This window comes from Kurthia gibsonii, from assembly GCF_006539985.1.
In the GTDB taxonomy this organism is placed as follows: domain Bacteria; phylum Bacillota; class Bacilli; order Bacillales_A; family Planococcaceae; genus Kurthia; species Kurthia gibsonii.
This window is the reverse complement of record NZ_BJOB01000023.1, coordinates 1-41,035: the sequence shown is the minus strand read 5'-3', so window position 1 is coordinate 41,035 and position 41,035 is coordinate 1. Positions and strand designations below refer to the sequence as shown.

The following is a 41,035-nucleotide window of genomic DNA, read 5'->3' as shown; positions in this document are numbered from 1 at the left end:
ATTTTTTTAATTGTAGCTATACCATATCACTAATTTATTCAGAAAACTAGATTTTTTACAAAAAAACTCAAAAGACCACGAATGATTACGTGGCTTTTGAGTGATTCGAGAGGGACTTAAATTGATTATGTTTGTGTGCATTCGAACATTCGACAGGCGAAACGGGTCACTCGCAGATCGATTTGGGTCACTCACTCGCCCAAACGGGACATTCGAGGGCGAAAATGGGTCACTCACTCGTCTACTTATTTCGATTCTAAAGTTGTAACGACGATTTCCGGGCGGTTGAAGACACGTAGTGGGAAGAGACTATTTCCTAGACCACGGCTAATTACGTGTTGCAACTGCTCCACTTGTTCAATTCCTTCTGTGTGTTTTGGGAATAGCGAGGCGTCGTGATTGACTAATCCACCTAACAATGGTAAGCGAATTTGTCCGCCATGTGCATGTCCTGTGTATGCAAGGTCGATTCCAGCTTGCGCGTATTTTTCGCCAAATTCTGAACGGTGTGCTAATAAGATTTTGAATTGATCTTGTGGAACATTCACCAGCGCTTTTGCCAGCATATCTTCTGTTGTTTCACCTGACAACGGGTCGCTAATACCGATAAGTTGTATACTCGCACCATTGTAGCGGAATGTTTCTGCTTCATTATTTAAAACATGTACCCCCTTTTTTTGGAGTGCTATATGAATCTCTTTAACTCGATTAATTGAAATTTCATGATTACCATCGACAAAATAAGTCGGAGCAATTTTTGTAAAGCCATCAACTGCTTCTAGACTTCTTCCTAATTTATAATTATTACGATCAATTAAATCACCTGTTAAAAAAATTAAATCGGGTTTTTGCTTTTTCACTTGTTCAATTAATCGTTGTTGATGACGACCAAATTTCGCATCGTGCAAATCTGAAATTTGAACAATTGTTAAACCATTCATTTCTTTTGGTAATGTTTTTACTTGCAAGGCATGTTTTGATAATTGTAGCCATTGATTATTAGCTATATAAAAAATAAAAAGTACAACAAGTGCACCAATTATTTTAATTAGTTTCTTCATATTGAATTCATCCTTTATTTCAACAATAAATTAAGGATAACGAACGATGTAACATTATGCAATGCATATCAATTTATAGAATAAACTATTGAAATAATTAGAATTATCAGAATTATAAAATCGTTTATTTGCACTTTTTTCTACTTTAAGTATTATTTTAGCTATTTTTTTAAATTTATTTGTTTACAAAACAGACTTATATCTTGTGGTTCAATCATTAGAGTGCTATACTTTTTAAAAAAGTCAGAAAAAGGGAGAGAATCGCACATGCAATATTCTAATCGCGTATTAAATACGCCCTCATCATTCATTCGAAATATTTTAAAAGTTACGGACGCGCCAGACGTCATTTCTTTCGCAGGTGGTTTACCAAATCCGATTTCTTTTCCACTTAAAAATTTACAAGAAGCAATCAATCGTGCAATCGATGAGAATGGAAGTAAAATCTTCCAGTATGCTTCAACGAATGGGTACTTACCACTACGTCAATATATTGCTGATAAATATAACCGTAAACATAATTTAGGGATTACAGCAGATGATATCCTATTAACAACAGGTTCACAACAAGCACTATCACTATTATCTCAAGTGTTAATTAATCCTAATGATGGCATTATTATTGAAGAACCTGGTTATCTAGGTGCGATTCAGGCCTTCACAATGAGTGAACCGTCATTCTACCCTGTTACATTAGAAGAAGATGGGTTAAATCTTGAAGAATTAAAAGTTGCGCTCGATCAGCCGAATGTAAAATTCATCTATACAGTGCCGAACTTCCAAAACCCAACAGGTCTTACGTACACAGCAAAACGTCGTAAAGAAGTATATGAATTAATTAAAGACCGCGATATTATTTTAGTAGAAGATGATCCATACGGTGAGCTACGTTTCAAAGGTGATTCATTACCATATATTGCGGCTGGTAAATCAGAAAATAGTGTGTTACTTGGTAGTTTCTCAAAAACCGTTACACCAGGTATGCGTTTAGGCTTTATTATTTCAAAAAATAAAGAATTGATGCGTCATATTGAAACAGCAAAACAAGCATCTGACTTACACACCAACATCTTCTCACAATATGCGATTTATGAATATTTAACGCATAATGAATACGACACGCATGTTCAAAAAATCATCGAACTATATGATGCACAATCGAAAGTGATGTTGGAAGCTTTAGAAGAACACTTCCCTGAGAATGTATCATTCACACGTCCTGAAGGTGGCATGTTTGTTTGGGCTACATTAAATAATGGTATGACAGCGATGGAATTCTTCGAAAGAGCGATGGATGTCGGCGTAGCGTTCGTACCAGGCGATCCATTCTATACATCGAAAAAAGATGTGAATACACTGCGTCTAAACTACACAAACTCAGCACCCGAAGTAATTCGTGACGGTATTAAACGTCTCGCTACGATTTTAAAAGATGCTGAAATCGTTCAAAAATCATAAATTCATAATGAAAAAAAGGAATCGCTTTACACGCGATTCCTCTTTTTATATCCAGTTATTACTTCGCCTGACGAAGTGTTTGCTCGTCTAATTTAATCGTTTCTGTGTTACGCGTACCATCACTTTGTAAATTATCACGAATTTGAATATATGGTGTATTCAAATTCAGATATGTATTTGATAATAAATCTATTTTATTTTGTTCTGTTAAATCTGCATAGACAGGGTTTGTTGAACCGCCGCCCGAGTTAGCGAATGTGAAAAACATCATCGCAATTGCCATATGGTCAAATGTGTTATTTTTAATACATATATTTTTTACACCACTCGCTGAAATACCTTTTACAACTTCATTGCGTGGATCCGTTGGTTTGAGTGTGAATGTGTTGTTTTCAATGATGGCGTTTTCCCAATTAAGCGCGCGTATAAAATCGTTTCGTAGGTTTTTCATTGTATTGTTTCGAATCGTAATGTTTTTATGAATTTTCTTTTCTGAGTATTTATGCGTACCAACAGCACGTGGAATATTTTCGAATGTATTATGTTCAATTAATACATTGGTATTTGGTTGTGCATCAAACTTGCTCCAGCGTTGACTCCACCCTTTTGTTTCGCGGTCGGGTGTATCGATATTAATTGCTTCTTTCACCGACATTAGAGGGTCATTAGCTGATTTAAACGTTGAATTGCGAATCGTTACGTTTTTCGATGCGTCCAGTTCGATGAAGTGCGCATAATTGAAGTTTCGGAATTGAATATTGTCAACAAGAACGTTTTGATTATGTCCCATGATAATTGTAATGCCTTTTGGAACATATTTCATATCAAACGTGACCGTTCCTTTACCGATAAACTTAATATTTTTCTCACCGTTGTATTTTCCATATGCACCGTCAATTAATGCTTTTGAAGGTGATACGAGTTGGAACATCGAAGCAGATGGCGTGATGATATTTGTTCCTGTTTTTGTCGTTTTGACCATTTTGACACCGTCTTGAAATTCTAATGTTACGTTAGATGGAACATAAATCGCATTTGTAATGTTATACGTTCCTTTTTTAATAATGAGTTTGCCACCTTTTTTCTTTTCAAACTCGTTCATATAAGAACGGAATAAATAGTAGTGTTTCGTATATTGATTATACGTACCGTATCGTTGAAACATAGGGTCGAGTGGTTTACTATTCGGTGTGATCGTGTAGGTCTTTGCATTTGCTTCTTCTGGTTGGATGGTTATTACACTTATAATTCCCACTATCAATAAAAGAAACGAAATAATCCTAATTTTATTCATTGTTATTAACTCCTTTAGATATTTATCACAGCGAGAATTATAGCACATAAAAATTAAAAAATGGTTATTTTTTCAATTTAAAAATTCTTTTTTACATGAAAAAGAGATTAGGACATATTGTGTTTTAAACACATACGCCCTAATCTCTTTTTTGTTATTCATTTATAAAATAAGCGACAAAATAAAGGTCCAAATACAGACGAATACGAGGAAGCCTAAACTATATTTTAAGGTCATCTTCGTTAATGTCGATTCTTTTCCTTGTTGTCCTACGGCTGCTGTTGCAATGGCTATTGATTGTGGTGATACGAGTTTGGCAATTACACCACCTACCGTATTCGCTGCAACGAGTAACGTCGAATTAGTTGATAAGGCTGCTCCTGCTGCGGCTTGAATCGGCGCAAATAGCGTATTATTATTTACTACTGAACCCGTCATGAATACGCCAATCCATCCTAATATTGGTGAGATGAATGGAAAAGCACTTCCCGTTTTTGCTGCAGCTTCACCGAGTGCCATTGTCATACCACCATATGTCATGAGTTTGGCAATACCGATAATCGCGCAAATCATAATAATGGGTACCCAGAATTCTTTAACCGTCTCTTTTAATAAACGACCACTTGTTTGGAATGTCATGTTTTTGGTTGTGAGAATCGTGACAATGACTGCAACTAAGAGCGCACTGCCCGTTGCCCCAATAATGTCGAGTGACATATTAATTTCAGAACCCGGAATGGTAAAATTAGCAACAAGTGAAGATAAGGCGCCACCTTCAGCAAATAGACCTTTAAAGGCTGGTAAGCTCCAAATTAAAATGAAAAGTGTAAGGAGATAGAATGGTGACCATGCTTTGATCATGTCTTTTGCTGTATGTTTTTCATATTCTAAGTCATGTCCACTGAGGAAGAATGTGTTTTTCGGTGACCATTTTTTACAAAGTAACGCAAGTGCGCCCATTGCTAAAATTGGCGGTACGATATCCGCAATTTCTGGTCCTAAAAAGATGGGAAATAGTGCTTGTGATACAGTATATGTGATACCTGTTGTTAAAATGGCTGGCATGGTTTCTTTAATACCTTTAAATCCATCAACAAGCCAGACCATTAAAAATAGGATGGATAGATTGATCAAAGGTAGTGTTAAAGCGGTCATACGTGATACATCTAAAGATGAGATTCCTTCTTGTAAATCAAATCTATCGATAATCCCGACTGGAATACCAATTGCACCAAAAGCGCCTGAAGCACCGTTTGCAATCAAACAAAGCATAGCTGCTTGTAGTGGTTTAAAACCGAGTGACATGAGAAGTACTGCACATATTGCAACTGGAACACCAAAGCCTGCTGTACCTTCTAAAAAGGCATTAAAACAAAAGCCAATGAGTAGTAATTGAATACGTTGGTCATGTGAAATTCCAGCAATCGAACTCCGGAGAACATCAAATTCCCCTGAATTCACAGAAATTTTATACAGCCAAACAGTGATAACGATAATATAGCCGATTGATACAAGCCCTTGAATGATACCTTGAATAATACTTCCGATACCAATTCCAAAAGATAAATGAAAGAAACCATATACTAACACAAAGGTCACAACTAGATTAATTAAAGCTGTTGTAATGCCTTTCATTTTTAAAATGGTTAGACAGATTAAAAATAAAAGGATAGGAATAACCGATACGAGAACGGTTATGCCAATTTGACCAAAAGGGTTATATTGTTCGACTAACATACGATGCGTTCACCTACCCTATTTTTATGAAGACCAAATAGATGCTTGAATATCTTTTAGTGCTTTAACGGATGCATCAAATTTTTCACGTTCATCTGCATCTAAGTCTAATGTAAATACTTTCTCAACACCTTGACGATTAATGAGGCATGGTACACCTGTAAATACATCTTCATGTCCATTTTCCCCACTTTGTAACGCGCCTACAGGTAGAACGACTTGTTCATTGCGTAAAATGGCTTTTGTAATACGCGCAAGCCCCATCGCAATACCGTAGAAGGTTGCGCCTTTTGAGTCAATAATTTTATAAGCCGCATCACGTACTTCAATACCTATCGCTTCTTTTCGTTCATCTGATAACTTTAATGCGATTTTTTGACCGTATAACGTAGCTGCACTCCAATAAGGTAATTGTGTATCACCATGTTCACCGATAATATATGCATGAATACTAGTCGGTGCTGTTTGAAATTCTCTACCTAATATATTGCGAAGTCGAGCGGAATCTAAGATAGTACCTGAACTTAAAATACGTTCTTTTGGTAATTTAGAAAATTTCCATGTCGCATATGCCAAGATATCTACTGGGTTAGTTGCGACAATAATAATGCCATTAAATCCTGTATCCATAATTTTTGAGACAATTTCTTCAAATACTGCTATATTTCTGTGTACCAAATCAATACGTGTCTCACCTGACTTTTGGGCTACTCCTGCACAAATAACAACAATCGCCGCTTCTGCACATTCATCAAAATCTCCAAAACGAATTTTCATAGAGGATGGTGCATAAACGATACCATCTTGTAAATCTAATACATCACCTATCGCTTTTTTTTCATTTGCATCCACAATAACTAGTTCATCACTAATTCCTTGATTGACTACTGCATAAGCATAACTTGAGCCAACTGCTCCAGCCCCAATTAAAACAATTTTATTGCCTGGTGTTAAGTTCATAGATGTTTCCTCCCTTTTCATCAACTACTTACACATTCCACTGAAAAAATAAATCGAAACTCCCAACACATTCCATAAAAATCTATTTAAAACACAAAAAGTAGAAAATACATTTTATTGTAATTTCTACTTTTTGTATATTTATTTATTTACTTACTTAAAAATCTATTTCTTTTTGCTACGTTTGAACACGAGATATAAAATGACACCAATCACTGCAAGTAAACCAATAAACATTAAAACAGAAGACCATTTTAATGCACTTTGAGATTGCTTAGGTGCTGCTTCTTTTTGTTTTTCTACGCTATATTGCGCGCGATTCGTAAATGTTTGCTGTTCTTTATTTTGTACAGCAACTGACGCATCTGCTGATAAATCTTGAATTTGTCGTAAAAATTTTGGTGTAATTTGATTTTGACTATTTGCTTCTCGGTTGAACTGTAATGCTAGATATCCGTCGTCCCAAGGATTCTTTTGAATCGTTGCATAGCGTGTGATTGTCTCTTTTACAAAACCGTCTTTAGCAAAATCAGGTTGATTATCTTTCATCGATAATGGATTTTTCTTATTTAAATCATCTTGTAAGTTCCCTGCCTCACCTACGAAGATCAGATGATGTCCTTTCAAATCTTCTTTTTGAATCGCATCAGCCGTTTTTAATTCGTAGTTCGGTGCTGAAGCACTTAGAGACGAAGATGTGTACAGTGCATTTAAGTCCTCTAATGCTACTTTTTCTGTACCTTCAATGATGATATATGTTCCTTGACGTGTATTCGTAAAGATTCCTGGATAACTTGTTAAACTAGCAACGGCTTGTCGATCATTATCTGTTGTTGAAAAATTTAATGTACTTTCTTTAGAAATAAATAACCATTTCTCTTGATCGCTTGTTGTACATGGATTATTCGTATTTGAACCATTTAACTTAAATTGAATATCTAGTAGATGGTTATTTTTAAGCGCATTCTTTTCAATCGGAACATTGATTTCAAAAAAACCTTCATCTTGTTTAATTTCTTTAAGCGTAATCGCATGTGGAACACCGTTTACTTCCATTACGAGTTCTGCTTGTTTCGCATCTAAAATAGATGATTTTTTTAGTTTTAATGTTGCTGTAATTGCTTTTTCTTCATCAAAATCTTGTGGTAAATAGTAATAATAGTGTCCAGATTCGTACGCTACATTGGAAATTTCAAGATTTTGAATTCCCATTTGTTCAAATGTAACCATTCCTGATTCACGCACAGGTTGTTTCGGCTGTTCTCCAATTGCCAGTGCTTTTCCGCTTAATTGCGAAACAAATTCTTGATTCGATACCACTTCAATTTTAGCGTCTAAATCGTTTGTATTTACTGCTGTTACGACTAAAATATTACGATTTACTTTTTTAATTTTTTCCTGTGCTGTTTGAAGCTGAATGGTATTGTCTGTCGTTTTGACATTCATACGTTTTAAAAGATTTTTAACTGGCGCTGTTTTAAAATCTCCTATAACACCTACAAGAATTTTATTGGTTTGACGATTTTCAAAATCTTTCTCTTTTACTAATGCAATTTGATTTTGATTTGTCGCTTGCTTTTTTAAATAACTAACTATTTTTAAGGCTGCATCCATCGTGTTAACATCTGCATCGTCTGGAATGACAACATCTGTTTTTGATTGGAATGATGTAAATTTAGATGGGTAGTCTTGTAACATTAATTCACCTGCTGTGACATCTCCCTGAATTTGAAGGTATGATGCTGGGTTAATACGTAACCAGTTTCCTGATGTATTATTTTCAACACAGACACCTTGCTTAATAATGCCATAAAAGACGATTGTTATTTCATGTGCCCCTTTTTTTAGTGCTTTTCCTTTTAAATCTAATTGAACAGTGGTTTTCGCTTTATTCCCATCTAATTTTACTGTTTTTTGATTTTCTCCATCTACTCGAATCGTTAAAGATGACGGTGATATGAGCAGTGAACTATGCTCTACATCCAAAACAAGTTGATTCTTCCCCTTTTGTGCATCTTCTGCTAAATAGTAATTATACGTAAATGAATCAGAAACGCCTTGTAAATTAATCGCTGTATTTGTAATCGGTTCTTTTTTAACTTCCTTTGCTGAAACGGTTATATTAAAAAACATAAACGATAGGAAGGCGAGTGTTACAAACCCAAAGAATTGTTTAATCATCTTTTTTACCTCCTTGGTCTTTCTGGCTAAAGCGTTCCGTTTTATACCATTTGACTTCTTCTTTGAATATAGCGCGTTTTATTTCTTGGTACAGTGAATATACAACAAGTGCAATCCACATTTGTGAGTACGTAAAATACATCAGGATTACGTAGAAAAAGTTTTTTCGATTCATCTCATTTCGTTCGATACTTAGTGTAATCATTACTTCACCTAAGAATAATAGGAAAGCGAGAATCCAAAGGGCAATCGCTACATTTCCAATAGCTAAATTCAAATCATAAAAGAGATTAACGATAAATAGACCATTTGAAAGAATGACACCGAAGAAAAAAAGGAAATATGTGAAAAAGAAATAAAATAAATCAAAAATAATACGTTTTCTTTTTAATGTTGCGAATTGCCGTAAAAATTTTAATACGACATATTGATTTCCTTGCGCCCAGCGTGTTCGCTGTTTCCACCATACACCGAGTGTTTCAGGTTCTTGTTCCCATGTAATGGCTTTAGGGAAAAATCGAATATGATAACCAAGATTGTAAACACGAATCGTTAATTCCGTATCTTCTGCTAACGCCTTTACATCCCAACCGCCAAGTTCTTCAATAACCGAGCGACGAATCGCAAAGTTAGTGCCTGGAATCGTTGCGACACCAAACCATTTCCAACGTCCACCTTGTGCCATCCATTGAAAACAAATCGTTTCAATGTTAATAAATCGGGTTAACCATGTTTTTGCGGCATTGATTACACGAAACTTCCCTACCATTGCAGCAGCTTTTGGATCATTTATGAGACCCATTACTAAATACCAAACCGCCTTTTTTTCTGGTGTATTATCGGCATCATATACACAAATAATTTCACCTTTGGAATTCGCTAAGGCTTCATTTAACGCAGAAGATTTCCCTTTCCCTTTATTCGGTGGTTTTGTTTCTAGCACGCGAATGAATGGGTAGCGATCTGCAAATCCTTGTGCAATTTCGCCTGTACGATCTGAAGAATTATCATTAATGACGATAATATCCAGCTTATCTTTTGGGTAATATAATCGTGACATGGCAGTCAATGTTTGCTCCATAACTACCTCTTCATTATGTGAGGGAATAAATATACTAACTGTAGGTAAATCAATCATATTTTTTTCCCACTCTGGAATCACACGTTCATACGTACGGTAATGACGATATCCCCCCTGCATTAAAAACATGTGATAGAGGAGCATAACCCAAATTAAAATTAAAGCGGTAAAAAAAAGTATATTAGCCATTTGGTTTCCTCTCCTCAAATAATCGTTTTTTCAATGTGAATCGTAAACGAATAACGTTTAAGAAAAAAATAAGTACAAATAAAAATACAATCCAAAATAGTACCCAAAGTGAAAATTCAAAAGGACTTGTTTGCCACTTTTTCTTAATGAAATCGAGGTATTTTTTTTGCTGCTTTACCTCAAGCGCTCCTTTGGCAGTTTGCTGTATTGTAATATGTTTTATCTGTACGTCTGATTTAACTTCACGCAGATTTTGCCATTCAAATTGTGGGAATGATTCAAAAATATCCAATGTACGTTCAATGGTTTTAGGATTAAGCTGCATATTTATCTTTATCCCTGCCATAGAGCCTTTTATTTTCAACAAATCTTTCAACTCATGAACAAGTGTTGGTTCACCTTCTAATCCATTTATAACGGGTTTTATATTTGTAGAATAGACTTGTAAATGATTCATATAGGCCGGTTTCGTAATAAGCGGTTGAACCCCTGTATCTTCACTAGAATTATCATTGTATTGGAGTGCACCAAAGAAAAGTGAAAAATGTTTTGAAATTTCTTCATATACATAGGAACTTGCATGATCATTTTCGATTGTAAATGCAATTGGATACAATTTGGCATTTACAAGTTCAGTTATAGCATCTTCAATACGCTTTGCTGTATACTCTTTTTCAGTCCGACCAATTTTTTCACGTTCTTTATTAAATGCTTCAATTGAAGAAAAGGCATCTAGCGAGTAAGCCTTCTCAGCTTGCGCACTATTCAAAGCAGTAATTGGTTGGTTGAATCGACTGTCCCAAAATTCATGTTGCACTTTATCGTCCATTCGATACGATAAACCATAACCATTTGCAATGATTGGCACGCCCTGTGCTTGCTGATTTTGAAGTTCTTTCTTTAATTCTTTTGCCTCTTCTAATTTATTAATCCCTTTTTGATTATTTGTGTACTCCACTGCTGCTACAGCCAGCGCATAAGGTATTTGTCGCTTTTTCAATATATCTGTTGTTTGTTTTAAACGCTTTGGTGATGTAGATGGTTGAATACCACTAATGATGATCCATGCTTTATGCTTTGGTGGTTTAAACCATGTTGTATTTTCAGCAATATACGGCTGTAAGTACCACTGAAATTCATCTGTCCATTGATTTAATGATAAATAATAACTTTTATCATTTTTTAGCAATACAGGATGTACGCCATTGATTGTTTGTCCTTCAATTACTTTTTTATAAGGTGAGGTTGTTTTTAAAAAACTAATTCGCTTGGCTAATGTTTGTTTTCCAACTTTAACAAGATTACTTTTCCCATTAAATTTTAATTGATTAAATTCATTAAATTGATTTGCATTATATCCAATAAATAATTTTTGATGTGAAAAACTATTTATCCATTCACGCTGTTTCTTTGGAATCTCTACTTGATTCATACCAATATATATAACCGTTGATGCTTGTTTAATTTGTTTTTCTGTAGCACTAGCTCTAGATTCTACAATTGTTTCACCGTAAGATGACAGTAATGCATCTACACGATGTATCGTTGTTTGTTCAACAGGAGAAGAAATATCATATAAAATTAGAATAGTAGGCTTTTTTTGACTTTGCGCTTTTATTGTCTCGGGAAAACAACTTATTATAAGCAAACCTGTCAAGAAAAGAATTATCATTTTAAATTTCATTAATTAAGGACTCACTTTTAGCCACTTCAACCATTTCATCAAAACTCACTTCGGTTCGTGGATTATATGTGTAGTGGCCTACTTTGAAACTTAACGTAATGAGATTTCCCGATAAAAGTTGATGCTCTTTTAATTTTTCTGAAAGTTTTTCATAAATAATATGAATGTAAGTACCAGATGTTTCAGGTAAGATAAGTGCAAAATTATCCTCATCAAAACGATACTTACGATCTGTCATCCTCATTACACCATTAATACGCTCTGCTAATTGTGATACGAGATATTGTGCTTCTTTCTCGCCATATAATTTTTTAAATTTCTTGAAATTTTGTATTTCAATTATTAAAAAAACAAAGGGTTTATCGCTACGATCAGAACGCTTTGCTTCTTCTACTATCGCTTTTTCTAAACGAACGCGATTATCAAATCCACTTGTTGTATCAGTAGCTACATATTTTTCTACATTTCCTTTTAACATATTAATTTGATTAGCACTTTCAATAACTAATTCTCGTATTCTACCTGCAATTAAAACTAAAATTAGAATCGCAATGCCATAAATAAAAAATTCATTTAATTGTAAATCAAGTGGTGATGATAGAACATCTTGCTGTGTTAATTGGAGATAAAAAATAAACGTTCCGATAATAAATAAATAAATGAGACTTAAAAGCAGACCTAAAACCGCTCCGTAATAAAGAGAGACTGCCACTAATAATAGTAAAAATAAAGCGAGTAAAATACCTTGACTGCCCTTTAAATACACCATATACAGTGGTAGTTGCACTAATAGAAGTAAAATAATAGTGAGAAGGCTTGCTGTTTTTTGATGTCTTGTCATCGTACCCACCTTCCTTTCGTTAGTAAAGGTAGTAAATTATCAAAAATATGTGTTTCACCATTTTTTGCAATATAAGAGCCGTAGTATTGCGTATTTTTATGGTGATTTTTCAACTGATTCATGCGCTTATTGATTGCTTTTTCAAGTGTTTTGTCTTTAACAGCTTGACTATAAAAGATAGCATAGCTATAAACTGCAGGGGATTCATAACGTACAACAGGTTGTAATGTTTTTCGATTATATTGACCATATAATTTACCATCTTTTTTCATCTTTTCTTTTAATAGCTGATGAAATTTAGATGTCGATTTAATTTCTTGCACATTTCGCGCTGTTAATAATTGATCAATCATATGCACTGTGTCATCAAATTGATAGGTTTTCGTTTGGATATCAAATTTTTTAGCGTAAAGTCCATTGGCATCTTGTGGTGCATTTTGAATGACCTCAATATTTTTTTCTAAAATTTCAGGTGTTAATTGCATACGCTTATAATAACTTGGTGCAGCGTAACTTAATGTAATTTCCTTTGCACGGTTTTCAGATTGCTCACTACCAAAATCAACAAAATAATCTTCATACATGGTGTATGCTTTATTGGCATCAATCGTTTTAGAAAGTAATTGCTTTACTTCTTTGTTTCCCCATTTTCTAGCCCCTAAATCTAATGCCTTAACCAAACGTAGATCATCGATTAATGCATTTGTATCAGAGCGTTTACCTTCTTTGATTTCCCATGAGATGAGGTGATTTGGAAGAATTAACGATTGTTTCACTGCTTGAAAACTTTTCATATAGTTTGTTTTGTCATTCGTTTGAATGAAATAGAGCATAAGAAGCCCCATCGACTCTGCTAAATACTCATTTTTTCGATTCGTTAAATTGGTAGAAAGAAGACCATTTTTAGAAGCGAATTCTTGAAAAATCACAGTCGCTAAACGTGATTTTTGGTTTTCTGTGTAACGAATAGTTTCTGTTTTTGGCGTATTTTTTATTGATTGACATCCCAATAAACAAAGAGACATAATCATTAAAATTACTATTTTCCGATGTCTCATTCTACTTTTCACCTTCTTTAAATTCATATTCTCTTATTTTCTTTATTAAATAATACACTTTTCAATCATAAATAACACAAAAAGTTAGTATAGACAAATGAGTATTTTTATTTCTCATTCACATACTCTTCCATTTCCGCATGACTATACATTATAATGAGAAGGATGTCAGGAGGCACTTATATGAATATTCAAATTGAAAAATCAACAAATGCAAAAGTCATCCATAAAATTATGATGAAAGCGTACGAGGAATATGCACATGATGCTGCACCTTCTAGCGCTTTATCTGAGACGGTTTCGTCTATAAAAGAAGCACTTTTAAACGGGCAAGAAGCACTTGTAGGAACGATTGCTGGACAACCAATTGCATGTGTTCGTTATAAAATTCACGATAACGGACTTCAGTTCTTCCGAATGTCTGTATTACCTACAATGCAAGGTTTAGGGATTGCTAAACAATTGATTAATGAGTTAGAACAAATTGCACGTACTGCTAATCTAAATACGATTTATTGTCGTGTACGTGTCAGCGTGTTACGTAATCTTCAGCTTTATCAATCAAAAGGTTATTCAATCTACGATCAAGAAACCGTTATGACAGATGAAGGTGTACCAATCGAAGTGGTTTCGATGAAAAAGATTATTGCTCCACTCACATAATAAAAAGGATAAACCCGCTCACATGGGTTTATCCTTTTTCTATTCCTTATTTATGCTTCTGCAAACTTATCTTCTTGTGAATTTTCATTTAATTGCTCCTCTTTCATCTGCTTTAAAACAGAATTACGCAACAAATATAGCGTGAGAGAAATCACAATAATACCAGTTCCAATTAAAACAGATGGCGCACCGAAATAATCATATAAAAACCCGTATATTAAAATGCCAAAAGGCATCATCCCCATAGCAAGTGTTTCAAATAAAGCAAACACACGCCCCCTATAAGATTCTTCTATACTTTTTTGTAAAATCACACCAATTGGGACATTCGTACATACTTCTGTCATCGTCATTAAAAATGATGTAATTCCGTAATAAATAAATAGTTGTATATATGTTAATTCAAAAAGAATAAGTGGTAATGCAAATAAGAAAAACATCGTGCTGAGTATTAAAAGCGCTCTTTTTGAGAATAAAATCGGATTTTTTAAATTTTTACGTGCTGTTAAATAGATGGAAGCGAGTAACATCCCCACTGCGCCAATCGATTCAATCCATCCGACATGAAGTGACTTAAACTGCACGACTTCCACTAAAACATACGAAATACCAACTGCAAATGCGGAGAAAAAAAGATTCAAACAAAGTGCGAGTGTAATAATTGTTTTAAGTGTCTTTCGATTTTTAATATAGTGATAGGCAGATTTCATACTCTTTAGAAAAGGCTCTGACTTTTGTGCATGGTTTTTTTCTGTTTTATAAAGATTAAAATTCATCGTTGCATCTAACAATGTACTTATACTAAACGCGATGATTTGAATGATTAAAAATACTTCAATCGATACAAAACCATACAAAATACCACCAATCATCGGTGCGCCAATTGCAGCAAGTGACATAGATAATTGATTCAAGCTCATGACCTTTTGGATGCGGTCTTGGTCGACTAATTGTCCAATTGAAGCGGTTAATGTAATTCCACTACACGATGTGAAAATAGTATAAAACACCATCATGATATATATCGCCATGATGGACATTCCTTGCCAATTCGCGTAAAGCAACAGTATCGCAACCGTTACAACGGTTAAAATTTGCGAACTAATAACTAATACCTTTTTATTATAACGGTCTGCCATATAGCCGATAAGTGGCGAAAAGAGAACACGTGGCACAATCGAACAAAGAATATTAATTGAAAAACTAGTTGCTGAACCGGTTAATTTTAAAATATATAACGAAATCCCGAACGCGACGATATTTGCTCCCATAACCGAAACAAATTTACTAACTGCAAAAATACCTATGTGATAACTTGCTTTTCGTAAAGACTGTTCAGAAGTCATCTCTAGCCCTCCTATAAAGTTTAATTTAATTAAACTTATTATAACGGATGAGTTACTTGCCCACAAGTTAAAAGTTTAATATAATTAAACAAGAGGTGTTGAAATGAAAACTTTAGGACAGCGAATACGCTCTTTACGTAAATCAAAAAAGATGACACTCGTTGATATTGCAGGTGAACAAATGACCAAAGGGATGCTTAGTTTAATTGAAAACGATAAAGCGAAGCCATCTATTGAAAACTTACAATACATTGCAAATCAGTTACACGTAGAAGTGAGTGTACTGACTGACCCATTCCCACTTACTGAACTAAGAAAAATCATTGATGACCTTCATCAAATTGTTCAAAATAAAAAATGGCTCGATGTATCTCAAGCCATTCAAGTAAAAAATTTAGTTGAACCGATTATTCCTGAGCTACCAGCAAATTATGAAGCAGCTCAAATTTACTTATATTATTTAAAAGTATTTCCGCCACTAGAGGCGTTCGAACAAGGGATTGAAGAAGCCAAAAAAGCGGTTGTCTTTTTCAAAGAACTCGCCCTATATAAAGAACTCGCTACGACCTATACATTACAAGCGATTTTCTATTTTAATCAGTTACAATTTGAACAGGCGTATGAAACGATTCAAGTTGCTTATAAATTAGTTCAATCACCTTACTATACGATTGATCCGATTACACGAATTGACGTATCGTACCATATGGCATCATTTTGTTATGCAACGAATCGTTTGGATGAAGCCGATCAAGTTTTACAACACTTGCTTAAAACATGTCACGAAGAGAAAATATTTCACTTTTATGCGCATATTATTCGGATGGCAGCTTATGCAGCCATGATTTTACAGCAACCCGAGAAAGTGGAAATGTATCGTGAACGATTAGAAAAATATACGGCATTTGATACACATCCAAATACACAGTACTATTTACATGTATTTTACTTATTTTATTACAACACATATGACAGTAAGCCTTTAAAAGTATTGGAACATGCACGTATAATGAAAGAATTCGATGAAGCTTTTGAAACTTTACCATATATTGAAGTGGAGACAGGGAAAGCACTTTATAAATTAGGACGTTTTCAAGAAGCCTGTGAAGCTTTTCATTTTTTTGAGACGGAACGCAATTGGAATGGTGTTCATCCATTTAATACGGCTCGTTTTCAAGAAGGGCTCGCCTATTATGCATGTACACTATTTGAACTTGGTCAAATGGAAGCAGCAAAAAAATGGATTCAGCGTGCATATGAAGAACAAAAAATCATGCTACCCCTTGCTGAAAAACAGTGGATTTGTGATACGTATAATTGGTTGATGGAACAGATGATAAAAAATAATGAGTAATGAAAAAAGCTCATCCGACTTTTGTAAAATCGGATGAGTTTTTTTATTTTACGCTGTAAAACGAATCAAATAGCGTTCTTCTGTATGCACTTCTGGTAAATCATCTTCTTGTAAAGAGAGTGTTACTTCTCCTAGCGCATCTTCTTCCTCATCACCAAACCAACAAATATAGACTTCAGCTATATCACCTGTTGGAATGACTTTTTTCAAAGCTGTATGAAGTTGCTGTAAGGCGATTCTTGCTTGTTCATAATGAACAGGTGTCTCGATTTTTGATTGTGGATTTAAATCATCTAATTGACCATTTAATTCAATTTCGTATACATAGTGCGTTTGCAAATGATGATGTTGGACAGTTGTTCGCGCTAAACGGTCAGATGTCTGTTCTGTAAAATGAATTGCTCCTTGCGTCATTTTTTGTAGTTCCTCTAACGGTACATTACTTCCCAAATATGTCACTAGTCCCATCCTTCATCCTCCTATTGAATCTTACGACTTTGTACGACGCCAATTGCGAGCGGTAAAATAACAAAAATACTGAGTAAAGTGGCATATGTTGTAATGCCTTGTGATGCCATTATACCAAGTGATACAAACACCATCTCAGCTAACACGAAAGCAAAAAATAGACTGCCTCCATTTCGTAACACAACGATTAGTTTACGATTATGTGTATAAAAAGCTTCTGCATTCTGTTCATTTAATCGTGCAGGATAATTCCCCCACTCTGGATGTTTCATCATAAAATTCATTAACGACCAGAAGCAGTATGTAACAATCGGTATCGTCAACATCGTCCATTTAGAACCTGTCGAATCGAGTTCACCTAGCGCATTATAATGTAGTGGAATCTCGATTGGAATTTTTTGCCAAACCATCGCAATATAGATGACTAAAACACCCCAAATAAGCAAGGTTAAACGTGTATATAATCGTTCCATCGGTGTAAAAGGAACATCAAATTGCTTCATCTTTTTCACATCATACATCAGATTCCCTCCTTTTTCTATATTATAACGTAATTCCCTCTTTCCGTCAGATGTATAAAAAAGAAGCATCACGATTGTGATACTCCTTTTCATGTTAGACAGATGTATTTTCTACAATATAATCAAATACTAGATCGGCAATATGTGTCGCTGTTTGATCACCGTGATGTGAACAAGTTGCCTGAATCCCTTTTTGCATTTGCATTAAGCAACCTGGGTTCGCTGTAACAACAATATCTGGATTGATATCTTGTACATGTTGCATCTTCGTTTCTAAAATCGCATCGGCCATCTCTGGTTGTAAGATATTATAAATACCTGCTGAGCCACAACATGTATTTGCACCAACTAGTTCTTCATATTCAAATCCAGTCATACTCTTTAGAATCTGACGTGGTTCTTCACTTACACCATTTACATTGCGTAAGTGACATGAATCTTGATACGTAATCTTTTTACGTGCTGTTGGCTGAAGTGTTTGTAAGAATTCAGGTAGTCCTAATTTTACAAGTAAACTGGATACATCAATTTGCTTCTCTGTAAAGGTTTTCGCACGTTTCTCATATACGGGATCATGTGCTAAATGATGGTCATATTCTGCTAAGAATGCGCCACAGCCACCTGCATTATTCACGATATAATCAACGGAATCATCTGTAAAAACATCTAAATTGGCACGTGCATTACGCTTTGCTTTATCCATCTCACCACTATGTCCATGTAGCGCACCACAGCACTGTTGCTGTTTTGGAATCGTTACCTTTGCACCAAGCATCTCAAGTAAGGCAATCGTTTTACGATTCGTCTCTAAAAATAAAGTATCCATCAAACAACCTGAGAAGAAAGATACATGGATTTGCTTCTTCGGTAACTGTGGAAGTGCTGGCAACGACTTCTTCGCTGGTTCTGGTAATACACCTTCCATCTCTTTCATAAACGGTGGGAATAAATTTAGGAAGCCGATTTTTCGCGTTACTTTTTGCAAACCTGACTTTTGATAAAAGCGGACTAAATTAACCGCTCCTGTCATCGCTTTTTGATTCGCAAATAACCCGTCGAATGTTGCACCACGTACAGCTTTTTCAAGTGGCTTACGTGTTTTACCAAGCTGAATCGCATGGCGTGTTTGTTCAATTAACGGACCATATTGTACGCCTGCTGGACAAGCTGGTTCACATGCTCGACATCCTAAACACATGTTGAATGATTCTTCAATACTTGCATCCCATACCACTTTTCCATCACGCACTGCTTTCATTAAGGCAATACGTCCTCTTGGTGAATGTGCTTCTTCTGCATTCGTGTGTATATAAGTCGGGCAAGCTGGTAAACAGAAGCCACAGCGCATACAATCGAGTAATAAATCTTCATCAACTGTTTTTTCAAATGCTTTTTGCATTAACTCAGCATTATTCACCATGATGAATCACCACTCTTAATTTTTGTGATTTTGCAAAGATTTTATTCGGGTTCATAATATTCTTTGGATCAATAGACTGTTTGATGGCACGCATAACAAACATGCCTTCCTCTCCTAGTCGCCAAGCTAAGTAAGGTGATTTCATCTCGCCTACACCATGCTCACCTGTTAGTGTACCGCCTAATTTAAGAGATGCATCGAAAATGGCTTCAAAAGCTTGTTCCACGCGTTCCATTTCTTCCGCGTCACGTACATCTGTTAAACAAGTTGGGTGTAAATTACCATCACCCGCATGACCAAATGTTGAAATTTGAACGCGATAATCACGTGCGATTTGTTCAATTGCACGAACCATTGTCGCAAGCTCTGAACGCGGAACTGTCGCATCTTCTAAAATCGTTGTCGGACGTTTTCTTGCAAGTGCTGATAATGCCACGCGTCGTCCTGTTTTTAACTTCATCGCCTCTGCTTCACTTTCCGCAACTGCTGTAAAGATTGCACCATTCTCTTTTGCAATCTCAATCATCTGTGCTACATCACGTTCTACTTGTGCTTCTTCACCGTCTTGTTCCATTAGTAAAAAGGCTTGTAAATCAAGTGGTAGACCTAAATGCATAAACTCCTCTACCGCTTGAATCGTACCATTATCTAAAAATTCGAGTGTTGCTGGAATAATTTTCGCAGCAATAATCTGTGATACCGTTTCGGCTGCTGCATCTAATGAATCAAAATGCGCAATCGCTGTTTTTTGTGCGACGGGTTTTGGAATCAATTTTAAAACAATTTCTGTAATAATCCCTAGCGTACCTTCTGAACCAACAAGCATCGCTTTTAAATCGTAACCTGCCACATCTTTTGCTAACTTACCACCACATGTTAAAACTTCACCACTTGGTAAAACAACGGTTAAGCCAAGTACATAATCTTTTGTCACACCGTATTTTAAACCGCGTAGACCACCTGAGTTTTCATTCACATTCCCACCGATTGTAGAAATCTTCATCGAGCTTGGATCTGGTGGATAGAATAATCCCTTTGATTCCACATATTCATGAATGGTTTGTGTAATCACACCTGGTTGAACGGTTAGTGTTAAATTATCCGCATCTAACTCTAAAATTTGATTCATATGATTAAATAACATCACAAGACCGCCCTGTGTCGGACATGTACCCGCTGCTAAATTCGTTCCTGAACCTCTTGGTACAATCGGCACTTCATAACGGTCACATAACTTCACGATTGCCACAACATCCTCTGTATGTCGCGGGCTAACTACTACGTCTGGTAAAGCTTGAAAGTTCGCTGTCGCATCATACGAATACGCAAGTAGTTGTGCTTGTGTTGTTTTCATATTCTCTTTTCCTAATAATTCTGTCAATTCATTTAAAAACTGTGCATTCATTTCGAATCCCCCCTTCTTCTTATTATAGAGTTTTGCGCAGTTTTCGTGTATCGTTCTGTTATCCAAATCTTTTTATGTTTATTTGTGCATTTGCACAAAATCATATAATTGGAACTTTTCAATGAGTAAGCAACTCATATATAAATTTGCTCTTCCCTTTACATCTGTTAATTTATACCCTAATTTTTCTTCAATTTTCATTAAGCGGTAATTTAATGTATTGCGATGAATGTGAAGGTAACTTGCTAGTTCATTCAATGTCCAATCCGTCATAATTCTCAAATACATATGTTCAAATAACATTGAATCTTTTACAAGTGAACCACATACGCGCGATACAAACTTCATCGCACGCTCTCTCGTAATGTCTGCAACAATCAATTCCATCGTTAGTTCACTCTCTTGAACCACAAGTCTTTCTTTTGAGCAATAGAGTAATGCTGTTTTTGCTTCTTCATAAGAAAGCTTAATTTGCTCTAATAAATATGTACCACCGATTCCTACTTTTTGTTGCCAATCATATAAAAACGCTACTTCTTGATTAGCCGGCAATAATATTGCATACTGCCCTTGATGAATAGCTGTAAATAATTCTTTTTTTACGTGTTCATGCATCCACTCACGTAATACATCCTCTACTATAACAATGCGATATAGTTGCGCTGCTTCCATTTTCAACTCTTTTGCACCACGTCGCACCTCTTTCTCGCTCATCCCTTGTAATAATTGAGCTAAAAACTGTTCTTTTTGAACATGGTCGCGTTGATGAATAAAATCAGAAATCAGCATTTCAGCTAAACGTTTTACGAGCATTCCATATTGTGAGATATGCTTTGGATCGCCCGTTACCCCAATAACGCCAATTGGCTCATTTTGAATAATAATTGGAAACACCATGCCTGGGCGAACCCCTTGTAGTTTCTCTACTTCAGATTGCTTCATATGCAAAATTTGTTTTTTACGCATCGCAAGAAGTGAACCTTCGTGAAAAGAACCCACTCTCTCTGGCTCTGTGCTCGCTTTAATCATCCCTTGTTGATTCGTTACGATAATCTGCTCTTGAATGAGTTGTCCAAGTTCTCGTACAATTTGATCGCCTATAATATGTAAATCATACATTATCTATTTGCTCCTTTTCCGCTAATCAGTCGATTATTTTCTATAAAACTTGGGTAGTATGTTAATAGTCTGAAATGAGGTGTTACGAAAATGAATGCATTCAAATTAGCCTTTTTTATGTACATGGGCGGATTGTGTATTGCCCTCTTTCTACCAACTTCTAGTATGTACCATAACTTCTCCTCAAAATTAATCATTGCACAAATTTATGTCATTCCGATTGTTTTACTGACATTATTAGTATATATCGTTTGTCGTAAACAATCACCTACCGAAGAAAGTCAGGAGTGAACGATATGCTCGGCTCAATTATTCAAACGAAAAACCCACGTATGAATCCCTATCTCAAGACGGCTATGCTTATTTTTATGACAGCTGCTTTTATCGAACTTTTTAGTTTTAGTCGTTCGCATAGTTCATCACAATTAGCACTATCCCTTCTCTTTGCCTCATGTGCTTGTATATGCTACTTAGAGCGTTCAGCTCAACGCCCTATAAAACGACAGCATAGTAAAAAACAACAACAAACATCACCCAATTTACACATTCTATTCCCTCTATTCACTGGTTTTTTATGGCTGATTGGTGGCGTCTACATGCTGTGGTTCATGCTACAAGAACCTACATTACCACTTGATCCTAATGCAGTATATACATTAACTACTATGAGCGCTCTCTTTGTTTTATATGCTTTTATTCAACTGCATAAGCGTGCAACGCACATACAAACGAGAAAACAATTCATCAAACGCGCGTTACTATTCTTTTTACCAATTCTAGCTGTATTTACAGCCAATATCGCCTATGATGTGACCACTACTTTATTAATTGACCAGTTAGCTACTTGTATCATCGCTATTTACCTTTTCAAAAATGGCTGGTCATTAATTAAAACAGGCAGCATCTATCTCTCTTATGGTGCGTCAAACAGTCTAGACCTCGTTCAGTTAAGTCAAGATTTACACTCTTTTGAATCTGTCAAACAGGTGGAAAAGTTACAAGCTTGGGCAATTACACCACAACTTTTCGGTGTAAAATGCGAATTAGTAATTCAAGGGAATGAACATCATCTGAATCAAATTATTGATGACATTACGAATTTCGTCTTAAATCATTATCAAATTGAGCATATTCATTTTGATATTATTCCAATCTTTATTAGTCGACCCGATCTCTCATAAATTTAAAATCATATAAAAAGACTTTAGAAAGCCTAAACTTTCCAAAGTCTTTTTGATTGTGTTTAAAAATTTTAATGTAAATTGAAGTATAAACCGACTAACGAATAAATAATAACTGTCGAGAATAATACAGTCATATGGATTAATGAGTAGACAAATAATAATGTCGCCCATTTCTTTGGATCTTTTTTGTGGTAGCCATAAACATTCATAATGAGCCAAGCAATACTTAGTAAAATGGCAACTGACATTAATCCATAGCTCAATGTACCAAGTGGAATACAGCTAATGATGAGTAGAACGAGGTAAACATTTGTTGTAATGTATGTACGACGCATACCTTTCGCTGCTGGTAACATCGGAACACTCGCTGCCTTGTAGTCGTCCATTTTACGAATTGCGATTGCATAGAAGTGTGGCATCTGCCAAATCAGTGTAATGACAAATAAACTTAAAATAGCTGGGTTTAAAATATTTGGATTGATGGCTGCCCATCCAATCAACGGTGGCATCGCACCTGATAAACTTCCAACTTCCGTATTATAAACTGTATGGCGCTTCGTCCACATTGTGTAAGGAACTGTGTATAGGAATAGACCTGTGAATCCAAGTAATGCTGCCATTGGCGTAGCAACATACAACACACCTACACCAAAAATAGCTAATACAGTTGCTAAAATAAGCGTCGTTTTCACAGAAATTTCACCTGTAACAGTTGGACGCTTCTTCGTCCGTTCCATTAAGCGGTCAATATCACGATCATATGCATTGTTAAATGCACCTGCTGACGCGATAACAGCTGCTGAACCAACTGTTGCCGCAACAATATTCATAATTAAATCAACTGGATTTAATTCATACTTGTATAGCGCTAATGTCAAACCAGCGAACATCGGAATTAAGTTCGACTTAATAATACCTGTTTTAACGGTTTGAGCTAATAACTGTGACTTGCTTCCCTGAAAGATTTCGACAGTTGTTTCTTGCTCTAGATTTTTTTCACTTTGCATTGGTTGATTTTTCATTCCTTTACATAGCAATAAGCTAGAAAATAAGTACGAATCGTATAATGTTATACAAATTGCAATAATTCTATCATACCAAACTTCTAACTATTTACATACCATTTCTATTGAAATTCACATAATATACAACATTCATATTTATGTAGCACAATCCTTTTCTTTCCGTACGATACACCCTATAATTAACTTCTAGTTTGAAAGGAGTTTTATACATGATGTATGGATGGATTGGATTAGGAAATATGGCGCAAGCGATTATTAAAGGGATGCTTGCCGCTGAAAATTATGATGCAAAAACAATTTTAGCATATAATCGCTCACAGGAAAAAGTAACACGTTTTGAAAAAGAGTATGGCATTGTAGGATGTCATTCTGTAGAAGAATTACTTGATGCAGATGTGATTGTTTTAGGTGTACAACCACAGCAGTTAGATGTTGTTTATGCACAGCTTGTGGGACAATTAAAGCCACATCAAGTTGTTGTATCGATGGCTGCTGGTAAAACCATCGCACAATTACAACAAGGATTAAATCACCAACTTGTCTGTCGTATCATGCCGAACATTAATGCGATTGTCGGCGCTTCTACAACAGGATTTGCGAGTGCACCCGAATTAACAAACGACATGAAACAAGCTGTTCGAGCGATGTTTGAAGCAGTTGGCTCTGTTATCGAAATTCCAGAAGAACAGTTCGATGTGTTCTCTGCAATTGCTGGCGCTTCTCCAGCGTTCACGTATTTATATATCGATTCATTAGCACGTGCTGCTGTGATGGAAGGTATGGATAAAGGAACTGCTCTCCAAATTGCTGCAAGTGCTGTACTCGGTAGTGCTGAAATGGTTCTTCAGTCGAATGAACACCCATGGGCGCTTGTCGATCAAGTTTGCTCACCGGGCGGTACAACGATTCAAGGTGTGACATCACTTCAAAACAATCATTTCGCTAGTACAATTTACGAAGCGGTACAAGCGGTCATTGCAAGAGATCGTGTATTAAAATAAGCGACTTATAAGAAAGGAGTGTTCTGCTACGTTGCATGTAGAGCACTCTTTTTATACATTTATTTATTACATTAACATATTCATTTATTGGCATTGATTCACTCGTATTTTCTTTTTTTCGCTTCATTTCGTTGACATTCTTTTCGTTTAATAGTATATTAAATTCACTAAATGAAACCGTTTTCACCTACTACGATTGGAGTGATGACTCATGATTATGCAACAAGTTCGTTCTTCAAAAATTCAGGCGATTGGCTATAACGCGAGCGCTATGATTTTACGTGTTGAGTTTTTAAAAGATGGTGTTTTCGAATACTATGGTGTCCCTGAACGAATTGTGAAGGAATTTTTAGATGCAGAGTCATTGGGCATTTATTTTAAGCGCTTCATTAAAGATCGGTATCGTTTTGTTCGTTTAGGTTAAACACAAATAAAGGTAGTGATTTATGTTTGGATTGCATAAATCACTACCTTATTTGTTTGACTGTTCAAACATGGCTGTACCTCTATTCTGGGTATTTTAATTTTAAAAATCGGTGATCGTGCTGACTTTGTTTTTTGAGCATTTTTGCAATATGCGGTAATTCTTCTCGATTAGATGATTCATATGCGTCTAAAATATGCTGATATTCTTTGCGGTATGCTAAATATTCTGGTTCCTTTTTAAAAACTTCTTCAAAATGCGCTACAGCTTGCTTTGACTGCTTATGATATTTTTGTTGGATCATGCCAACTAAATAATGCACATTATTTTCTTCGTCTACTGTTAAATCCAGCTCGCGTAATCCCCTCTCATAAACATCAACTGCTCGATTCTCCATGAATAGTAGTTCCATCACAAGTCCTTTTCTCAGTAATTGTTCATACGTCATAGGATGTTCGTGATAAAGACGAATACATTTCATCGTAATTAAAGAGATGAGTAATATCATGATAAATAAAATCATCGCGTATCCTCCTTCTAAATCTCTGTCCATAACTGAGACTTGTGCTTGTTACTTACTTCTATTATATAGGTCTTTTATATGACATTCAATTAAGATGATATGAATTGTTTGTAAATTCTGCCCATTAACATAGAGTTAAAAGAGTGTTATAGTTAAAGAGAAAAATTTTGACGTGAATAGGGGAAAAAAATGATTGAAGTAAAAGTATCTCCCATCAGTGATGGAGAATTTAACCGTGGTGTTTTCGCAAGTGTCGATATAAAAAAAGGAACACTTTTTCATCAAGCACCTGTAATTGCTTATCCGAATGAAGAACATGAACACATTGAAAAAACATTGTTAGCAGACTATGCATTCGAATATGGCATTGGACGTTCAGCAATCCTACTTGGATATGGCATGTTATTCAATCATAGTTATACTCCGAATGCAGACTACGAAATTAATTTTGATAATCATACATTCGATTTCTTTGCTTATAAAGATATTAAACAAGGTGAAGAAGTATTTATTAATTATAATGGTGATATTGATGATCAAGACGCTCTTTGGTTCCAAGAAGAAAAATCAGAATAATTCGGTCATCCTATATAAAAAGGACTTCAAGCCATAAAATCGGTTGAAGTCCTTTTTGTTTATTATTTTACTTTTTTGTATGTTACAGATTTTGTCGAACTTGTATAAAGTATATTATTCTTAGCTGTCACATATACTTTACCACCGCGATCTGACAACTTTGTTGTTTTAAAAGTTACCGTTGAAGAAGTTGCTTTCTTCTGCGCGATTACTTTTTTCTTTTTAGCATCTGCATAAATGATGACTGTATCACCTTTTTTCACACCTGTCACTTTTATGCGGTCGTTTTTTGTACCCTTTTTATTCACGACACTTGCTTTTGGTGTTGCTGTTTTCACATATGCTTTTAATTGATAATGTAATAAAAATTCATCATAGGCATCTCCGCTAACACGTACATAATACGTATCTTTTTTAACAGATGCTGTTGTCACGTAATGATTACCTGACTTCGTTGTTGTCTTTTTTAATTTCTTTTTCTTCGCATCGTAAATATTCATTGAAAAGTCTGCACGTTTTTTTGTTGATGCTTTCAATACCAATTTACCTGTTGTTGGCACTTGCACTTTATAATAATCGACATCGTCAAATAAGAATGCAAGTGACCCTTCGTACACTTTGCTACGCTGCATTGCTGTTGCTTTTGCACGTGTATCATTTGATTCATATTCAACGTATTTTTTTGTTGATTTTGCTAAAGATACGCTATATGCATTACCATATTTTTTCACTTCCGCAGCTTCACCAATTGCCATAACGAAATATGTACCTTTTTGTAAACCTACATATGCTGTGTGTTGACCGATTGAGTCTTCGCCCTTCATATTGTCAATTAAAGCGACCACTTTTACTTCATCTAATAATTTTTCAAATTCTGCATCTGACATCGTTTCTTGCTCTAACTGTTCAATTTGTTTTGCTGTTAATCCTTTCACTACAGCTAAACCAATTGCTTTTTTACCTGCATCTTTAAAAGACAATTTCATTGTTTGCTTTTTTGTAGATGTGAATTGGAAATAATCCATTCCATCTGCATCTAGCGTTCTTTTAACAACTGTACCTAGTTTAACAGAGTCTCCTTATGCTGCTTGTGCTGAATAATTATTCACACTTAAGGCTCCGCTAACTATCAATAAGAAAGCGATGAACGCAATACTTATTTTTTGATAATTTAATTTCATTTATACACCTCTTTAATCATTTGTTTATAACAAATATTATATAATAAAAATATGCTTTTTTATAATTTTTTTGATATTTTACCTTTTGATTATTCTGAAAAAAATAAATTATAATTCTAAATAAAATATTGTGAATTTTACAAATTAAGATTAGACTGTATAGAAACTGTATTTTTTAGAAGGAGCTGTTTTGTATGACAATTAAAATTGGGATTGTTGGATACGGTAATTTAGGTCGTGGTGTAGAAGGTGCCATTGCACAAAATGAAGACATGGAATTAGTGGCCGTATTCACACGTCGCGATCCTGCAACGGTAAAAATCCAATCGAACGCAGCGATTCATCACGTAGATGATGCAGAAAAATTCATCGGCAAAATTGATACGATGATTATTTGTGGCGGTTCTGCTACAGATCTTCCAGAGCAAGTTCCTCACTTTGCGCAGTGGTTTAATACGATTGATAGTTTTGACACACATGCAAAAATCCCTGAATTCTTTGAAGCAGTAGATGCTATAAATCAAAAATCAAATACGACTTCTATTATCTCAGTAGGTTGGGACCCAGGTTTATTCTCGCTAAATCGTGTACTCGGAGAAGCTGTTTTACCGAAGGGGGATACATATACATTTTGGGGGGATGGCTTAAGTCAAGGTCACTCCGATGCGGTACGTCGTATTATCGGTGTTAAAAATGCTGTTCAATACACATTACCTGTTCCAGAAGCAGTAGAAAAAGTACGTAACGGTGATGCACCTGCACTATCAACACGTGAAAAGCATACACGTGTATGCTATATCGTATTAGAAAAAGGTGCTGATGCGGCGAAGATTACTGAAGAAATTGTAACGATGCCAAACTATTTTGCAGACTACGATACAACAGTTCATATTATCTCAGAAGATGAATTTAATACGAATCATACGGGCATGCCACATGGCGGTTTTGTCATTCGTTCTGGTCAATCAGATGCTGGTCATAAACAAATTCTTGAGTTTTCACTTAAGTTGGAGAGTAACCCTTACTTTACATCAAGCGTATTAGTTGCATATGCTCGTGCAGCATATCGCCTATCTCAAAAAGGTCATGTCGGTGCGCTTTCTGTATTTGATGTACCGTTCAGTGCTATCTCACCTAAAACACCTGAACAATTGCGTGCCGAATTATTATAATTCATGCGAAAGGAGTTAGGATATGCTTAAAACAGATAGGATTGGTGAACAAGAAGAAGACCACTTTATAAAAGGCGTAAAAGATAGTCTTCCTACTCTATTCGGCTATATAAGTATTGGGATTGCATTCGGTGTTGTAGGAATCGCTTCAAATTTAAATACACTTGAAATCACATTACTGTCGATTCTTGTTTATGCAGGTGCAGCCCAGTTTATTTTTTGTGGACTATATCTTGCCGGAACGCCTGCTTCAATTATTATTTTAACGACATTCATTGTGAATTTACGCCATCTACTAATGTCGCTAACGATTGCTCCTAGCTTTACGAGCCAAAGTCTACTACGCAATATAGGCTTTGGTTCTCTTTTAACTGATGAAACATTTGGAGTAGCTGTTACAAAAAGAGCGCAAACTGGAGCACTTGGACCGAGATGGATGGACGGACAAAATATAACGGCCTATCTTGCATGGATTGCAGCTTCCGTTGTTGGTGCCTTAATCGGAAAATGGATTCCGAATCCTGAAAAGCTCGGCTTAGATTTTGCACTCACTGCTATGTTTGTTGCTTTACTTGTACTATCTATCACCGCTGCAAACCATACAAAAATCATGCATTATTTACAATTGATTAGCTATATGGCTGTAATCATTTATTTCCTTTTACATTTCACATCCACACATATTGCGGTACTTGTCGGTACAGTGGTTGTCGCGACAATTGGGGTGGTGACGGAGAAAAAATGATAACGTCTTCCATGATGTGGTTATTACTTGGATGTGCGGTTGTTACGTGGTTGCCGCGTGTACTACCTTTTGTATTCGTTAAAAATGTAATATTACCACCTATTATTTTAAGATGGTTAGCTTATATCCCTGTTTGTATTTTGAGTGCACTCGTTATGACGAACCTCTTTGATGCAAGTGGCTCTTACGTGACATTTAATTGGCCAATTCTAGCTGCTTTTATTCCAACCGTACTCATTGCCATTTGGACGAAAAGTTTATCAATTACGGTCATTGTTGGTGTCGTATGTATGGCTACGATCCGATTTATATTTTAAAGTAAGACAAAAGAGAGCCTAAGCGTATGCTGAAGCTCTTTTTTTATGACATTTTATAATAAATCATAAGAAAAAAGGCAAGGGATTTCCCCCAAGCCTTCACCAAAATGAACCTATTTTTTGATTAATTTTTCTATTTAATTATTCGCACTATATGCACGTGATTTGATTAAATTTTCTCTTCTTGCACTTCAAATTGGTCAAGTTGTTGAAATACATGTTTAAAAATTTGCCCAAATCGTTCACGATCTGCTAAAGCGTTTGTGACACGTTTTGTATACATAGCGACTTCATCTAAAAAATCACGATTCTCCCATAAATGTGCGTTTCGATGAAGTAAAAAATACGGTTGATTTGGATCATTGAATAATGTAAGCGACTTTAGAGATCCCACCTTCTCGTAGAGCCAGACATTCAACTGATTCGCTAAACAACTCGCAACTTGGCATTGGCGAATTTGATCATCTACAAGAGTATTTTTAATTTGTTGAAAAAATTTATTTTTTCGTATTGCATCAAAAATTAAAAAATCTCCTGTATAATACATTGTTTTTTCCATTGATTCCATAACGTCTTTTGATAAATGTCGCATCATTAACCAAAGATTTAGGCAATTATGTATGACGTCTTTTTCATTCAGCAAACCTTTTTCAAATTCTAAGTCGTGACAATGCTCATGAAATAAGTTTGTGAATTCTTGTACTTGACTGTCATCAATGAAAAACAGCGATGCATCTTTAGTTAATGTATATTGCACAAATTTCACCTCAATAAGATAATGTTAATAAATTCTAAAATTAAGACAATATCTCCAATGTTTATTTTGTTCATTATACATACCTAGTCAAATTATAACCTTTATTTCTTATTTTTAAACATACTATTTCATCATAAAATTACCTTAATATCTATTTTTAGGAATTTAATACTTTTTTTGTCACAAAATAGTTAGATTTAATTTCTAAAGACTTATTTTTTTATAAACACTTTTTTAAAACAATACTTTTTTCACTATAAACATAGTAAAAACGAATTATATTTTAAAAAGAAAATCAATAAAAATAAAGAGCATCAGAAAAAATGTGCTCAACAGAGAAAATCCCGCATGATTTTTGAAATCATACGGGATTGTTCTTTTACATCAATTTTTGCTTTGAAAAACGACTAGAAGTAATCAAAAAATAACACAACATCCGATTAAAAATCTTGCTCCACTACACCAAGTGCATATGAGCATGGTTTCAAACGCATCTTCACTACGTTCATGTAGGGTTCTAGCTCATACTATTCCCGCAGAGTGTTTTTCTACGCATACAATTGATTTAATTATTCATATTTGAGACGTATTGATTTTATTATGTCTAGTCTCTTTCATACAAAACTAACTAAATTTTATACCATTTTTGAATAAATATCGAAATTGTAGACTGCAATTTTTTGTAATTATTTTTGAATTTCAATGTGAAATAGAAAGCACGCATAAATTGTAATACTGCTGTACGTCCTTTTAAGAAATGTGCGCTAAATCCTTCATATTGAGAAATCATCTCTAAGCGATCAAAGATTTGTTCAATCCATTCTACAAGTAAATCTTCTTCTATACCGTTCGTTAGTAATAGCTCAATTAATGATAAAAAACGTTCTTCTTCATCATCTGTAAAAACATGCTCTTTCCAAAAATTTGATTGAATCGCCATCAATACAGGTGCTGCATACGTTGTATATTCCTGACGTTCTTGCAAGAGGACATAGATGAGTAAAGCAGCATTTCCAACAGAATAAGCAAAACCCTCTTCTGTGTATGCACGCAAGTCACGTTCACGCTCCATTAATAAAAGTGCATCTTCTAAAATTTTCTTTCCTAATTCACTTTTCATTTGATCTTCTGTTAGAAGTAAGCGTAACCATTCAGTTGAAAGCGCACGCTGAAATACAGTAGTTCCATGTGTACTTCCTACTGTACCTAATAGTAGATTTTGTGATACAATCTCGTCGATCAATTGTTGTTTTTGCTCATCTGATAAAATATGATACTGTACTAAATCAATTAATAAACGATAATTTAATTCATCACGCACTTGAGGATCGGCATCACCTAGATGCTGGATCATGTCATTTAAAAGTTCAGTTTGAGGTTCTAAAAAAAACTGACGTTGGATTGTAGGGCCACCATTTAAAAGTGTTGTTGCTTGTTCAATAAAGTTCATATGTATAGCCTCCAAAAAAATAGTTTTCAACTCATCATAACTATTTTTTCAAAAAATGGCTACTACTTAAAATCGACGTTCAAAATAGGAACAACTTGCGGCTAATTGCTGGAAACTTTCTTGTAATGCCACACGCGGATTTTCTCTTCGTATAAACTGTAAATAATGTTTAGTTGCTTCATAGTATGCTTCATGGAAAATTGCATAATCTTCATCCACAAAACGTTCACCATTTAATTCAATACAAATATGATTATCCACACGCTCAAATAAGTAGAAGTTCTTCTTACCATACTGTTTTACTTTTTTTATAGTTTTTTGAGATTCAAACTCAATTAGTACATCCCAAATTAATTGCAGAAACTTACCTTGAAAATCAGAAGTTAATAATACTCGATCATTTTCTAAATCCCTTACCTCTACATCTTGAAAAAAGAAATCTTCATAATAGGCCGTTTTCAAATGTTCAAATGCATTGGAGATAAATTCAATTTTCATGCCCTTCACCTTTTCTACACTATGTATTATTTTGCGTATAATATGTATCATTTTTTCTTTTATATACATAATATTTCACTTCTAACATAAATACAACCTTCGATTCATAAATTTTTAGAAAAAACAAATAAATGTGTACATTAACGGTTTTTTTATACATTTTTGCGTATAAAAAGATGCAGCCTTCTTCTTGTTAAAGACTACATCCTATTCGTTATATTCTCTATTTTTTTAGCACATAGTACTCAACTGCTTTTGCAACACCTTCTTCGTCATTCGATGTGGTCATTGCTTTTGCAATTTCTTTTAAATCTGAAATGGCATTTTGCATTGCGACAGGAAAACCTGCTACTTGGAAAAGTGCCAAATCATTTGCACTATCACCTAGACACATCACTTCATCTAAAGAAATGTGTAAATGACGACACAATTTTTCAATTCCATATGCTTTTGAAACACCTAGTTGATTTATTTCATAATTCGTTGAAGCAGAACTTGTTAGTTCGATATCTTGCCACCCTTTTACTTGTTCATAAAAAGCTTGTAACTGCTTGGGATCTTCAGATTGTACGCCAATTTTTAAACAGCGCGCAATCTCTTGTTCATTTGGTATTCCATCAATAAATTCACCTGCATCTGTAAAACCCCAAAAAGGTATGCCAATGTCCTCAATCGTTTTAAAAATATGCTGTGCTGTTTTGAGATCGATATAAGCTTTCTCTCCTACATGCCCTGCCTCATAATACACATCCGCACCATTCGCCGCTACAATAGGTTGCTTTAATTCCATCAATGCTTCATATGGACGAATACGCGAAATGCCTCTCCCTGTACAAACAACAACGTGAATCCCCTCTTTTACAGCTTGTTGTAAAACCGAAATCGTATGTGGACGAATTGCATGTTGTGAATCAAGTAATGTTCCATCTAAATCAATCGCAATTAATTTGATATTCACTAAAAAATCACCTCATTATTATTTTACAGGGACTTGTGCAAGTAGCTGGTGTAATTCTTTTTGATTATGCACCACGTATGTTGCTTGATGAGCTGTCTCCTTATTCGTACCATTATACCAACAACTATCAATTCCTATATTTTGCGCACCTTGAATATCAGAAGATAAAGAATCACCAATCATCAATGCTTCTGTAGGTATAATCTCTGTCGAATGTGCAAAAACATAATCAAAAAATGCTGTTTGTGGCTTTTGTGAGCCTGTTTGTTCTGAAATATAAATCGCATCAAAGTACGAGCGAATCCCCGAACCATCTAAACGGCTATTTTGTGTTTTTTCTAAACCATTTGTTAGAGCGTACATTCGATAACCGAGTGATTTGCAAAGCTTCAACGTTTCAAGCGCACCGTCAAGTAGCTGTGTTCCCTCACCTAAATATTGTTGGTAGTGTCTTGCTGCTCTCTCCCCATCAATCTCTTTCCCGAATTCTTTAAACGTTAAGGTAAAACGTGTATGAATAATTGTATTTTTTGAAATTTCACCGCGTTCATATTGTGCCCAAAGACGCTGATTAATTTTTCTATAGGTTTGAATCAATTGTTGCTGATTATCTTCTGGTGCTAATTCACGCATAATACGTGTGAGCGCCACCTTCTCTGCTAATTGAAAATCAAATAATGTGTCATCTAAATCAAATAATAAATAATGGTACCTTTTCATATTACAACCTCCATTATCCATTATATGCTAAAAAGTACTTGTCGTATAGAATGTTCTAGTGTAATATGTTACTAGTACACTAGAACAAATTGAGGTGATTTCCTTTTATGTTTGCTCGCTTTTTTGGATTACTCCAACGCGAATGGCGTCGGGATACAAAAGAATTTTACCTTTTAACATTAAGTACGATATTGATCATTTGGTTTTTACCGCTCTTAACACGAAAGGTGTTTATCTTTTCATTTTATGAACTCGTACTTGTATTGCTCGTTTTTACGGCGATGTTTTATGTATTTCTCATTCCTTTTCTGTTTGCCAATAGCATTCGAAAAGAGACCCAACAATTAGATTTATGGCTACATACGGAAGTACCATTTTGGCAACTTCTTTTTGTTAAATCTATCTATTATCTACTTGTAACTCTTGTTCAAGTTGTACTAATGGTCATTAGCACATTTATCTGTCTTGCACAATTGAATGTCACGTCACTTACATCCTTTGTTCCCATTATTTTCTTTTTAAGTTATAAAATGTTTGAGTCAGTTATTTTCAATCTACCATTTTTTGCGCTATTACTTGGCATTTTACTCTTTTTCAAACGCTACATTGGTCGATTTAGTTACCTTATAACAATTATTCTCTTCATCTTATTTATGCGATTTAACGTATTGCTTTATGAATTCACATGGTATAAAAACTTGATGTATACAGGTGACAACCTTGCTTCTTGGATTCCTATGCCTAGCAATTTCGTAGATGGTTTATATGATGTGATACATGAATTTTTGTATGTACGTGAAATTTATTTTGGGATTATTTTATTCGTTTTACTATTATTCATCAGTACATATTCGTTAGAGAAGGTGTTAAAAAGATGAATAATGATTTTAATCGTGAAAAACCCATCTATGCACAACTAGTCGAACGAATTTGCAGCGACATCATTAAAAATCGTTTGGCGCCTGGTATGAAAATGTTGTCTGTACGTGAATATGCACTTGAAGTGGGTGTTAATGTCAATACAGTTCAGCGTGTTTATAAGGAGTTAGAACAGATGAGACTAACGGAAACAAAAAGAGGACAAGGTACATTCATTACAACGGATGAAGCACGTATTCAATTACTTCGACAAGAAACACGTAGACGCATTGTCGAGCAATTTTTTCACAATATGAACGAATTTGGTTTTACAAAGGAAGAAGTACTGGCAGAAATTAAACGGTTAGGAGCTGATACACATGATTAACGTAAAGAAAGTGTGTTATAAACATCGCAACCGTCCCGTTCTAAACGATGTCTCTTTTCAAATTCCGATTGGTAAAGTTATTGGTATTGCTGGAGAAAATGGTGCAGGTAAATCTACACTTCTGCGTCTACTTGCTGGTATTAAAAATCCTGATGACGGCACGATTACATTAGATCATCAACCATTGACACATCGAACATGTAGTCGCTTCGCCTATTTACCTGATACGGATGATTTTTATAGTTATTTAACAGGTGTGCAACTATTTCAATTTTATGAAACGCAATTTGAAGATTTTAATTTCCTAAAAGCACTCGAAGTAGCTGATTTTTTAGACATTAATATTGAACAAAAAATTAAAACACTTTCAAAAGGACAGCGTGGACGCTTAAAAATGGCCGCGACTCTCGGGCGTGAAACCACGTATTATTTTATGGATGAACCATTCTCTGGGCTAGATCCTATGGTACGTGATTCACTCATTAAAGGATTAATTCGCTTCACAGATGCTGAAACACAAACGATTGTGTTATCGACACATGAATTATATGAAGTTGAACCGATTTTAGATGCACTTCTTCTACTAAAGAATGGTGAAGTCATCTCCTATCACTCGCTTGAAACAATTCGAGAGGAATGGCAGCAAGATGCTGTTTCTTGGATGAAAAAACAATATCGAAAGGAATGAAGACATTGAAAGCAGTTGTCGAATTGCAACAACTATCGAAAACGATTAAAGGCAAAGAAATTATTAAAAATGTCAACTTATCTCTTTACGCTGGACAGATTACAGGATTTTTAGGACCGAATGGTGCTGGTAAAACAACCACAATTCGTATGATGACAGGGTTAATGAAACCTACATCTGGTGACGTACTAATTGAAGGGAAATCAATTACAAAAGAATTTGAAGAAGCGATTTCAAATGTTGGTGTAATTGTTGAAAACCCTGAAATGTATAAATTTATGTCAGGTTATAAAAACTTACAACACTTCGCGAATATGCATCCAAATATTACAAAAGAGCGTATTAATGAAGTGATTCATCAAGTAGGACTTGAAAAACGTATTCATGAAAAGGTAAAAACGTATTCACTTGGTATGCGTCAACGCCTTGGCTTAGCACAGGCATTACTACATCGTCCTAAGTTTTTAATTTTAGATGAGCCAACGAATGGATTAGATCCAGCTGGTATTCGTGATTTACGTCAGCATTTACGTAAAATTGCGGAACAAGAACAAGTGGCAATTATTGTATCAAGTCACTTACTGTCTGAAATTGAGTTAATGTGTGATAGAATCGCGATTATTCAAAATGGTGTACTAACAAATATTCGTGAAATGAATGAAACAGAAGCATCTTACTATCAACTTGAATTAGAAGGTGACGCAGTAGGTTGTCTGCAAACACATGGTTATACATTCACACAAAATGAACAGCTATTCAAAGTAGAAATTGATCGTCAAAACGTTCCGACTCTACTACAACAATTAATGGATGCCAATGTACAAGTATATCAAGTTGCACCATTCCACGAATCACTTGAAGATCAATTCTTAGCAATGACAGGAGGCGGACAAATTGCTCAAACTAATTAAAAATGAATGGGTTAAATTATGGTCAAAAAAATCTTCATGGGTCATGTTAATTTTAACATTAGCAGTTATTGTTGCAATGCTAGTAGGTTTAAAAACATTCGACAAGTTAGTGAATGGAGATGAGGAACCAACTTCTTGGAAAGAACAACAACAAATGACAATTGAAGGCAATAAAACCTTCCTCACTGAAGAAAATCTAACAACAAAAGAAAAAGAACGTCTAGAAAATGAAATAAAGATTGCTGAATATCGTTTAAAGAATAATGTAGAACCACCTGCTTCTGATTCAACAGCAAGCTTCCTTGAAAGTAGTGTAAACGCACTATCTCTTATCTCATTATTCGGTGTCATCGTTGCAGCAGGAATTGTATCGTTCGAATTCGGCACAGGTACGATTAAAATGTTATTAACACGTCCGATTGCTCGTTGGAAAATTCTTCTATCAAAACTAATTACAACTTTCTTATTTACAATCTTATTAACTACAGTTGGATTTGCATTAAGTGCTCTTTTAGGCTATGTATTCTTTGATTCTGCTGGTACATCACTTACAATACAAGATGGAAAAGTAACAGAAGTCAACCTTATTGGACAAACACTATATAGTTACTTATTAAGTTATGGTGATATTTCGATGAGTATCTTCTTCGCCTTCATGCTTGGTACATTATTCAGTTCAAGTTCACTAGCGATTGGTCTAACACTATTCATTACATTTACTTCTGCTACACTTGTTGCACTACTTCAAAAATACGAGTTCATCAAGTATTTCTGGTTTAGCGTAACAGATTTGAATGGAATCGAAAAAGGCTACACGATTCTACCTGACTTAACAATCGGGTTTGCCTTATCAGTCATGGCTGTATATGCGATTATTTTCTTAGTGATTAGCTTCTCTGTCTTTACAAAAAAAGATATTACAGCTTAAACAAAAAACAGATGTCATGTAGTGGCATCTGTTTTTCTTCGTCTTGGACGGGTATGGTTACATACATAGTTTTGACTGTACTTTTTAAAAAAGCTATTGAATAATAAATTGACGGTTTTTTTCCGTAATTTAAGAAAGAAAGAGGAGATTATATGATGCACTTTACATTGAATAACGGCGTAAAAATGCCAGGTCTTGGTTATGGTACATTCCGTTCGGAAGAAGGTAGCGATTTAGCAAAAAACGTCAAACACGCTATCAAAGTTGGCTATCGTAGTATTGATACAGCTTTTATTTATCAAAATGAAACATCTGTCGGTCAAGGCATTAAAGAGGCAATTGAAGAAGGTCTTGTGACACGCGAGGAATTATTTATTACAACAAAAGTGTGGAATGATGGCTTATCATTTGACGAAACGATTCAAGCGTATGAGGACTCTTTAAAGCGTCTTGGGCTTGATTATATTGATTTATACTTAATTCACTGGCCAGGCTTAGATGAAAACTATGTAACCGTTTGGAAGGCACTTGAACAGTTGTATAAAGAAGAGCGTGTTCGCGCAATCGGTGTATGTAATTTTGAAGTGCCTCATTTAAAACACTTACTTGCACATACAGATATTGTTCCTGTCATTAATCAAATTGAATTATCACCAAAATTAACACAAGAAGAGGTTCGTGCATTCTGTAAAGAACATCATATTGTTGTAGAAGCTTGGTCTCCTCTTATGAATGGTGAACTTCTCACAAACGAAACAATCATCGAATTGGCTGAAAAGTACGAACGTACACCTGCACAAATTATTTTACGATGGGATTTACAATCTGATGTTGTTACGATTCCTAAATCAATGACACCAAAACGCATTGAAGAGAATTTTGATTTATTCAACTTTACGATTTCAGAAGATGATATGAAAAAAATCGACGCTTTAAATGAAGATTTCCACTACGGTCCAAAACCATCTGTATTTGATTTCGGACGTTAATGTTTAATCAGCATCCCTTTTAAGGGGTGCTTCATTTTACTGCGAAAGGAAGTGGTCATATGCCGTTAGATCAATCATTTGAACAACAAGCAAAGCAGTTAAAAGTTGAATTAACACGTTTTATGATGGCTTATCGTTTTGCTTTAGACGAAGTTGAAACAAAGGTAAAAATTTTAAAAGAAGAATTTCATCTCATTCACGAGTATAATCCAATTGAACATATTAACACACGTTTAAAATCACCTGAAAGTATTATTGCTAAAATTCAAAAACGACAAATACCACTTGATTTAGTTTCTATAAAAGAAAATATTCAAGATATTGCTGGTATTCGCATTACGTGTTCTTTTGAATCCGATATTTACCGTATACAAGAGATGATTTGTAAACAAGAAGATTTAAAGGTTGTTAAAATTAAAGATTATATCCAACAACCTAAAGAATCAGGTTATCGTAGCCTGCATTTGATTTTACAAGTACCTGTCTTTTTGTCTGATCGTACGGAGAATGTGTATGTTGAAATGCAAATTCGTACGATTGCGATGGATTTTTGGGCAAGTTTAGAACATAAAATTTACTATAAATATAATAAAGACATCCCCGCTTATCTATCTAATCAACTCGTAGAAGCTGCACATACAGCCGCCCTTCTCGATAAGAAAATGGAGAAATTAAATGAGGAAGTTAATATTCTGAAAAATCAACAGGAGGATGCTGCCTACGACTATCGCTCCTTACAAACAACAAAATTATTTGCGGCACTCCAACAGATAGCAATTCCTTCTTCAAAGGAGGAATAATAAAAAAGCACAGTCCCCCAAACGACTGTGCTTTTTTCATGATTTATTCTGCTTCTACTGATTTAAATTCATAACCCTTTTCTTCCATCGCTTTTGATAAAGCAGCGAAAGCTTTTGGGCCAATACCATGTAGACGTTTTAGACTCTCTACGTCAATCTCACGCAAGTCCTCTAACGTATACAATTCCGCAGTGTGTAATGCACGAATCGCAGGTCGAGCTACTCCCTCTGGCCAATGATTCATTCAAAATACCCTCCTTGTTTTTGCTTAGTTCTTTTTATAGTTAATTCTAAAAAATCAAACTATGTATTTAAATTGTATAAAATCTATTTCTTACAAGTTCAATATTTTATCATACTATTTTGTTAAAAGGTCTTTTCCATTAAAATAATTATCATCATATGACAATTTTATGAATTGCATCTGAATTGTCTTTACACCTATATACATTATACCGATGATTAAATATCCTTTCAAAATTCTATCATGAAACTACTAAAATAATTGTGACAATTGTGAACAGAAACAAAGGTCGATTATTATTGAAAAGTATGGTATATTGTAGTGTATATGAATAAAGGACGTGAATTTTTTTGATTAAAATTGAAATGCCAAAACCAGACGTAGTCATTCGTCAACGTGAACAAAAACTAAAAGATGGTGAAGTACCGATTCCATCAATTTATGGTTTCATCGACTTCCATAAAGTACCTCGTGATAAAGGCGGCTTAATTCTATTCTTCAACGAAGATAATGAATTATTATTTGTCGGAAAAGCGCGTAAATTACGCCCTCGTTTGAAAAAACATTTCCAAGACCAAGTATCACCATTAAAAAATCATCGTGAAGAAGTTGCGAAGATTGAAGTATTCGTAGTAGAAGATCCAATGGAACGTGAAATCTACGAAACATATATGATTAACACATTACGTGCAAAACATAACATTGATAAAGTGTTTTATAAAGACTAATTGAGCCTGAGACAAAAGTATTTTCAACATAGCAAATCCCGTATGATTTTTTAAAATCATACGGGATTTGTTCATTTAGATCCATTTCCGCTTCGAAAAATGAATAGAGGTAGGAAAGAAAAGAACGCTA

43 protein-coding genes are annotated in these 41,035 nt (G+C 34.9%); 19 read left to right on the top strand and 24 right to left on the bottom strand.

Going from position 1 to position 41,035, the window contains the following annotated elements; translation table 11 throughout:
• Nucleotides 1–245: 245 nt before the first annotated feature.
• Nucleotides 246–1,061, bottom strand: a complete 816-nt coding sequence (locus tag KGI01_RS08530; RefSeq protein WP_141274342.1) for a metallophosphoesterase — start codon at nt 1,059–1,061, stop codon at nt 246–248.
• 267 nt (nt 1,062–1,328) lie between these two features.
• Here KGI01_RS08530 and KGI01_RS08525 point away from each other — a divergent pair, with 267 nt between their 5' ends.
• Nucleotides 1,329–2,519, top strand: coding sequence for an aminotransferase-like domain-containing protein (locus KGI01_RS08525; protein ID WP_141274341.1), 1,191 nt, complete (start codon nt 1,329–1,331; stop codon nt 2,517–2,519).
• A 58-nt stretch (nt 2,520–2,577) separates the two neighbouring features.
• Here KGI01_RS08525 and KGI01_RS08520 read toward each other — a convergent pair whose 3' ends face one another.
• From KGI01_RS08520 to KGI01_RS08485, 8 genes are all read right to left on the bottom strand, one after another.
• A complete protein-coding gene (locus KGI01_RS08520) occupies nt 2,578–3,813 on the bottom strand; it encodes a glycoside hydrolase family protein (protein ID WP_170214761.1) in 1,236 nt (411 codons plus the stop codon).
• Between the two features lie 162 nt (nt 3,814–3,975).
• Nucleotides 3,976–5,550, bottom strand: a complete 1,575-nt coding sequence (locus KGI01_RS08515; RefSeq protein WP_141274339.1) for an L-lactate permease — start codon at nt 5,548–5,550, stop codon at nt 3,976–3,978.
• A 24-nt stretch (nt 5,551–5,574) separates the two neighbouring features.
• On the bottom strand, nt 5,575–6,510 hold the full coding sequence (locus KGI01_RS08510; protein WP_141274338.1) for an L-lactate dehydrogenase: 936 nt from the start codon (nt 6,508–6,510) through the stop codon (nt 5,575–5,577).
• A gap of 165 nt (nt 6,511–6,675) precedes the next feature.
• On the bottom strand, nt 6,676–8,691 hold the full coding sequence (locus KGI01_RS08505; protein WP_141274337.1) for a cellulose biosynthesis cyclic di-GMP-binding regulatory protein BcsB: 2,016 nt from the start codon (nt 8,689–8,691) through the stop codon (nt 6,676–6,678).
• Nucleotides 8,684–9,961: a glycosyltransferase family 2 protein gene (locus KGI01_RS08500; protein ID WP_141274336.1), complete on the bottom strand. Its 1,278-nt coding sequence runs from the start codon at nt 9,959–9,961 to the stop codon at nt 8,684–8,686. Before KGI01_RS08500 ends, KGI01_RS08505 begins: the two co-directional genes overlap by 8 nt.
• On the bottom strand, nt 9,954–11,645 hold the full coding sequence (locus KGI01_RS08495; protein WP_141274335.1) for a DUF2334 domain-containing protein: 1,692 nt from the start codon (nt 11,643–11,645) through the stop codon (nt 9,954–9,956). Before KGI01_RS08495 ends, KGI01_RS08500 begins: the two co-directional genes overlap by 8 nt.
• Nucleotides 11,635–12,486, bottom strand: a complete 852-nt coding sequence (locus tag KGI01_RS08490) for a GGDEF domain-containing protein (RefSeq protein WP_141274334.1) — start codon at nt 12,484–12,486, stop codon at nt 11,635–11,637. The genes KGI01_RS08495 and KGI01_RS08490 overlap by 11 nt, the downstream gene beginning before the upstream one ends.
• Entirely contained in the window at nt 12,483–13,544 is a 1,062-nt protein-coding gene (locus KGI01_RS08485) for a hypothetical protein (RefSeq protein ID WP_141274333.1), read from the bottom strand. The genes KGI01_RS08490 and KGI01_RS08485 overlap by 4 nt, the downstream gene beginning before the upstream one ends.
• A gap of 183 nt (nt 13,545–13,727) precedes the next feature.
• Between KGI01_RS08485 and KGI01_RS08480 the strand changes: the two genes are divergently transcribed.
• Nucleotides 13,728–14,207: a GNAT family N-acetyltransferase gene (locus KGI01_RS08480; RefSeq protein ID WP_068453196.1), complete on the top strand. Its 480-nt coding sequence runs from the start codon at nt 13,728–13,730 to the stop codon at nt 14,205–14,207.
• A 50-nt stretch (nt 14,208–14,257) separates the two neighbouring features.
• Here the strand turns inward: KGI01_RS08480 and KGI01_RS08475 are convergent, their stop codons facing one another.
• Complete coding sequence (locus tag KGI01_RS08475) at nt 14,258–15,553, bottom strand: MFS transporter (protein ID WP_141274332.1); 1,296 nt, start codon at nt 15,551–15,553, stop codon at nt 14,258–14,260.
• Between the two features lie 103 nt (nt 15,554–15,656).
• On the opposite strand from KGI01_RS08475, the gene KGI01_RS08470 reads away from it, so the two are divergent.
• On the top strand, nt 15,657–16,907 hold the full coding sequence (locus tag KGI01_RS08470) for a helix-turn-helix domain-containing protein (RefSeq protein WP_141274331.1): 1,251 nt from the start codon (nt 15,657–15,659) through the stop codon (nt 16,905–16,907).
• A 48-nt stretch (nt 16,908–16,955) separates the two neighbouring features.
• Here KGI01_RS08470 and KGI01_RS08465 read toward each other — a convergent pair whose 3' ends face one another.
• The 5 genes from KGI01_RS08465 to KGI01_RS08445 form a co-directional block, all read right to left on the bottom strand.
• Nucleotides 16,956–17,375 carry a hypothetical protein gene (locus KGI01_RS08465; protein ID WP_087680200.1) on the bottom strand — a complete coding sequence of 140 codons (420 nt, stop codon included), beginning with the start codon at nt 17,373–17,375 and terminating at the stop codon, nt 16,956–16,958.
• 11 nt (nt 17,376–17,386) lie between these two features.
• The gene (locus KGI01_RS08460; protein WP_068453188.1) at nt 17,387–17,896 is read right to left on the bottom strand and encodes a DUF1648 domain-containing protein; all 510 of its coding nucleotides are present in this window, start codon (nt 17,894–17,896) and stop codon (nt 17,387–17,389) included.
• A gap of 94 nt (nt 17,897–17,990) precedes the next feature.
• Nucleotides 17,991–19,316, bottom strand: a complete 1,326-nt coding sequence (locus tag KGI01_RS08455) for a (Fe-S)-binding protein (protein WP_141274329.1) — start codon at nt 19,314–19,316, stop codon at nt 17,991–17,993.
• On the bottom strand, nt 19,306–20,721 hold the full coding sequence (locus tag KGI01_RS08450; protein WP_141274328.1) for an FAD-binding oxidoreductase: 1,416 nt from the start codon (nt 20,719–20,721) through the stop codon (nt 19,306–19,308). The genes KGI01_RS08455 and KGI01_RS08450 overlap by 11 nt, the downstream gene beginning before the upstream one ends.
• A 78-nt stretch (nt 20,722–20,799) precedes the next feature.
• Complete coding sequence (locus tag KGI01_RS08445) at nt 20,800–21,840, bottom strand: CdaR family transcriptional regulator (protein WP_141274327.1); 1,041 nt, start codon at nt 21,838–21,840, stop codon at nt 20,800–20,802.
• Nucleotides 21,841–21,930: 90 nt separating this feature from the next.
• Here KGI01_RS08445 and KGI01_RS08440 point away from each other — a divergent pair, with 90 nt between their 5' ends.
• Both KGI01_RS08440 and KGI01_RS08435 read left to right on the top strand, forming a co-directional pair.
• The gene (locus tag KGI01_RS08440; RefSeq protein WP_068453180.1) at nt 21,931–22,131 is read left to right on the top strand and encodes a DUF4017 family protein; all 201 of its coding nucleotides are present in this window, start codon (nt 21,931–21,933) and stop codon (nt 22,129–22,131) included.
• 5 nt (nt 22,132–22,136) lie between these two features.
• A complete protein-coding gene (locus KGI01_RS08435) occupies nt 22,137–23,021 on the top strand; it encodes a cation diffusion facilitator family transporter (protein WP_141274326.1) in 885 nt (294 codons plus the stop codon).
• A 71-nt stretch (nt 23,022–23,092) separates the two neighbouring features.
• Here KGI01_RS08435 and cyoE read toward each other — a convergent pair whose 3' ends face one another.
• Nucleotides 23,093–24,031, bottom strand: a complete 939-nt coding sequence (gene cyoE / locus KGI01_RS08430) for a heme o synthase (RefSeq protein WP_141274325.1) — start codon at nt 24,029–24,031, stop codon at nt 23,093–23,095.
• Between the two features lie 227 nt (nt 24,032–24,258).
• Here cyoE and proC point away from each other — a divergent pair, with 227 nt between their 5' ends.
• Nucleotides 24,259–25,050 carry a pyrroline-5-carboxylate reductase gene (gene proC, locus KGI01_RS08425; RefSeq protein ID WP_141274324.1) on the top strand — a complete coding sequence of 264 codons (792 nt, stop codon included), beginning with the start codon at nt 24,259–24,261 and terminating at the stop codon, nt 25,048–25,050.
• Nucleotides 25,051–25,261: 211 nt separating this feature from the next.
• Nucleotides 25,262–25,474 (top strand): KTSC domain-containing protein, encoded by a 213-nt coding sequence (locus KGI01_RS08420; RefSeq protein WP_087680204.1) that lies wholly within the window; start codon nt 25,262–25,264, stop codon nt 25,472–25,474.
• Nucleotides 25,475–25,556: 82 nt separating this feature from the next.
• On the opposite strand, the gene KGI01_RS08415 is transcribed toward KGI01_RS08420, so the two are convergent.
• Nucleotides 25,557–25,997, bottom strand: coding sequence for a hypothetical protein (locus KGI01_RS08415; RefSeq protein WP_068453171.1), 441 nt, complete (start codon nt 25,995–25,997; stop codon nt 25,557–25,559).
• Between the two features lie 189 nt (nt 25,998–26,186).
• Between KGI01_RS08415 and KGI01_RS08410 the strand changes: the two genes are divergently transcribed.
• A complete protein-coding gene (locus KGI01_RS08410) occupies nt 26,187–26,573 on the top strand; it encodes an SET domain-containing protein (protein WP_068453169.1) in 387 nt (128 codons plus the stop codon).
• A gap of 62 nt (nt 26,574–26,635) precedes the next feature.
• Here KGI01_RS08410 and KGI01_RS08405 read toward each other — a convergent pair whose 3' ends face one another.
• Nucleotides 26,636–27,598, bottom strand: a complete 963-nt coding sequence (locus KGI01_RS08405; protein WP_141274323.1) for a pre-peptidase C-terminal domain-containing protein — start codon at nt 27,596–27,598, stop codon at nt 26,636–26,638.
• Between the two features lie 350 nt (nt 27,599–27,948).
• Here KGI01_RS08405 and KGI01_RS08400 point away from each other — a divergent pair, with 350 nt between their 5' ends.
• The 3 genes from KGI01_RS08400 to KGI01_RS08390 are packed head-to-tail and all read left to right on the top strand — an operon-like array spanning nt 27,949 to nt 29,988.
• On the top strand, nt 27,949–28,926 hold the full coding sequence (locus KGI01_RS08400; protein WP_141274322.1) for a diaminopimelate dehydrogenase: 978 nt from the start codon (nt 27,949–27,951) through the stop codon (nt 28,924–28,926).
• 22 nt (nt 28,927–28,948) lie between these two features.
• The gene (locus tag KGI01_RS08395; protein ID WP_141274321.1) at nt 28,949–29,671 is read left to right on the top strand and encodes an AzlC family ABC transporter permease; all 723 of its coding nucleotides are present in this window, start codon (nt 28,949–28,951) and stop codon (nt 29,669–29,671) included.
• A complete protein-coding gene (locus KGI01_RS08390; protein ID WP_141274320.1) occupies nt 29,668–29,988 on the top strand; it encodes an AzlD domain-containing protein in 321 nt (106 codons plus the stop codon). The genes KGI01_RS08395 and KGI01_RS08390 overlap by 4 nt, the downstream gene beginning before the upstream one ends.
• Nucleotides 29,989–30,157: 169 nt before the next feature.
• On the opposite strand, the gene KGI01_RS08385 is transcribed toward KGI01_RS08390, so the two are convergent.
• The 5 genes from KGI01_RS08385 to KGI01_RS08365 form a co-directional block, all read right to left on the bottom strand.
• Nucleotides 30,158–30,745, bottom strand: coding sequence for a hypothetical protein (locus KGI01_RS08385; RefSeq protein WP_141274319.1), 588 nt, complete (start codon nt 30,743–30,745; stop codon nt 30,158–30,160).
• Between the two features lie 628 nt (nt 30,746–31,373).
• A complete protein-coding gene (locus tag KGI01_RS08380; protein ID WP_141274318.1) occupies nt 31,374–32,195 on the bottom strand; it encodes a DUF2785 domain-containing protein in 822 nt (273 codons plus the stop codon).
• Between the two features lie 66 nt (nt 32,196–32,261).
• Entirely contained in the window at nt 32,262–32,693 is a 432-nt protein-coding gene (locus tag KGI01_RS08375; RefSeq protein ID WP_141274317.1) for a hypothetical protein, read from the bottom strand.
• A gap of 223 nt (nt 32,694–32,916) precedes the next feature.
• Nucleotides 32,917–33,651 carry a Cof-type HAD-IIB family hydrolase gene (locus KGI01_RS08370; RefSeq protein ID WP_141274316.1) on the bottom strand — a complete coding sequence of 245 codons (735 nt, stop codon included), beginning with the start codon at nt 33,649–33,651 and terminating at the stop codon, nt 32,917–32,919.
• A gap of 18 nt (nt 33,652–33,669) precedes the next feature.
• The gene (locus KGI01_RS08365; RefSeq protein WP_170214760.1) at nt 33,670–34,371 is read right to left on the bottom strand and encodes a YjjG family noncanonical pyrimidine nucleotidase; all 702 of its coding nucleotides are present in this window, start codon (nt 34,369–34,371) and stop codon (nt 33,670–33,672) included.
• 107 nt (nt 34,372–34,478) lie between these two features.
• Here KGI01_RS08365 and KGI01_RS08360 point away from each other — a divergent pair, with 107 nt between their 5' ends.
• The 7 genes from KGI01_RS08360 to KGI01_RS08330 all read left to right on the top strand — a co-directional run bounded on the left by KGI01_RS08360 (nt 34,479) and on the right by KGI01_RS08330 (nt 39,933).
• Complete coding sequence (locus KGI01_RS08360) at nt 34,479–35,249, top strand: hypothetical protein (protein ID WP_141274314.1); 771 nt, start codon at nt 34,479–34,481, stop codon at nt 35,247–35,249.
• The gene (locus tag KGI01_RS08355) at nt 35,246–35,617 is read left to right on the top strand and encodes a GntR family transcriptional regulator (protein ID WP_068453147.1); all 372 of its coding nucleotides are present in this window, start codon (nt 35,246–35,248) and stop codon (nt 35,615–35,617) included. The genes KGI01_RS08360 and KGI01_RS08355 overlap by 4 nt, the downstream gene beginning before the upstream one ends.
• Nucleotides 35,610–36,305, top strand: coding sequence for an ATP-binding cassette domain-containing protein (locus KGI01_RS08350; protein ID WP_068453146.1), 696 nt, complete (start codon nt 35,610–35,612; stop codon nt 36,303–36,305). Before KGI01_RS08355 ends, KGI01_RS08350 begins: the two co-directional genes overlap by 8 nt.
• Complete coding sequence (locus KGI01_RS08345) at nt 36,302–37,216, top strand: ABC transporter ATP-binding protein (RefSeq protein WP_141274343.1); 915 nt, start codon at nt 36,302–36,304, stop codon at nt 37,214–37,216. Before KGI01_RS08350 ends, KGI01_RS08345 begins: the two co-directional genes overlap by 4 nt.
• Complete coding sequence (locus KGI01_RS08340) at nt 37,200–38,144, top strand: ABC transporter permease (RefSeq protein ID WP_141274313.1); 945 nt, start codon at nt 37,200–37,202, stop codon at nt 38,142–38,144. Before KGI01_RS08345 ends, KGI01_RS08340 begins: the two co-directional genes overlap by 17 nt.
• Before the next feature lie 152 nt (nt 38,145–38,296).
• A complete protein-coding gene (locus KGI01_RS08335; protein ID WP_141274312.1) occupies nt 38,297–39,133 on the top strand; it encodes an aldo/keto reductase in 837 nt (278 codons plus the stop codon).
• A 59-nt stretch (nt 39,134–39,192) separates the two neighbouring features.
• The gene (locus KGI01_RS08330; protein WP_141274311.1) at nt 39,193–39,933 is read left to right on the top strand and encodes a GTP pyrophosphokinase; all 741 of its coding nucleotides are present in this window, start codon (nt 39,193–39,195) and stop codon (nt 39,931–39,933) included.
• A gap of 43 nt (nt 39,934–39,976) precedes the next feature.
• Here the strand turns inward: KGI01_RS08330 and KGI01_RS08325 are convergent, their stop codons facing one another.
• Entirely contained in the window at nt 39,977–40,177 is a 201-nt protein-coding gene (locus KGI01_RS08325; protein ID WP_068453137.1) for a helix-hairpin-helix domain-containing protein, read from the bottom strand.
• A 350-nt stretch (nt 40,178–40,527) separates the two neighbouring features.
• Here KGI01_RS08325 and KGI01_RS08320 point away from each other — a divergent pair, with 350 nt between their 5' ends.
• On the top strand, nt 40,528–40,905 hold the full coding sequence (locus KGI01_RS08320; protein WP_068453134.1) for a nucleotide excision repair endonuclease: 378 nt from the start codon (nt 40,528–40,530) through the stop codon (nt 40,903–40,905).
• Nucleotides 40,906–41,035: the final 130 nt, after the last annotated feature.

Bases quoted from the DNA above. Each gene is read 5' to 3' on its own strand.
- KGI01_RS08530 (WP_141274342.1), bottom strand. From the start codon at position 1,061: ATGAAGAAACTAATTAAAATAATTGGTGCACTTGTTGTACTTTTTATT.
- KGI01_RS08525 (WP_141274341.1), top strand. From the start codon at position 1,329: ATGCAATATTCTAATCGCGTATTAAATACGCCCTCATCATTCATTCGA.
- KGI01_RS08520 (WP_170214761.1), bottom strand. From the start codon at position 3,813: ATGAATAAAATTAGGATTATTTCGTTTCTTTTATTGATAGTGGGAATT.
- KGI01_RS08515 (WP_141274339.1), bottom strand. From the start codon at position 5,550: ATGTTAGTCGAACAATATAACCCTTTTGGTCAAATTGGCATAACCGTT.
- KGI01_RS08510 (WP_141274338.1), bottom strand. From the start codon at position 6,510: ATGAACTTAACACCAGGCAATAAAATTGTTTTAATTGGGGCTGGAGCA.
- KGI01_RS08505 (WP_141274337.1), bottom strand. From the start codon at position 8,691: ATGATTAAACAATTCTTTGGGTTTGTAACACTCGCCTTCCTATCGTTT.
- KGI01_RS08500 (WP_141274336.1), bottom strand. From the start codon at position 9,961: ATGGCTAATATACTTTTTTTTACCGCTTTAATTTTAATTTGGGTTATG.
- KGI01_RS08495 (WP_141274335.1), bottom strand. From the start codon at position 11,645: ATGAAATTTAAAATGATAATTCTTTTCTTGACAGGTTTGCTTATAATA.
- KGI01_RS08490 (WP_141274334.1), bottom strand. From the start codon at position 12,486: ATGACAAGACATCAAAAAACAGCAAGCCTTCTCACTATTATTTTACTT.
- KGI01_RS08485 (WP_141274333.1), bottom strand. From the start codon at position 13,544: ATGAGACATCGGAAAATAGTAATTTTAATGATTATGTCTCTTTGTTTA.
- KGI01_RS08480 (WP_068453196.1), top strand. From the start codon at position 13,728: ATGAATATTCAAATTGAAAAATCAACAAATGCAAAAGTCATCCATAAA.
- KGI01_RS08475 (WP_141274332.1), bottom strand. From the start codon at position 15,553: ATGACTTCTGAACAGTCTTTACGAAAAGCAAGTTATCACATAGGTATT.
- KGI01_RS08470 (WP_141274331.1), top strand. From the start codon at position 15,657: ATGAAAACTTTAGGACAGCGAATACGCTCTTTACGTAAATCAAAAAAG.
- KGI01_RS08465 (WP_087680200.1), bottom strand. From the start codon at position 17,375: ATGGGACTAGTGACATATTTGGGAAGTAATGTACCGTTAGAGGAACTA.
- KGI01_RS08460 (WP_068453188.1), bottom strand. From the start codon at position 17,896: ATGTATGATGTGAAAAAGATGAAGCAATTTGATGTTCCTTTTACACCG.
- KGI01_RS08455 (WP_141274329.1), bottom strand. From the start codon at position 19,316: ATGGTGAATAATGCTGAGTTAATGCAAAAAGCATTTGAAAAAACAGTT.
- KGI01_RS08450 (WP_141274328.1), bottom strand. From the start codon at position 20,721: ATGAATGCACAGTTTTTAAATGAATTGACAGAATTATTAGGAAAAGAG.
- KGI01_RS08445 (WP_141274327.1), bottom strand. From the start codon at position 21,840: ATGTATGATTTACATATTATAGGCGATCAAATTGTACGAGAACTTGGA.
- KGI01_RS08440 (WP_068453180.1), top strand. From the start codon at position 21,931: ATGAATGCATTCAAATTAGCCTTTTTTATGTACATGGGCGGATTGTGT.
- KGI01_RS08435 (WP_141274326.1), top strand. From the start codon at position 22,137: ATGCTCGGCTCAATTATTCAAACGAAAAACCCACGTATGAATCCCTAT.
- cyoE (WP_141274325.1), bottom strand. From the start codon at position 24,031: ATGCAAAGTGAAAAAAATCTAGAGCAAGAAACAACTGTCGAAATCTTT.
- proC (WP_141274324.1), top strand. From the start codon at position 24,259: ATGATGTATGGATGGATTGGATTAGGAAATATGGCGCAAGCGATTATT.
- KGI01_RS08420 (WP_087680204.1), top strand. From the start codon at position 25,262: ATGATTATGCAACAAGTTCGTTCTTCAAAAATTCAGGCGATTGGCTAT.
- KGI01_RS08415 (WP_068453171.1), bottom strand. From the start codon at position 25,997: ATGATTTTATTTATCATGATATTACTCATCTCTTTAATTACGATGAAA.
- KGI01_RS08410 (WP_068453169.1), top strand. From the start codon at position 26,187: ATGATTGAAGTAAAAGTATCTCCCATCAGTGATGGAGAATTTAACCGT.
- KGI01_RS08405 (WP_141274323.1), bottom strand. From the start codon at position 27,598: ATGGATTATTTCCAATTCACATCTACAAAAAAGCAAACAATGAAATTG.
- KGI01_RS08400 (WP_141274322.1), top strand. From the start codon at position 27,949: ATGACAATTAAAATTGGGATTGTTGGATACGGTAATTTAGGTCGTGGT.
- KGI01_RS08395 (WP_141274321.1), top strand. From the start codon at position 28,949: ATGCTTAAAACAGATAGGATTGGTGAACAAGAAGAAGACCACTTTATA.
- KGI01_RS08390 (WP_141274320.1), top strand. From the start codon at position 29,668: ATGATAACGTCTTCCATGATGTGGTTATTACTTGGATGTGCGGTTGTT.
- KGI01_RS08380 (WP_141274318.1), bottom strand. From the start codon at position 32,195: ATGAACTTTATTGAACAAGCAACAACACTTTTAAATGGTGGCCCTACA.
- KGI01_RS08375 (WP_141274317.1), bottom strand. From the start codon at position 32,693: ATGAAAATTGAATTTATCTCCAATGCATTTGAACATTTGAAAACGGCC.
- KGI01_RS08365 (WP_170214760.1), bottom strand. From the start codon at position 34,371: ATGAAAAGGTACCATTATTTATTATTTGATTTAGATGACACATTATTT.
- KGI01_RS08360 (WP_141274314.1), top strand. From the start codon at position 34,479: ATGTTTGCTCGCTTTTTTGGATTACTCCAACGCGAATGGCGTCGGGAT.
- KGI01_RS08355 (WP_068453147.1), top strand. From the start codon at position 35,246: ATGAATAATGATTTTAATCGTGAAAAACCCATCTATGCACAACTAGTC.
- KGI01_RS08350 (WP_068453146.1), top strand. From the start codon at position 35,610: ATGATTAACGTAAAGAAAGTGTGTTATAAACATCGCAACCGTCCCGTT.
- KGI01_RS08345 (WP_141274343.1), top strand. From the start codon at position 36,302: ATGAAGACATTGAAAGCAGTTGTCGAATTGCAACAACTATCGAAAACG.
- KGI01_RS08335 (WP_141274312.1), top strand. From the start codon at position 38,297: ATGATGCACTTTACATTGAATAACGGCGTAAAAATGCCAGGTCTTGGT.
- KGI01_RS08330 (WP_141274311.1), top strand. From the start codon at position 39,193: ATGCCGTTAGATCAATCATTTGAACAACAAGCAAAGCAGTTAAAAGTT.
- KGI01_RS08325 (WP_068453137.1), bottom strand. From the start codon at position 40,177: ATGAATCATTGGCCAGAGGGAGTAGCTCGACCTGCGATTCGTGCATTA.